Annotated in this window: 46 protein-coding genes; 21 read left to right on the forward strand and 25 right to left on the reverse strand. The window is 40.0% G+C overall.

Features of this window, described 5'->3' with window-relative positions; translation table 11 throughout:
• The first annotated feature begins 130 nt into the window (after positions 1-130).
• The 5 genes from mnmA to P20311_RS13095 all read left to right on the forward strand — a co-directional run bounded on the left by mnmA (position 131) and on the right by P20311_RS13095 (position 4,926).
• Positions 131-1,231 (forward strand): tRNA 2-thiouridine(34) synthase MnmA, encoded by a 1,101-nt coding sequence (mnmA, locus tag P20311_RS13075; protein WP_008113585.1) that lies wholly within the window; start codon positions 131-133, stop codon positions 1,229-1,231.
• Positions 1,231-1,833, forward strand: a complete 603-nt coding sequence (gene hflD / locus P20311_RS13080; protein WP_008113587.1) for a high frequency lysogenization protein HflD — start codon at positions 1,231-1,233, stop codon at positions 1,831-1,833. Before mnmA ends, hflD begins: the two co-directional genes overlap by 1 nt.
• Positions 1,834-1,864: 31 nt before the next feature.
• Complete coding sequence (gene purB / locus P20311_RS13085; protein ID WP_008113589.1) at positions 1,865-3,235, forward strand: adenylosuccinate lyase; 1,371 nt, start codon at positions 1,865-1,867, stop codon at positions 3,233-3,235.
• An 80-nt stretch (positions 3,236-3,315) separates the two neighbouring features.
• The gene (locus P20311_RS13090; RefSeq protein WP_008113591.1) at positions 3,316-4,458 is read left to right on the forward strand and encodes a cupin domain-containing protein; all 1,143 of its coding nucleotides are present in this window, start codon (positions 3,316-3,318) and stop codon (positions 4,456-4,458) included.
• A gap of 9 nt (positions 4,459-4,467) precedes the next feature.
• On the forward strand, positions 4,468-4,926 hold the full coding sequence (locus tag P20311_RS13095) for a GNAT family N-acetyltransferase (protein WP_008113592.1): 459 nt from the start codon (positions 4,468-4,470) through the stop codon (positions 4,924-4,926).
• Between the two features lie 35 nt (positions 4,927-4,961).
• On the opposite strand, the gene P20311_RS13100 is transcribed toward P20311_RS13095, so the two are convergent.
• Together P20311_RS13100 and P20311_RS13105 are read right to left on the reverse strand one after the other, a co-directional pair.
• Positions 4,962-6,179 carry a pyridoxal phosphate-dependent aminotransferase gene (locus P20311_RS13100; protein WP_036932631.1) on the reverse strand — a complete coding sequence of 406 codons (1,218 nt, stop codon included), beginning with the start codon at positions 6,177-6,179 and terminating at the stop codon, positions 4,962-4,964.
• A 128-nt stretch (positions 6,180-6,307) separates the two neighbouring features.
• Positions 6,308-6,652, reverse strand: coding sequence for an Hpt domain-containing protein (locus tag P20311_RS13105; RefSeq protein WP_008113596.1), 345 nt, complete (start codon positions 6,650-6,652; stop codon positions 6,308-6,310).
• A 132-nt stretch (positions 6,653-6,784) separates the two neighbouring features.
• Between P20311_RS13105 and P20311_RS13110 the strand changes: the two genes are divergently transcribed.
• Both P20311_RS13110 and P20311_RS13115 read left to right on the forward strand, forming a co-directional pair.
• Entirely contained in the window at positions 6,785-7,378 is a 594-nt protein-coding gene (locus tag P20311_RS13110) for a tRNA-uridine aminocarboxypropyltransferase (RefSeq protein ID WP_008113598.1), read from the forward strand.
• Positions 7,379-7,396: 18 nt separating this feature from the next.
• Positions 7,397-8,179, forward strand: a complete 783-nt coding sequence (locus P20311_RS13115) for a CLCA_X family protein (protein WP_008113600.1) — start codon at positions 7,397-7,399, stop codon at positions 8,177-8,179.
• 25 nt (positions 8,180-8,204) lie between these two features.
• Here the strand turns inward: P20311_RS13115 and dcd are convergent, their stop codons facing one another.
• Both dcd and apbC read right to left on the reverse strand, forming a co-directional pair.
• Positions 8,205-8,789: a dCTP deaminase gene (gene dcd, locus P20311_RS13120; protein WP_008113601.1), complete on the reverse strand. Its 585-nt coding sequence runs from the start codon at positions 8,787-8,789 to the stop codon at positions 8,205-8,207.
• 2 nt (positions 8,790-8,791) lie between these two features.
• Positions 8,792-9,868 (reverse strand): iron-sulfur cluster carrier protein ApbC, encoded by a 1,077-nt coding sequence (gene apbC, locus P20311_RS13125; protein WP_008113602.1) that lies wholly within the window; start codon positions 9,866-9,868, stop codon positions 8,792-8,794.
• A gap of 177 nt (positions 9,869-10,045) precedes the next feature.
• Between apbC and metG the strand changes: the two genes are divergently transcribed.
• Positions 10,046-12,070: a methionine--tRNA ligase gene (metG, locus tag P20311_RS13130; protein ID WP_036932650.1), complete on the forward strand. Its 2,025-nt coding sequence runs from the start codon at positions 10,046-10,048 to the stop codon at positions 12,068-12,070.
• Between the two features lie 57 nt (positions 12,071-12,127).
• On the opposite strand, the gene P20311_RS13135 is transcribed toward metG, so the two are convergent.
• On the reverse strand, positions 12,128-12,754 hold the full coding sequence (locus P20311_RS13135) for a hypothetical protein (RefSeq protein ID WP_238529448.1): 627 nt from the start codon (positions 12,752-12,754) through the stop codon (positions 12,128-12,130).
• A 218-nt stretch (positions 12,755-12,972) separates the two neighbouring features.
• Positions 12,973-13,152, reverse strand: a complete 180-nt coding sequence (locus P20311_RS13140; protein WP_008113605.1) for a hypothetical protein — start codon at positions 13,150-13,152, stop codon at positions 12,973-12,975.
• A gap of 136 nt (positions 13,153-13,288) precedes the next feature.
• On the opposite strand from P20311_RS13140, the gene P20311_RS13145 reads away from it, so the two are divergent.
• Positions 13,289-13,831, forward strand: coding sequence for a DUF3365 domain-containing protein (locus P20311_RS13145; RefSeq protein ID WP_008113606.1), 543 nt, complete (start codon positions 13,289-13,291; stop codon positions 13,829-13,831).
• Positions 13,832-13,845: 14 nt separating this feature from the next.
• Here the strand turns inward: P20311_RS13145 and P20311_RS13150 are convergent, their stop codons facing one another.
• From P20311_RS13150 to P20311_RS13160, 3 genes are all read right to left on the reverse strand, one after another.
• Positions 13,846-14,367, reverse strand: coding sequence for a DUF2937 family protein (locus P20311_RS13150; protein WP_008113607.1), 522 nt, complete (start codon positions 14,365-14,367; stop codon positions 13,846-13,848).
• A gap of 91 nt (positions 14,368-14,458) precedes the next feature.
• Entirely contained in the window at positions 14,459-14,935 is a 477-nt protein-coding gene (locus tag P20311_RS13155) for a nucleoside deaminase (RefSeq protein WP_008113608.1), read from the reverse strand.
• A gap of 51 nt (positions 14,936-14,986) precedes the next feature.
• Positions 14,987-15,595, reverse strand: coding sequence for a heme-binding protein (locus P20311_RS13160; protein ID WP_008113609.1), 609 nt, complete (start codon positions 15,593-15,595; stop codon positions 14,987-14,989).
• 145 nt (positions 15,596-15,740) lie between these two features.
• On the opposite strand from P20311_RS13160, the gene P20311_RS13165 reads away from it, so the two are divergent.
• Positions 15,741-16,241 carry a fasciclin domain-containing protein gene (locus tag P20311_RS13165; protein WP_008113610.1) on the forward strand — a complete coding sequence of 167 codons (501 nt, stop codon included), beginning with the start codon at positions 15,741-15,743 and terminating at the stop codon, positions 16,239-16,241.
• A gap of 155 nt (positions 16,242-16,396) precedes the next feature.
• Positions 16,397-17,110 (forward strand): flagellar brake protein, encoded by a 714-nt coding sequence (locus tag P20311_RS13170; RefSeq protein ID WP_008113612.1) that lies wholly within the window; start codon positions 16,397-16,399, stop codon positions 17,108-17,110.
• Positions 17,111-17,176: 66 nt separating this feature from the next.
• Here the strand turns inward: P20311_RS13170 and lepB are convergent, their stop codons facing one another.
• From lepB to aceK, 5 genes are all read right to left on the reverse strand, one after another.
• Entirely contained in the window at positions 17,177-17,785 is a 609-nt protein-coding gene (gene lepB, locus P20311_RS13175; RefSeq protein WP_083830241.1) for a signal peptidase I, read from the reverse strand.
• 429 nt (positions 17,786-18,214) lie between these two features.
• Entirely contained in the window at positions 18,215-18,469 is a 255-nt protein-coding gene (locus tag P20311_RS13180; protein ID WP_008113615.1) for a DUF2999 family protein, read from the reverse strand.
• Between the two features lie 86 nt (positions 18,470-18,555).
• Positions 18,556-19,518, reverse strand: a complete 963-nt coding sequence (locus P20311_RS13185; RefSeq protein WP_008113617.1) for a zinc-binding dehydrogenase — start codon at positions 19,516-19,518, stop codon at positions 18,556-18,558.
• 28 nt (positions 19,519-19,546) lie between these two features.
• Positions 19,547-19,900, reverse strand: a complete 354-nt coding sequence (locus P20311_RS13190) for a hypothetical protein (protein WP_008113618.1) — start codon at positions 19,898-19,900, stop codon at positions 19,547-19,549.
• A 78-nt stretch (positions 19,901-19,978) separates the two neighbouring features.
• Complete coding sequence (gene aceK, locus P20311_RS13195) at positions 19,979-21,775, reverse strand: bifunctional isocitrate dehydrogenase kinase/phosphatase (RefSeq protein WP_008113620.1); 1,797 nt, start codon at positions 21,773-21,775, stop codon at positions 19,979-19,981.
• Positions 21,776-21,892: 117 nt separating this feature from the next.
• Between aceK and P20311_RS13200 the strand changes: the two genes are divergently transcribed.
• Entirely contained in the window at positions 21,893-22,840 is a 948-nt protein-coding gene (locus tag P20311_RS13200) for a LysR family transcriptional regulator (RefSeq protein WP_008113622.1), read from the forward strand.
• Positions 22,841-22,948: 108 nt separating this feature from the next.
• Positions 22,949-23,395 (forward strand): hypothetical protein, encoded by a 447-nt coding sequence (locus P20311_RS13205; RefSeq protein WP_008113624.1) that lies wholly within the window; start codon positions 22,949-22,951, stop codon positions 23,393-23,395.
• Between the two features lie 11 nt (positions 23,396-23,406).
• Here the strand turns inward: P20311_RS13205 and icd are convergent, their stop codons facing one another.
• From icd to P20311_RS19310, 4 genes are all read right to left on the reverse strand, one after another.
• Positions 23,407-24,657 (reverse strand): NADP-dependent isocitrate dehydrogenase, encoded by a 1,251-nt coding sequence (icd, locus tag P20311_RS13210; protein WP_008113626.1) that lies wholly within the window; start codon positions 24,655-24,657, stop codon positions 23,407-23,409.
• A gap of 95 nt (positions 24,658-24,752) precedes the next feature.
• Positions 24,753-27,449, reverse strand: coding sequence for a 7TM diverse intracellular signaling domain-containing protein (locus P20311_RS13215; protein WP_008113627.1), 2,697 nt, complete (start codon positions 27,447-27,449; stop codon positions 24,753-24,755).
• A 28-nt stretch (positions 27,450-27,477) separates the two neighbouring features.
• Positions 27,478-28,539: a TonB-dependent receptor gene (locus P20311_RS19305; protein ID WP_370587342.1), complete on the reverse strand. Its 1,062-nt coding sequence runs from the start codon at positions 28,537-28,539 to the stop codon at positions 27,478-27,480.
• A gap of 15 nt (positions 28,540-28,554) precedes the next feature.
• The gene (locus P20311_RS19310) at positions 28,555-29,748 is read right to left on the reverse strand and encodes a TonB-dependent receptor plug domain-containing protein (protein ID WP_008113631.1); all 1,194 of its coding nucleotides are present in this window, start codon (positions 29,746-29,748) and stop codon (positions 28,555-28,557) included.
• Between the two features lie 539 nt (positions 29,749-30,287).
• Between P20311_RS19310 and P20311_RS19140 the strand changes: the two genes are divergently transcribed.
• Together P20311_RS19140 and P20311_RS13230 are read left to right on the forward strand one after the other, a co-directional pair.
• Entirely contained in the window at positions 30,288-30,455 is a 168-nt protein-coding gene (locus P20311_RS19140) for a hypothetical protein (protein WP_007375427.1), read from the forward strand.
• 151 nt (positions 30,456-30,606) lie between these two features.
• Positions 30,607-31,410, forward strand: a complete 804-nt coding sequence (locus P20311_RS13230; RefSeq protein WP_008113635.1) for a TIGR02285 family protein — start codon at positions 30,607-30,609, stop codon at positions 31,408-31,410.
• A 43-nt stretch (positions 31,411-31,453) separates the two neighbouring features.
• On the opposite strand, the gene P20311_RS13235 is transcribed toward P20311_RS13230, so the two are convergent.
• The 5 genes from P20311_RS13235 to P20311_RS13255 all read right to left on the reverse strand — a co-directional run bounded on the left by P20311_RS13235 (position 31,454) and on the right by P20311_RS13255 (position 35,047).
• On the reverse strand, positions 31,454-32,035 hold the full coding sequence (locus tag P20311_RS13235) for a YceI family protein (RefSeq protein WP_008113637.1): 582 nt from the start codon (positions 32,033-32,035) through the stop codon (positions 31,454-31,456).
• 1 nt (position 32,036) lies between these two features.
• The gene (locus tag P20311_RS13240; RefSeq protein WP_008113638.1) at positions 32,037-32,588 is read right to left on the reverse strand and encodes a cytochrome b; all 552 of its coding nucleotides are present in this window, start codon (positions 32,586-32,588) and stop codon (positions 32,037-32,039) included.
• A gap of 145 nt (positions 32,589-32,733) precedes the next feature.
• The gene (locus tag P20311_RS13245; RefSeq protein WP_008113640.1) at positions 32,734-33,573 is read right to left on the reverse strand and encodes a ScpA family protein; all 840 of its coding nucleotides are present in this window, start codon (positions 33,571-33,573) and stop codon (positions 32,734-32,736) included.
• Positions 33,574-33,575: 2 nt separating this feature from the next.
• Positions 33,576-34,196 (reverse strand): L-threonylcarbamoyladenylate synthase, encoded by a 621-nt coding sequence (locus P20311_RS13250; protein WP_008113642.1) that lies wholly within the window; start codon positions 34,194-34,196, stop codon positions 33,576-33,578.
• Positions 34,193-35,047 (reverse strand): PHP domain-containing protein, encoded by an 855-nt coding sequence (locus P20311_RS13255; protein WP_008113644.1) that lies wholly within the window; start codon positions 35,045-35,047, stop codon positions 34,193-34,195. The genes P20311_RS13250 and P20311_RS13255 overlap by 4 nt, the downstream gene beginning before the upstream one ends.
• A gap of 444 nt (positions 35,048-35,491) precedes the next feature.
• Here P20311_RS13255 and P20311_RS13260 point away from each other — a divergent pair, with 444 nt between their 5' ends.
• From P20311_RS13260 to trpA, 6 genes are read left to right on the forward strand one after another with little or no spacing between them, the layout of a single operon-like run.
• Positions 35,492-37,060, forward strand: coding sequence for an anthranilate synthase component 1 (locus P20311_RS13260; RefSeq protein ID WP_008113647.1), 1,569 nt, complete (start codon positions 35,492-35,494; stop codon positions 37,058-37,060).
• 1 nt (position 37,061) lies between these two features.
• On the forward strand, positions 37,062-37,664 hold the full coding sequence (locus P20311_RS13265) for an aminodeoxychorismate/anthranilate synthase component II (RefSeq protein ID WP_008113648.1): 603 nt from the start codon (positions 37,062-37,064) through the stop codon (positions 37,662-37,664).
• A 10-nt stretch (positions 37,665-37,674) separates the two neighbouring features.
• The gene (gene trpD / locus P20311_RS13270; RefSeq protein ID WP_008113651.1) at positions 37,675-38,712 is read left to right on the forward strand and encodes an anthranilate phosphoribosyltransferase; all 1,038 of its coding nucleotides are present in this window, start codon (positions 37,675-37,677) and stop codon (positions 38,710-38,712) included.
• Positions 38,705-40,069: a bifunctional indole-3-glycerol-phosphate synthase TrpC/phosphoribosylanthranilate isomerase TrpF gene (trpCF, locus tag P20311_RS13275; RefSeq protein WP_008113652.1), complete on the forward strand. Its 1,365-nt coding sequence runs from the start codon at positions 38,705-38,707 to the stop codon at positions 40,067-40,069. Before trpD ends, trpCF begins: the two co-directional genes overlap by 8 nt.
• Before the next feature lie 7 nt (positions 40,070-40,076).
• Positions 40,077-41,261 carry a tryptophan synthase subunit beta gene (trpB, locus tag P20311_RS13280; RefSeq protein WP_036985182.1) on the forward strand — a complete coding sequence of 395 codons (1,185 nt, stop codon included), beginning with the start codon at positions 40,077-40,079 and terminating at the stop codon, positions 41,259-41,261.
• Positions 41,258-42,079: a tryptophan synthase subunit alpha gene (gene trpA / locus P20311_RS13285; RefSeq protein WP_008113662.1), complete on the forward strand. Its 822-nt coding sequence runs from the start codon at positions 41,258-41,260 to the stop codon at positions 42,077-42,079. Before trpB ends, trpA begins: the two co-directional genes overlap by 4 nt.
• Before the next feature lie 64 nt (positions 42,080-42,143).
• Here the strand turns inward: trpA and P20311_RS13290 are convergent, their stop codons facing one another.
• A complete protein-coding gene (locus tag P20311_RS13290; protein WP_008113663.1) occupies positions 42,144-42,722 on the reverse strand; it encodes a type 1 glutamine amidotransferase domain-containing protein in 579 nt (192 codons plus the stop codon).
• 222 nt (positions 42,723-42,944) lie between these two features.
• Positions 42,945-43,214: an HU family DNA-binding protein gene (locus P20311_RS13295; protein ID WP_008113664.1), complete on the reverse strand. Its 270-nt coding sequence runs from the start codon at positions 43,212-43,214 to the stop codon at positions 42,945-42,947.
• Positions 43,215-43,353 lie beyond the last annotated feature (139 nt).

A 43,353-nucleotide genomic window follows, 5' to 3' on the forward strand; every position in this document is an offset into this window, starting at 1 on the left:
CCCTAACCAAACAATAAAAAAAGACAACAAATCTATTCAATAGCCCTTCCTCTCTTTAAGCACTTACAAAATACATGCTATAATCGCGGCCTTTCCAAGTTAACAGTAATCTGTATAAGCGAAATTATTCATGAGCGAAAATAGTCACATTAAAGTCATCGTTGGTATGTCCGGCGGTGTTGATTCTTCTGTATCTGCATATTTATTAAAACAACAAGGCTATCAAGTAGAAGGCTTGTTTATGAAGAACTGGGAAGAAGATGACAATGATGAATATTGCGCTGCCGCTGAAGATTTAAAAGATGCCCAAGCTGTCTGTGACAAATTAGGTATTGAACTTCATACCGTTAACTTTGCAGCGGAATACTGGGACAACGTATTCGAATACTTTTTAGCTGAGTACAAAGCTGGTCGCACACCTAACCCAGACATCATGTGTAACAAAGAAATTAAATTTAAAGCCTTTTTAGAATTTGCGGCTCAAGCACTTGGTGCTGACTTTATAGCAACGGGCCACTACGTACGTCGTGAGCTCAGAGATGATAAATATGTTATGTGCCGTGGCCTAGATGATAATAAAGATCAAAGCTACTTTTTGTACACATTGAGCCATGAACATATCGCGCAAACGCTGTTCCCTGTCGGAGATATTGCCAAGCCAGAAGTACGCCGTATTGCTGAAGAGCAAGATTTAATTACCCACGATAAAAAAGACAGTACTGGTATTTGTTTTATCGGTGAGCGTAAATTTAAAGATTTCTTACAAAAATTCTTACCTGCTCAACCTGGTGTTATTGAAGACACAGATGGTAACAACGTTGGTGAGCATGAAGGGTTGATGTACCACACCTTAGGTCAGCGCAAAGGCTTGTTAATTGGTGGTATGAAAGAAGGCTCAGGCGAACCTTGGTATGTTGTAGACAAAGATGTTGAACGCAATGTATTGATTGTGGGCCAAGGTAAAAATCACCCTCGCCTTTACAGTAATGGCCTAAATGCCAACCAATTACACTGGGTAGATCGTGTTGGTCCTCAAGGTACTACTCGTTGCACCGTAAAAACACGCTACCGTCAAGAAGACCTAAGCTGTACCTTATTAGTCGGTGAAGATGGTATGGCACGCGTATTATTTGATGAGCCACAAAAAGCGGTAACCCCAGGACAATCTGCCGTATTTTACGCTAATGAAGTGTGTTTAGGTGGTGGCATTATTGATTCGGTGATTAAGTAATGAATCAACATCAAGTCATGGCGCTTGCAGCCATGTGTCAAGTGGCTAAGCAAGTTCAGAAGGTTGCCCAATATGGTCGCGCTGATGAACAAGATTTATCGATTTTATTATCAAGTATTGTGCAAACCTCGCCAGCTTCCCCAGAAGATGTTTATCAAGGTGAACATAACTTACGTGATGGCTATAAAACATTGATGGCACAACTGAGTGCCGGTGCTCAAAAAGATGTAGAAATAGTCAAATATGTAGGTGGTTTAATGCAGTTAGAGCGTGCGCTTAGTGCTAACAGTAAAAGCCTCAATGAATTAGGTAAACGTATTGATGATATTCATCGTCGTTTGGATCATTTTGCTATTACCGATGACAGTGTTGTTGCCGGTTTAGCAGATATATACTCGTCGGTGCTAAGCCCCCTTGGGCACCGAATTCAGGTTTATGGTAAACCCGAGTTATTAAAACAGCAGCTCACGCAAAATAAAATCCGCGCATTACTTTTAGCCGGAATTCGCAGTGCAGTATTATGGCGACAAATGGGCGGCAAACGTCGTCATTTCTTTTTTGCGAAAAGAAAAATTCTCGCCATAGCTAAAACAAAAATTTAATTATCGTTCAAACTAAAATTTAGGAGTTATTATGGAGCTTTCAGCGTTAACGGCTATCTCTCCGGTTGATGGTCGCTACGGCAGCAAAACCACTGAACTACGCAGTATTTTTAGCGAATTTGGATTAATCAAATACCGCGTAACCGTTGAAGTGCGTTGGTTGCAAGCGTTAGCTGCAGCAAGCGAGATTAAAGAAGTCCCCGCTTTTAGCGAGCAAGCAAACGGACTATTAAATGCTATCGTCGATAACTTCTGTGAAGCCGATGCGCAGCGTGTTAAAGACATTGAACGCACTACTAACCATGATGTAAAAGCTGTTGAATATCTACTAAAAGAAAAAGTAGCTGATAACGCTGAATTACATGCCATTAATGAATTTATTCACTTTGCATGTACCTCTGAAGATATCAACAATTTATCTCACGGTTTAATGTTAAGTGAAGCCCGTAACAATGTTATTTTACCTTATTGCGATGAGCTATTAAGCGCAATTAAAGAAAAAGCTATTGAATACAAAGCCATTCCAATGATGACACGTACGCATGGGCAACCTGCTACCCCATCAACAATGGGTAAAGAGTTTGCAAACGTATACATGCGTTTAAAGCGTCAACGTGACCAAATTGCCCAAGTAGAAATGTTAGGCAAAGTAAATGGTGCTGTAGGTAACTACAATGCTCACCTAAGTGCTTACCCTGATTACGACTGGCATACTCACGCAGATAAATTTGTAACTAGCCTAGGTTTAACACTTAACCCGTTTACTACACAAATTGAACCGCATGACTATATTGCAGAGCTATTTGATGCAATTGCGCGTTTTAATACTATATTGCTAGATTTTGACCGCGACATGTGGGGCTACATTGCGCTTAATCACTTTAAGCAAAAAACCATTGCCGGTGAAATTGGCTCATCAACTATGCCACACAAAGTGAACCCGATTGATTTTGAAAACTCAGAAGGTAATTTAGGCTTAGCCAATGCTATCTTTGGTCATTTAGCACAAAAACTACCTGTGTCTCGCTGGCAACGTGATTTAACTGACTCAACCGTATTACGTAACTTAGGTGTAGGTATGGGTTATGCGGTAATTGCATACCAATCAACCCTTAAAGGTGTAAGCAAACTTGAAGTAAACGAGCAACGTTTAGCAGATGAGCTTGACCAAAACTGGGAGCTGCTCGCTGAGCCAATTCAAACCGTTATGCGTAAATACGGTATTGAAAAACCATATGAAAAGCTAAAAGATTTAACCCGTGGTAAACGTGTAAATCAAGAAATTATGGCTGATTTCATCGATGGTTTAGACCTACCAGAAGCTGCAAAAATTGAAATGAAAAAACTAACGCCGGCTAACTACATTGGTCGCGCTGTTAAGTTTATTGATGATTTAGTTTAATCACTCAAATCTACTAATAAAAAGCGAAAGGTACCTGCCTTTCGCTTTTTTCATTTAGGTCTTAACGTTATAGGCATTCTATGTATCAATTAAAAATAAATGAATTATCAGAGCAAGCGTTTTTAAGTCAATATTGGCAAAAAAAACCACTGTTGATCAAAGCTGGTTTTAAAGATTTTCAAGACCCACTTGATGCGAATGAACTCGCAGGCCTTGCTATGGAAGACAGCATAGAATCGCGCATTATTACTAACCACAATCAACAATGGCAATCGCATCAGGGACCATTTGACGATTTTGAAATACTCACTGATCAGCACTCGACACTACTCGTGCAAGCAGTGGATCATTGGCATCCAGAGGCTGCTCAGTTACTTGAACCTTTTCGCTTTATACCTAATTGGCGAATAGATGATTTGATGATCAGCTACTCAACCCCAGGTGGCGGTGTTGGCCCACACCTAGACCAATACGATGTATTTATTATTCAAGGTGAAGGTAAGCGCCATTGGCGGGTAGGATTACCCGACCCAACACTAAAACAGTTTGCTCAAAATAAAACATTACTGCAAGTTGAAGCTTTCAGTGCAGTAATTGATTGTATTTTGGAGCCCGGTGATATTTTGTATATACCACCAGGTTGTCCTCATGAAGGCTATGCGGTTGAGAATGCACTTAACTATTCAGTCGGTTTTAGAGCACCTAATCAACAAGATTTACTTTCAAGTTTTGCTGATCATATTATCGACACAGAAAGCGGCCAAGAAAGGTATACCGACCATACCCTCGCCCTGCGTGATTCTAAAGGTGAGCTAACCCAAAGCGAAGTCGATAAAGTAAAAACGTTAATGCAAGCATTGCTAGAAGACGAGAGTTTATTTAAACACTGGTTAGGTAATACCCTTAGCCAACCTAAGCATGATATGGACTTAGCCCCTGAAGAAGACCCATTTAGTGTCGAACAAATACAACAACTGCTTGAAAACCAAGTAAAATTTGAGCGTTTAGGGGGCACACGTGCTATTTATCAATGTATGGATGCAGAGCTACTTCTGAGTATCAATGGCGAAAACTTCGCTTTACCCTTATCTGATTTAGAAGCGGTAAAACAGCTTACTGATTTTATTGAATTTGATAGTAGCGTGCTTAATGCAACCACACCTAGCCTAGATTTTATCGAAACTTTTACTACACTGGTTAATGAGGGTATCTGGTTTAGCTAGGGGGAGGTCATGGTTTATACCGTTGACAAAGTTGATTGGCAAAGTGAAAAAAGTCAACTGCAACATATAAGGGAGCGAGTGTTTGTATATGAGTTACATATTCCTAAAAGTATTGAATTTGACAACTTAGATGCACTCGCTCAACACATTCTGGTCACCGATAATATGCACTCACCTGTTGCCACAGGTCGATTATGTAATGATGGTTTAATTGGTAGAATCGCCGTATTGCCGCAGCATCGCAACCGCAATGTTTATAATTCACTGCTTAATTTCATTGTTAAATTAGCAGCGGAGCAAGGTATTGAAGCAATCAGTATTAATTGTATTTTAAACGAAGTAGAACGATTCAAAAATAATGGGTTTATTCAGCAAGGCCACGTCTTTATGGAAGCAGGTATCCCAAGGCAACGTATGCAGTGCCCTATTGCATGCTTTGAAACACGACCATTTACTTTAGTGCATTAACAATAAAGCGAGCCATTTGGCTCGCTTTTTATTTTCTATTCTTGTCGGTAATCTTTGAAAAAACGCTGCATTTTCATCATTGCACTCGATAAATCATCTTTATTGGGTAAAAATACCAATCTAAAGTGATCAGGCTCTGGCCAGTTAAAGGCGCGCCCATGCACTAATAATATTTTTTCTGCTTTTAACAAATCAAACATCATTTGTTCATCGCTTTTAATATTGAATTTAGCGGTATCCACTTTAGGGAAAGCATAAAGCGCCCCTTTTGGCTTTTTACAACTAATTCCATCAATCGCATTTAAGCCGCGCCAAGCAATATCTCGCTGCACATATAAACGCCCACCGGGGTCTATTAAGCTATCAATTGATTGAACCCCTCCCAATGCTTGCTGAATTGCATATTGTGCGGGCACATTGGCACAGAGGCGCATTGAAGCAAGAATATCTAAGCCTTTAATTAAATCTGTCATTAATGCCGTACGACCACTTAGCACCATCCAGCCCATTCTCAGCCCAGCAGCGCGGTATGTTTTAGCTAAGCCATTAAAGGTAATGATAGGGAGATCATCGCATAATGAACCAATAGAAGTATGGGTAACGCCGTCGTATAGAATTTTCTCGTATATTTCATCGCTTAACAGCAAAAGCTTGTGCTCTCGAGCAATATTGATCAATTCTTCAAGCAAAGCGTTACTGTAAACGGCCCCAGTTGGGTTGTTGGGGTTTATCAGCACCAATGCTTTGGTTTTAGAAGTAATTTTACTTTTGATATCGTCAATATCAGGAAACCAGTCTTGCTCTTCATCACACAAATAGTGAACCGGATTGCCACCTGCTAATTTTACCGAGGCAGTCCAAAGCGGATAATCTGGGGCAGGAATTAACACTTCATCATCATTATTCAACAGTGCTTGAGTGACCATTTGGATAAGTTCACTCACACCGTTACCAATGTAAATATTATCAACGTCTAAATTGTGTAAGCCACGCTGTTGGTAGTGCTGATAAATAGCAACACGCGCAGAATAAAGACCTTTAGAGTCACAGTACCCTTGAGCTGAATATAAATTACGGATGATATCGCGATGCATATCTTCTGGCATATCAAAACCAAATGCGGCGGGGTTACCTATATTAAGCTTTAATACCTTTTGGCCCTCATCCTCCATTTTTTTAGCTTGCACTAAAACGGGACCTCGGATGTCATAACAGACGCCGTCTAATTTATGACTCTTTTTTATTTCTGACATTGTTACCTCTAAAGAGCAAGTTAATCATTAGACTAACTCAGTAAAGCCGTGAATTACTAGAAAAATTAAGCGCTTAAAACTGAAAAAAATTCACGTTAACACTCTTTTTTATTACTGTTGAAACACGTTTAGCGTCCAGCTAACCATGCATTTAGTTTTGCTTGTGAGCCAGTAACTTGCGCCATTAATCCATCGGCTGCATCAACAGCCTGCTCGTCATTCCCATTATTTAAATTATATTCAATTAAACGGGCAACTTCGGCTAAACTTGCCGCACCAAATTGAGCGGCGTTTGATTTAAGGCTATGAGAGTGGCGAATAGCGGCCTCTTTATCTTGCCCAAGCGCAGCAATTGCTTCGTTACCCAATCGCTCAAATTCCGCACAACAAAATTCCAGTGTATCTGGAAATTGTTCACCTAATAGCGATTCCATACTTTCTAAAGCGGATTCGTCAATATTGATCTCTGTCATATTCATGCCCTTCAATACGGTCCATCGATTTTTTTCTTATCTCTTACTCTATATCTAAGCACAAAAAAAACCAACTTTATTACCGCAAAAATGTATAATTACGCCAAATGTACTAACGAAATAGTGTATTCAATGGCTCGCCCTCTTTGTAAACAGTGTAATTTTTCGCTAAGCACCTGTATTTGCAACGCAATTACCCGTGTTAATAACCAAACTCAGGTTATTATTTTGCAGCACCCCAGTGAAGCAAAAGTTAGCAAAAATACGGCGCAATTATTAGCTTTGGGTTTAACCCACTGTAAAATTATTAAAGGCGAAAATAATCAGGACTTCGCCTGTTTACAAAACCTGCCTATTGAATCGACCGTATTACTCTACCCAAGCGAGCACGCCGTAAAATTAGATCTACCAAATAATAATGAAAACCTGCAAGCTATTACGCATTTAATTGTGATTGATGGCACATGGAATAAAGCCTTTAAAATTTTGCAATTAACCCCGTTATTACAACAGTTTAAAACGGTAAGCTTTAGCCATATTCCCACCAACCGTTATGCTATTCGTAAAGCCCCTAGAGCAGATAGTTTATCGACGCTAGAAGCAGTAGCACATAGTTTATGGCTCATAGAAGCACTAAACCCTGCACCCTTGTATGGTTTATTAGACGAATTAATAAAAAAACAAACCCAACACATGCCCGCTCACGTAAAAGCACGTTACTTGTAATTAAAAATGAAATTACCAATGCGTAATACCCCTTCTCGATTAAAGCGCGGATTTTCACGCCAAGGCCCTGACTATCGTTTTGACGACCAAGTTGATTTTAGCGATATTAGAACGACTTTTGGTTTTCGTTCAATGGTCGTTGGTAAGTGGGTGACTAAAGAAGAGCGCTTTATTAGTGCCAATTTAATTTATGATGCGCTAGCTGATTTAGCGCAAATTTTACATTTACCACCAACGGCAATTGGCCTTCGCGGTAAACTTAACTTTGCCTTTGGCCATGGCGGACAAAAAGGTGTGCAAGCACACTATAATGCTTATGACCAAACTCTCGCACTGGCAAAAAACGCAGGCGGCGGTGCTTTAGCCCATGAGTGGTTTCATGCATTCGATCATCATATTAGTGAGCATTTATTTAAATCAAAAACCCGCTTTGGTTTCGCCTCTAAGTTATGGCTGTCAAACTCTCCTGATTTGAGCCATCCACTTAATGATGCACTTAATCAATTTTATAAGCAGGTATTTTTAGCGCAAAACGGTGAAGATGCGAATGAATTTGTCCAACGCTGTATCGCGTTTGATAAGGCACACAAGCAGCAATACATGAGTATGCCAGAGGAGCTTGCAGCTCGCTGTTTTGAAGCCTGTATAAATCAGCATCAAACAATAAAAAATAGCTTTTTGGTCAGTGGATTAAACAGTAATAATTTAATTTACCCTGAGCTTAGCCAAACGTTAAAAGCCAATGAAGCACTTAACCAATATTTTCAATTATTAGGTTACGCGCTTCATCAACAAGCATAGTAATCGTTTCTAAAAATCAGAATTACTATTTATCATCACTGATACGACTTGCCACCGCGCTATTTTGATCTTTATATTTTGCATCAACACGAGTGTTATATGGGTTTTCACATGGGCCGGTGAGCGTTTCAAAGCTCATTGCACCAATCTTCATCATGGGTCTTAGCGCCAGTGGCAATTTACCCGAGTTATAAAACTCTAGGACAATATTACCACTCCAACCTGGATCGATTCGGTGAGCGGTGACATGCACCATTAAACCTAAACGTGCCAGCGATGAACGTCCATCTAACCAGCCAACAATATCAGCAGGTAACGTTACTTTTTCATAGGTTATTGCTAATGCAAGCTCGCCGGGGTGTAAAAAGAATGCTTCGCCATCGTCTAATACAATTTCGTCGCTCATGATTGACTCTAACGCTTTATTAAGCTGAACTTTTGGTCCACTTAAGTCAACGTAAGCAGCATTATGAGCATGAAAAGTTCTAAACTTATTACCCAAACGAAGATCCGCAGTCACCCCTGAAATCATTTCACTGGTTGGCGCTGGCTCAATAACAATACGCCCATCGTTTAAATATTCTTTTATATGTGTATCTGAAAGTCTCATTTTTAATCTTCCGTAATCACAACTTCAATTGTGTTGTGATGTTGTTGATAATAAAGCGTACTGGCGATGAGCCGTGCGGCTGCACTGTAGGTTTCACTTATAGCAGCACTTGCATCATTGGCAATCAATTTACCTTGTTCAGAGGATTCTCTGATATTAATCGCAAGCGGAATATGCGAAAGCACAGGAACACCATGCTTCATGGCTAATTTTTGTGCGCCATCTTTACCGAATACATGATTAGCTTCGCCGCAATGTCCGCAAATGTAATGGCTCATATTTTCAATCAAACCAAGCACTGGCACGTTTACTTTATTAAACATAGCAATGCCTTTTTGCGCATCTGCCAGCGCTAAATCTTGTGGCGTAGTAACAATTACAGTGCCACTGGCAGGGACTTTTTGGCTCATGGTTAATTGAATATCGCCAGTGCCTGGGGGCATATCGACGATTAAGTAATCAAGCTCACCCCAATCGGTTTCATTTAATAGCTGACTAAGCGCGCCTGAGGCCATAGGACCGCGCCATACGGTAGCATCGTCGCTAGGCACTAAAAAGCCAATAGATTGCGCTTTAATGCCGTTAGCATTAAATGGTTGTAATTGCTTGTTGTCTTTAGTGACAGGCTCACTGCCTACCAAACCTAACAACATAGGTATAGAAGGACCATAAATGTCAGCATCTAAAATGCCGACTTTAGCGCCCTCATTTTTAAGCGAACCTGCAATGTTAACAGCCGTGGTTGACTTACCCACTCCGCCTTTACCTGAGGCCACTAAAATAATGTGCTTTATGGCTTTAAATTTTGCAGCCTCTTTAAGTGTCACCACCGCGCTTACATTTACTTCGGTTTTAAGTCGCTCGGTTAAAAATTTAGCAACATGTGGCATTTCAGATTGTGCTGCAAACGGAAGAGTGAGTTTAACAATAATTGATTTATCGGTGTTTTGAGTAATATCAGCGATAAAATCTTGCACAATACCCACAGCGAAAGCGGCACTTCGATAGGCCGCTAAAGCAGAAATAATCGGTTGTTTTTGCACCGATTTAGCAGAGAATAGTTTCGACAGTCCAAACATAGCAATAAAATAGCGTTTCTTTGATGAAAAGTGCCACGGAATTATGTAACATTCAGGGCATTAACACCAGTCAATTAGTAAATATCCATAAGCAGTGTACTCTGTTACTACCGCGCTTATCGATAATGTAATAATTTTCATCTGTTCCTGACTAGGAACGCTTAATTCGGAATGATTATGGCACAGCGAAAGATCCTGATTACTAGCGCATTACCTTATGCCAATGGCCCTACCCATTTAGGGCATTTATTAGAGTATATTCAAACTGATATTTGGTCGCGTTTTCAAAAACTACAAGGCCACGAAGCATACTATGTGTGCGCCGATGATGCTCATGGCACACCTATTATGCTTAATGCGCAAAAGCAAGGGATCACGCCAGAGGAAATGGTTAAAAATGTTAGCATAGAACGCCAACGCGATTTTGCTGATTTTAATATCAAATTTGATAACTACCACAGCACTCACAGCCAAGAAAATAAAGAATTTAGTGAGCTTATTTATAACCGCCTTAATGATGCCGGTCATATTAAAAAGCACACTATTTCCCAGTTATTCGATCCAGAAAAAGGCATTTTTCTGCCAGACCGCTTTGTTACTGGCACCTGCCCTACCTGTAAATCAGAAGATCAAAACGGTGATAGCTGTGATGCCTGTGGCGCAACCTATAGCCCAACAGAGCTGATCAACCCACGCTCGGTTATGTCGGGTGCTGAGCCTATTTTAAAAAATTCTGAGCATTACTTTTTTGACTTACCCGCCTTTGAAAGCATGCTTAAAGAATGGCTACACTCAGGCACAATCCAGCAAGAAATGGCGAATAAGCTAGATGAGTGGTTTGCCGATGGTCTTCAGCAATGGGATATTAGCCGTGATGCACCTTATTTTGGTTTTGAAATCCCAAATGCTCCAGGTAAATATTTTTACGTATGGCTAGATGCGCCTATTGGTTATATGGCGAGCTTTAAAAACTTATGTGACAAACAAGACATCGACTTTGATGCGTTTTGGCAAGAAGGGTCTGACGCTGAGCTTTATCATTTCATTGGTAAAGACATCATCTATTTTCACAGCCTGTTTTGGCCTGCGATGTTAGAAGGCGCTCAATTTAGAAAGCCTACTAACGTATTTGCCCATGGATTTGTTACGGTTAATGGCGCAAAAATGTCTAAATCAAAAGGCACGTTTATTAAAGCGCGTACTTATTTAGATAACCTAGACCCAGAATTTTTACGTTATTACTACGCAGCTAAACTAAACAGTGGCATCACCGATTTAGACTTAAACCTAGAAGATTTTGCACAGCGTGTAAATTCAGACTTAGTGGGTAAAGTAGTTAATATTGCGAGCCGTTGTGCTGGCTTTATTACTAAAAAGTTTGACGGTAAGTTAAGCGACACGATTATGGAACCACAGCTACTAGCGGAATTCCAAAACGCCTCAGCCACTATCACTGAACATTACGAAAATCGTGAATACAGTCGCGCAATCCGTGAGATTATGGCCCTTGCTGATAAAGCAAATCAATTTATTGATAATGCTGCGCCTTGGGTGCTTATTAAAGACGAGTCTAAGCAAGAAGAAGCGCATCAGGTATGTTCATTAGGACTTAACTTATTCCGCGTACTGATCACTTACTTAAAGCCTGTACTGCCTGGTATGGCCACAAATGTTGAAGCCTTCTTAAATGATGAGCTTACATGGCAAGGTGTGCAAACTGCACTAATAAGCCACCCTATCAATAAATTTAAGCCGTTAATGCAACGTGTTGAAATGGACAAAGTGAATAAAATGGTTGAAGAATCAAAAGAAAGCTTAATCGCTGAAAAAGACAAAATCGATCCTAATAGCCCACTGGCAAAAGAGCCTATTGCAGCTGAGATTGAATTTGATGACTTTGCAAAAGTAGATTTACGCGTTGCTAAAATAGCTAAAGCAGAGCACGTAGAAGGCGCTGACAAATTGCTTAAGTTAACTCTTGATTTAGGCGGCGAAACACGCCAAGTATTTGCAGGTATTAAATCAGCCTACGCACCAGAAGACATCGAAGGAAAGCTAACTGTGATGGTCGCTAACCTTAAACCGCGTAAAATGCGCTTTGGAATGTCTGAAGGTATGGTACTTGCTGCAGGCCCTGGCGGTAAAGAAATATACATTCTTAACCCAGACGATGGTTCAGAGCCTGGTATGCGAGTAATGTAAGCACTGTGCTTGTTTAAAAAGCCGCTAAATATTTAGCGGCTTTTTTTATTGTTGACGTTATTTAGCTAAGGCGACTACTTTTGCCAAATGAATCACTAAGCATTGGGAGCTAATATATATAAACCAGTTTATATAGCGCACCTGAGGATAAAAACCTTGCCCTTGGTTACCATAAATCCAAAAAGCACCAATAATGGCATCAGCCAATGCAGCAAGTAAAAGCCCTAAGCTCACCCACATTATTGGTTTAGGTGCATAAAAACCACCATAAACAACAACCAACATCAGACCCATAAGTCCCACCGCAGTTACCACAACACTATAAAAGCCTGTCATGGCTAAAATTGGTATACCAGCTCCATCAAGATACATAGAGGCGAGTGACGTAGCACTTACAACCAGTACTACAACTATAAAAAAGGCGCTTTTTAGTCGCGATATAGCTTGTTGCCTTTTATAGGCTAACACACAGGCTAAAAATAAAAGGCTGTAGCCAGGTGCAAACAATAAAATTGAATCAACTAAATAGTCATGCTTTATTAACGTTGCATAGCGGTGATAATGTTGGGATAGATTAAAGTTAATCACATCCCCAACTGTACACAACATCAAAGCTGCGCTACATAGAAGTGCTATGAAGCGTAACTGCTTATCTTTAAACTGGTGAAATACCCAAGTAGTCATTGCCACACTATTAAACATCAGTAAGCACAGCGAGCTCACTGTTAATAGCAATAAAATTTCTTTTTTGTCAGGTGTAATTAGCCCTACCAACAGCACAACTAAAGCACATAGCCAAGCAATAAAAGAAATGATCTGATGAGGGTGTTTTATAGATAACGAATTGATTGCACTAGCCAAGGTTTAAAATTAATAAACTTAATTTAGCAAATTATTATCGCTTAGGGTTTATTTTTATTATGCGCAGTTTGCATTTCTTTTTGTGTTTTTAGCCGACATTGTGCTAACTGCTCAAGTCGAATAGCTTTAATTGCCGCCAAAGGATCATCCACACTGAGTCCACCAGCATCATAGGTGTTTTGTTGATCTATCACTTTATTGTCATCTTGTTTAGTATGCATATTATTCTCACTTGGAACTGTTTATCGATTTTAGGCGCGCTACATCAAATAAAAAAGTGCTGAAACACTTTACGATTTAGTTGAAAAACACCTGTCCCTCTGTATATTAGAGATTACTAATATTGAGGAGTGTATTATGCGCATTATTTTACTTTTTTCCAGTTTATTTATTTCATCCGCTGCTTTTGCTAGCAATACCGGCGAGGCACGACAAACCATCAAGGCATTTTCAACTGATTTAAAACAGGTACTCGTTAGTACTATGAAGCAAAGCGGCCCACTCGCGGCAATAAGTGTATGCAATACAGCAGCACCCGCTATTGCTTCACAACACAGCAACAGTCCTTGGCAAATTAGCCGCAGTGCTTTAAAAACTCGTAACTCAGATAATCAACCCGATGCATGGCTCAAAAATGTTTTATTAAACTTTGAACAACGTAAGCTCAATGGCGAGCCGGTAGCAAGCATAGAATATCAAGAGCAAAGACCGGATGGCTGGTATTTTGTAAAAGCGATCCCTACTCAAAAAGCGTGTTTGGCATGTCATGGCAGTGACATTGCCCCCGCAGTTTCTAAAAAAATAGCGACTTTATACCCTAATGATCAGGCAACTGATTTTAAATTGGGTGACATTCGTGGCGCATTTGTTGTTAAGAAAGCCATTGAAAATCACCAATGATAATCCGTTGACGATCAACTATTGAATTTTACCGCATCGGATGCAATACGTTTTTTACGCCTAACGTATAGAGTATGTGGCAGCATAAGTAATTGATTTAATAAAATAGCTAATACCAATGCAAACAACACTGCACTCGCGGTTAAAGGAATACCTAACTTAAAGTTATTAAGTGTATTTTGTAATCTGTCAAAGCGCTCTGGGGAGAACATATACAGCATTTTTTGCACTAAATTACCTTGTTCAAAAATAGCCATCCCTTTTTTTAAATCAGCAAATTGCAGTAATGTTTGTTGTTTTTGCTTTGCATCGGCTCTGACACTCGGTTCAGTGTTTGCTAAATGACGCTTTATCATTGCTTGTGTACTAGAAAAATTATATTGCTCTGCTGTATCTGCATAGCCATCAACTTGCCACTTGGTAGCATGATACAAGCCCGCTAAATGTTGTTGGTAATGATCACTCAGCTGCGGTAGTTGCAATGAAACAATAAAAGCGCAAGCAAATATTAATTTATCGAACAGGTTAACGATCATAATAATCCCTTGTGCTGCGTTTAATAAAAGTGACTACCGTTAACTATAACAGGTAGTCGCTTTAGTCTAAACACGGTGTGCTGCTGCGCTGTTAATCTGCTTGGTGAAATTGACGATGCAGGTCTTGAACTTGCTCAACAAGTGCTGGTACGGGCCCATAAACAGCAACATTAGGAGCAACCGCTTCAATGGGTAACGGATTAACCGGTGACTTAGTCATTTTGAGATCGTTAAGCCAGCTAGTTAATTGCGCAGATGAACTCACATACATAATTCGGCCTAAACCTACCCATGCATGTGCTGCTGCGCACATAGGGCAATGTTCCCCTGAGGTATACACGGTAGCCCCAGCGCGTTGCTCAGGTGTCATATTATTTGCAGCCCATCGAGCAATTTCAAACTCAGGATGACGTGTATGATCGCCACCCGCAACACGGTTGCGATCTTCCATACATACATTTCCTTTAGCATCTACAAGCACAGAGCCAAACGGTTCATCGCCTGCTTCTAACGCCTCTTTAGCTAGCGCTATGCTACGTTTTAAGTGTATTAAATCAGTTTCGTTCATAATCTTTAAAATCCTTTGACTATCACTTTTGGCTGTATTTTAGTTATGCGCTCAATTTTTATACTGCGCTAACCATAACGCTTTGATCCCTGCTTTTGCAACACGTACATCCTCACTGCCATGAGCACCGCCAACACCCACAGCCCCCACCACAGTATCGTTAATATAAATAGGGACTCCGCCATCCAGTATTAAAATGTTTTCATCCAAATAACGAAGATCTGCCGGAATAGTGCCCTCTTTTATGCCTTTTGCTATAACTGCGGTTTCTCGCTTTTGCGAATTGGCGGTATAGGCTTTTTTATAACTGGCTCTAATAGTATGAACACCTGCAAAGTGGTCACGAAGCACTGCAAGTGTTTGTCCTGATGCATCCACAACAGTAATAGAAACCGCTAAGTTATCTTTTTTAGCGGCAATAGCCGCCGCATTTACAATGCGTTGTGCCATATCACCCGTTAATTGTGCCACCATAGGAATAGTGTGCTGCTGTTGTTGATTAATAGTTACTTGAGTATCAGTTTGACCAGCAAAAGAAACGATTGATGAAAGAGAAGTAAATAGCGCAGTAAAAATAGCCCGTTTTTTCATATTGTTTTTCCACGTTTTAATTAAAAAATATAAAATACACAGACCGTATTGAGTGATAAAAGCTTTCATGTAATCACTAATTTACTTCACTATTTTCATTATGTAAGACGCATTTAATATCCATGCTAAATTTAGCTGCATTTAATAAATGATCGCCTCTTAGCAACACTGCGTAATATTTAACCGATACCTAATCAATTTAAAGGAAAGTAACATGTTTAAAAAAATAGCTTCTGTTCTGACTTTTGTATTTGCAAGTTTAACCCTTTCTACAGCAGCGCATGCCGATCACCATGGTATGAAAAAAGATATTGTTGATGTGGCTGCTGCCAATGGTTCGTTTTCAACCTTGGTTGCCGCTGTAAAAGCCGCTGGCCTAGTTGATACTTTAAAAGGTGAAGGGCCTTTTACTGTTTTTGCACCTACCGATGAGGCTTTTGCAAAACTACCCGCAGGAACCGTTGAAAATCTATTAAAGGCAGAAAATAAAGACAAGTTAGTAGCTATTCTTACTTACCATGTTGTATCGGGTAAAGTGATGGCTGCAGATGTGGTAACACTAACTAGTGCCGCCACTGTGCAAGGCCAATCTGTAAATGTAGCAACTAATAATGGCGCTGTTATGATTAATGACGCAACAGTAGTTAAGGCCGATGTAAAGGCCACTAATGGTGTTATTCATGTAATTGATACCGTTTTGTTGCCAAAAGAGTAATATCTTTCATTTCTCAGCGGAGTAAAATATCTACTCCGCTCTTTGTACCTAGCATAAAGTATTAATACCTTTTTCTAAATGCCCTCTTTAATACTAGTGATTTTTACACTATATTAAAAGATAATTAAGCGTCTGTTAATATTGAGAAAGAGTTTGTGGAAACGAATAACAATAATACCACTGTTGAAGAGAAAGCAACGGAAGAGCAAAAGAAGTTTTTCCTCGATTTACTTCCTGGGAAATTAATTGATATACAATTTAACAACCCTATTCAGGTTCGCTTTAAGCTCACTTTAATCGGTTACGACACCGGTAAATATCTAATATTAAAATACCCTGCTCAAGCAGGTAAAAACGATTACAGCGATATCTTAGTTGAAGGAAAAGGGGCTATTGTCCGTTATATCATCGAAGATGAACGCGGTGAATGTGTGGCTTTTTCAACCAGCATATTAGCGATTTCATTTCGCCCTGAACGATTAATTTATTTAGCCTACCCTAAAAAAATTGAAAGCCGCCAGTTGCGGGAAACAAGTAGACTACCGACTCATATCCCAGCTAAAATTAGTTTAAGCAAAGCTGATACCGATGCCGATAGTAAAAGCTTATTGCACGGGTTAATCATTGATATTTCACCCAGCGGGTGCCGCTTTGCAATACATGTGAGTTCTGGATTTGTTGCACTTAAAAAACGTCAAGTATTTGTGCATATCCTGTCGCCTGTAGATAATAAGTCGGTGATAATTACGTCTTATATCAGAAATAACCAAATGAAAGGTAACCGCCTAAGTGTAGGTATTGAATTTGACGCATCAGAGCAAAGTAAACTTAACACGCTACTCGAAGCGTATTCAATTGATATAGATTAAAAAAACACCACAAAAAACGAATTAAGGCTAACACCTTTATGGTTAACCTTGCTAACAGCAGTTCTATTACTCTAAAGGTTTTAAAAACCTCTCTGTTCTAGGTAAATAATAGTTATCGTGATCAAGCGATACAATCACACGCTCGGCTTTACCTAGTAGTTCATCACGTGGGATGAGCCCTATCACCCTTGAATCGGCACTATTGTCACGGTTATCACCCATGGCTAAATAGTAGTGTTCAGGAATTGTTATTTCGTCAAAGCTCGATAAACGTGATGGTGTATTGGCTACGCGGATTGAATGCTTATAACCATTTAAGTTTTCGATTTTATCTGAAGAAATCGTATTACTTAGCAAATTTGTGTAATTAAGCTTTTCGCCGTTGATTATTAGTTCATTATTTTCAAGCACAATAGTATCTCCAGGTACACCTATTACTCGCTTAATCAAACGGTTATCCGCCACCTTAGAATCAAATACAATAATATCGCCAGTTTGTGGGTCTGCCATTCTTAACAGGGATACATGCGTGAATGGTATACGTAAATCATACGCCATTTTATCGGTAAGGATTCGGTCGCCTTCTTCAATAGTCGGTTTCATTGAGCCTGTTGGTATTTCGTACCAATCGGCGACGGCACTACGAAACACACTCATTAAAATAATGAATACAATAGGGCCTGTTGATCTTTGCGGATTGGAATTTGTTCAAACAAGGGACGATTTAATCGCGGCGCGAGGTTTGTACCCTAGTGGGCTAAGTAAAAACCAAGTAACAAAGAGTTAATCGCTCCTTGGAAGAACCCTTTGGGCAATGGCTGTTTGGCATTGATGCTACGTTATCGCCTATTTATGGGGAATAACCACACCACATAGGCTCTGCCTTGCTTAAATACCAAACAGACTACTGCAAATTCAACCTTGAAAGGTTAACAGGCTCTAAGAACGATTGTTTTTCCAAAATTTATAAAGTCGCTTCATGTTTTTTCTCTGCTATAAGTTAAGTTTTTATCTGACTGTATAAACGCAGAGCCGTTCAAAGGAGTGTGTAACAAAACATGTTTAATGATAGAGACATGTATAAAACATGCCTCTAAAGATGGTTTACTGCTGATTTAACTTGTCTTTCGCTTCTTGTACTTTTGCAAAATCAAGCCCTAATTCATCAGTGGCTTCTTTAATCAAATGCGGTTGAGTCATCACTACAGCCATTAGTTGCTGAAGTTTTTCTGGTGGTATACCTAGCTCTTGCACTAATGCCATCGCCATCATCGGGTTTTGGGTAAATGCTTCAAACAACGCGGCTACTTTTTCATCACTGACGTTGTGCTCTTTTAATATTGCAATAATTGGATTCATTATTTGCCTTAATATTTTATAGTTTCACTAAATTATATGGGCGCACAGCCTAATTAACAATATTAATCCTGCTGTGCTCGTGTATGTCACTCAACCAGCAACACCACTTTACCGGAATTCTCGTTGCGCTCTAAAATAGCATGAGCCTCACTGGCTTGCTGCCATGACATGGTTTTATAAATATTAAAGTCATAGTTGTGGTTGGCAATATCATCATAAAAACGCGCTACAAAAGCATCTCTCAGAGCACGTTTAAACTCAGTACTGCGATTACGTAGCGTCGATGCATGAAACGAAATCCGTTTTTGTAATAAGCGCGCAAAGTCCACCTCTGCAAAGCGCCCGTCTAAAAATGCCAGCATAACAATCTGACAATCCATTGCGGCCACCTTGGCATTTTTATTTAAATAGCTACCAGAAACAGGATCAACAATTGCGTTTGCAGTTAGCTTATGTGATTTCATATAGTCAACAAAGTCGGTGGTTTTATAATTAATTACGTGGTCAGCCCCCAATCTTTTAGCATGTTCACATTTATCGTCCGAACCCGCGGTAATAACTACCTGCGCACCGGCACTTTTTGCCATTTGAATAGCTGCGCCACCAACACCACTGGCACCGGCATGAATAAGCGCCGTTTGCCCTGATTGTAATTTACCTAATTCAAATAGCGCACCAAAGGCAGTCAAATACACCTCACTTATGGCAGCACCTTGGGCCATAGAAATATGATCAGGTAATGCCATTAATTGCTGCGCATCCACCGCCACATATTCACTGTAAGCGCCACCAGCACATAAAGTAAAAATACGCTTACCCTGCCATTTTGGGTCTACCTCACTGCCAAGCTCACATACTGTGCCTGCACACTCCAGTCCTAAAATAGGGCTATCCCCTTCGGGAGCTGGATACTTACCTTGACGCTGCATACAATCAGCGCGGTTAACCCCAATCGCCGCCACTTTTACCAGCACTTCATTGCTATTAATCTTCGGCTTATCAGTTTGCGAAAACGCTAACTGCTGATCTTGATGTGAAATGTACTGCATAAATCTCCTCGTATCCTTGTATTGGGTTTTATTTGATTTTTCGCCACACTTCGGCTTCAACTAGCTGACCATTTTCGGTAAGAGAATGATGCCATAAGTTTCCTGCAACTTTATAATCAAAAGCCATGGTTTTACCCATCAATGATGCAATATTGCCATACTTAAAGGTCTCAATAAATTGCCCATCGGTTAATTTATACTGGCCACCACCAGCATAACTAAATTGGCCATTTTTCTCTGTGATATAGCTAAAATGTGATGCGGTTACTAATTTGACTGAAGTTATCTCTGGGGCTTTAGCAGTGACAAACCCATTTTCTACCGCATATTTTCCTTGAACAAACTCCCCGTGCCTAATAAAGGGTTCGCAAACACTGAGCATGGCAATAAAGTTAAGCCAATGAATATAACAAATTTCATAATAATCCTTATCGTGTTAACTGTGCCTTAAGAAATCAACTCAGCGTTGATTTACTGACATAGTATTAAAACGCCAACTTTGCTTATAAGGATATACATCCGGAAGCTGGCCTTGCTTAATATTTTGCTGGGTCATTTGCCAGTACTTTGCCGTAAATAAATCACTATGATAATGATTAAAATGGCTAAAGGCGCTGCTACTAGCACTAAAAAACACCTTAAATTGACTCGGAAATATATCATTTTGGTCAATATCAAAATAGCTGTGTGAGCTTAATTCTTCTAACGCGTTTTGTGTATTTGGCACGTCTCTAAAATTGCAATCGGTGAGAGGGCAAATTTCATCATAATCATAAAATACTATTCGCCCCCAACGTGTTACGCCGAAGTTTTTCATCAGCATGTCACCAGCAAAAATATTTGCACTGGCAAGCTCTTTTATCGCTTTACCATAATCAAGCATCACTTGCTGAAGTGATTTACTATTACATTGATTGATATACAGGTTGAGCGGTGTCATTTTTCGCTCAACGTAAACATGCTTTAGTATTAAGGCTTTGCCGGAAATGACTAAGCTATCGCCAATGTGTTTTTTCATTTCTATTAGCAGTTCATCACTAAAACGGCTTAAGTCAAATGCAAGGTATCTAAACTCATGAGTGTCAACTAATCGCCCTACTCTGTCAGCTTGTTTTACAAAGTTATATTTATCTTTTACTTGTTGTTTAGTTGCTGTTTTTGGGGCACTAAACTTATCTTTTATTACCTTGTATACATAATCTAGGCCGTCAATGGTAAAAACCAACATCACCATACCTGGAGTCCCTGGCGCTAAATGATACGTGTATTCCTCGGGACTACTTTTAGTGGTATCCACTTTATAACGATAAAACTCGGTTTTGGCATGTTTGATAAAACCAATCGCATTGAATAATTCAAATCGTTGTTTGTGAGGCATTAATACACTGAGGTAATCAACGTAACGGGCAGGTTGGTCGGTATCTACCATAAAATACGTGCGTGCAAAGCCAAATAATAAACTAAGTTGATCAGCCCCCATCATTACTGCATCAATTGTAAGCCCATCGGGGGTATTTAAAATAGCAATTGCAAAGGGCATATTATCGCCATTTTTGGCAATACATCGCCCTATGACATAACATGCCTTATTGCGATAAAAATGCGAGTTAGCGTATTCAATATAACCGTCATTTAGGTTTATTAATTCGTATACTTGTCGACATTGCTGTTGAGCACCTTGTGTTAACGTTGTTTGTAGCTTAGCTAAATCACAAGTTAAATCTTTAAACGGTACTCTAAACACTTGCTCATTTAATAAGGTTTTAATCGCCTGATCAAATCCTGCGGTTAAAGAAATACGACTCACAAGCCCTTCATAGGAGCGTGGCTGCCCTCGGTATTTTGCTTTTAATACAAATAAGTGAACTGTGCGAATTTTTTTATCATCCCAAATAGCGCCAAAGGTAGAATTAAAAAATGTATGCGCAATAGGCTGATTTTCATGTTCTTTTACCATTTCACCATAAATATTTTTAGCCCGTTGCCATGTTTGAGGGCAATTCAATTCATCATAAGCAATCACTCTAACCGCTTCACTTACTTGCTTTACTTGGCGTTCATACACTTGTAAGCGCTCTCGCATTGCTGCTTGCACTTCATGATACTGGCGTTGTTCAAAGCGACTTTGTGCCCCTAAGGTGATATTTAAAAATTGTGCAAACATAGCTTCAAAGCCTGCAAATACCGCTCGGGCTAATTTAGTGGCGACCATGGCTTGTATCGAATGATGTTCATAGGTTAATGGCGTGCTTGGCATGATATAGGCGCTTCTATTTTTAGCAATTATGCTGATTATTTTTTATTAGAGGTTTACACCTTAGCAAGCACACTTTAATTTAGGTAATTAATACAGCAAATAAATAAAATTGATCATATGAATATAAGAAATGTCGACCTCAATCTACTCGTCTATTTAAATGTATTAATAGATGAAAAAAGCGTATCTAAAGCAGCTAATAAACTCGCGCTTACCCAACCTGCGATGAGTAATGCGTTAAAACGTTTAAGAGATTTATTTGATGACCCTTTGCTAGTGCGTGCAGCTGGCTCTATGACTCCCACCGCCAAAGCGCTGTCGCTTAAACCTGAAATTGAAGCACTGCTTAAAATGGCCGAAGAGATCACCCAACCAAGCGAGCAATTTGACCCAGCGACTGCACATGTTACATTTCGTATTATGGCAAACGATTATTTAGAGTCGACCCTCATAGCCCCCTTTATTTGCGAGCAACTAGCTAAAAAACCGGGCATTGACTTCGATGTACTTAGCCCCAGCGATGTAAACTTACAAGATATGGAAAAAGGCACCATTGATTTGGCAATAAATCGCTTTAATGGCCTGCCGCGCTCTTTTCATCAGGCTACTGTATGGCGAGATAACTATTGTTGTTTAACCCACCCAAATAATGCTTTTTTAACGGATGCTAACTTAAATCAATATCTACAAAGCGAACATATTTGGGTTAACCGAGCAGGCTGGGGGCCAGAGCCCGCGGTGACCAATAAATCAGGTAAACAGAAATTAGGCTGGGTAGATGAAGCTTTGTGGCAATTAGAGCAAACCCGTAAAATACGTGTATTTACTCGTCATTACATGATTGCCAGCTTACTGTGTCAATCTGAGCAACTCATAGCAACGCTGCCGCGTCGTCAAGCAAAACTATTAACCAGGCACACTAATTTAGTGATTAGCCCGGTACCATTTCAAGTCGTGCCCATAGAAGTAAAAATGATTTGGAGCCCGTTATTACACCATACACCGGCGCATCAATGGCTTAGACGTGAGTTATTAGCGTTCGCAAATACAGTGGTTGATAGGTAAAACATTAAATATTGATTAAATCAATATCAGTTATTGAAAACAACAATTTCATTAATATTACACTTAGCGCTACAGTGAAGTTAAGCCAACAAACTAAGAGTAATAATTATGCAAACATCAGCAAGCTTCACACAACAAGACGGGTTATTCATTGATGCAAATTTACATCAATTCATTGAACAACAATTGTGCCCAAATACACCGCTTGAGACGGGTCACGTTTACCAGTCACTTGCCACATTAGTTGATGAATTCGGCTGTAAATGTCGTAAAAATAAACATAAAGAAAACGATATTCTCGACGTAAACACTTTATTAAGTGCCTATCAACGTAAAAGCCATCCTCATTGCCATGTTGATGCACAAACAACTGCGGCCGTATTAGATGAATACTGTTGTCAAGTACCTGCCATTATTGTAGTTGCGTTAATGGATACCCTCAGTGGCACTGTATGTGATGAGCCAAGCGCACATGAGCTTTACCACAGAGCAGCAGAGCTAACAGAGCGCCCATGCGTTCATCGTCAAGCAACTGCTAACGCTTCAGCAGCTTAAAATGCAGTCGTTTAAAAATGCTCGATAACCTTATTAGCAAACTGTTTGCAGCTTAAGGTTGTCGAGTTATGGCTTGATTGGGCCAAATCAAAAGTTACCTGCCCACTGGCAAATGTCATTTCTAAGGCGTTTTCGATTAAACATGCCGCTTCAACCCATCCCATAAATTTTAGCATTAGCACCGCGCTTAATAAGCTACTACTTGGGTTTGCCTTATCTTGACCAGCTATTCGCTCGAACGTGCCATGGGTCGGCTCAAAAAAAGCCACCTCTGTATTTAAATTGGCGGCAGGCATAATCCCTACCCCCCCCACTTGTGCACTGAGCATATCGGCTAAAAAGTCACCATTTTGATTTGTGGTAGCCACCACATCAAATTGCGCGGGATCCATTAAGCATTGCTGCAACATATTATCGGCAATCACTTCTTTAATAATCAAAGGGGGGAGATTGGTTCGTTGTATTTCAAGCCAACGCCCATTTTCATGTTCATTAGCATTGTATTCTTGTTTGGCAAGCGCAAAGCCCCAGCGTTTAAACGCTCCATCGGTAAACTTAAGAACATTACCTTTGTGCACTAACGTAAGCGACTCCCTTTCGTTTTTAAGAGCATAATTAATGGCATAGCGTATTAACCGCTCTGACCCTTCTTTAGATATATTTTTAATCCCAATACCACACTCTTGAGTAAAACGAAGCCGGGTTACCCCCATTTCTTCACACAAAAAATCGAGCATTTTTTCACTTTCAACACTCCCCGCCTGCCATTCAATTCCTGAATATACGTCTTCACTGCTATCGCGCAGTACGGTAATGTTAGTGGTAAAGGGGTCTTTTAATGGCGAGGGTAAGGCACTAAAGCCTTTTATAGTGCGCATATTAACAAATAAATCCATTTCATGGCGAAGTGCAACATTAAGAGATCGAAATCCACCGCCTAGGGGAGTGGTTAGTGGGCCTTTAATCGCAATTTTGCATTCACGCACTGCATTAATGGTTTCTTGAGGGAACCAGTCGCCATCATAAAGCTTGGCAGCTTGTTCACCATTATAAACCTGCATCCAATGTATCTTAAGTTTCTTGCCATAACAATGTTCTATGGCAGCATCCACTACTTGACGCATTACTGGCATCACATCTAAGCCAACACCATCACCGTCAATATAGGCAATAATAGGTTGTTCGGGTATATGCCACTGTCCTTGATCATCAATGTGAATATTTTCGCCATTGTCTGGCACCTTAATATGTTGATACTGCATACGTCCTCCTACAAGAGAATATATTTAAGCATGCATAACCCTACTTGTCTTCATAACAAAGCGTATAGCGGTTATTCAACGATAAAATGTAAAATTTAAGGTGCTTTTTTAACGGTTAAAATAACGTCAATCGCATTGAGTAGAGCCTCAACTTGTTGTATGTCGAAAGCGTCAGGTGAAGACTTTAAGTTTGTTTCAAAATCAACAGCCTGTTTATACAACGCTTGACACTCAAACATTCCAGCCGTTCCTTTGATCATATGCACGCTGCGTGCAAAACCCGTTATATCACCCTGCTTAAATTGAGACACTAACGTGTCTTTTTGTTTATTTAACCCTTTAATATATTCTTGCTTGAGTAGTGCAAACTCCTCATCGGGTAGCTTAATGTTTTCGCATATATCAATATCAAGGTAACTTGCAATTTTACTACTAAAACAGCTTCTATCTATAGGTTTGGCAATATGATCAGTAAAACCTTGTTTTAAATAGCGATCAATTTCATGCTTCATCGTGTTAGCAGTGAGCGCCACAATGGGTGTTGTTACCCCTGTTGCTTGTATAATCTTAATTGCTTGCTCACCATCCATAATTGGCATTTGAATATCTAATAAAATTAAGTCGAAGCTTTCATCCATCGCTGCTTGCGCTGCATCTCGACCATTTTCAACAGCTACAACGGTTAACCCCATCCGCTCTAAAATTCGCTTAATAAGCTGACGATTTTCTGGATGGTCTTCAGCCACAAGTACTCTACCCACTAAATTTCGCTGACTATTATTTAAAAATAGCTCTTTGGTTTGTGGTTTACGTATATCGTCAAATGCGTTAACCCATTGCGTATGTTCGGTTGTATTTAACTCCATAGTAAAGCAAAACTCGCTACCCCTACCTACCACAGAAAATACAGTAATATCGCCATTTAGTTTATTTGCTAAGCTTTTTGATATATTTAAGCCAAGTCCAGTACCACCGTATTTACGAGAAATTGACGAGTCAGCTTGGTGAAAGGGAGTAAATAGGTCTTTTTGCTCGCTTTCGGTCATACCAATACCGGTGTCTTCAACTTTAATTATTAGTTGCTTTTGATTGCAACTCACCGTCAGCATTATGTAGCCCTGGGTAGTAAATTTAAGTGCATTGGTTGCTAAATTTAATAATATTTGCCTAAGTCGAGTTGGATCTGAGACTATCCAATCTGGTAATGGAAATTGATAATCAACTTTGAATTTTAAGCCTTTATCGCGGATTTGCTTTCCTAGTAATGATTCAATTTCAGCAATAGTGGCAAACAAATCCGTTTCAACTAATTCTATCTCTAAACGGTTAGCCTCAATTTTCGACATATCCAAAATATCGTTAATTAGCCCAAGTACATGACGACTGTTTTGCAAAATCACCCTGATCCCATGATTTCTTTCATGAGGCTGTATATCACCTAAAATTATCCCATCAGCATAACCAATAATGGATGTCATTGGGGTGCGGATCTCATGGCTCATGTTAGCTAAAAATCGACTTTTAGCTTCACTTGCATCACGAAGCTCCTCCGCCAATTGTTGTAACTCTTGGGTGCGCAGCTTAACCTTGTGTTCCAAATTTTTAGTCAATTCAACATTCTGATGATGCAAAATACTGAATTTATTTGCGACAGCAAAAGCAAGTAATACCGCATCGAGCGCTGTGCCAATAAGCCCAAGTAAATAGAGATCCATTTTTATTGGCTCAATAATTCCTAGATTAGTTAAATTGCCAACCATATTAGGAATGGCCATAGCCAAATAGGCGAGAACAAAATAGCGAGCCGGCTTAAAGCCACTGATCCAGCTTCGTATACCAACAACCATACCTAAAGATAAAGTTGCCCCTGTTACTAAAGTGGCCCAAGTAAAGCCAAAACCAGGCCAAACCATTGCAAAAGGTGCGCCTGCTGTGGCAACAATGCCTAGGTAGATTGATAATCGAGATAACTTAGGAGACGTGTCTTTTAATTTAAGTAAGCTGTTAAAAAATAAAATATTTGTGATGGGAATTAAAGTAAAACCTAACCAATGAAAATGGGCATTGTAAAAACCAAAAATTTGATCCGGTATATGAAAAAACTGACTCCAAGCCAACACCCAGCATGCTGTGAACATGGCGTAGTACAAATGGGTTTTATCTCTATCACCCAAGTAAATAAGAAAGTTATATAAACCTAACGCAATACCAACCCCAAAGCACAGCAACATAATCATGTTGTCTGAGGTTTTTCTTACAAAAAAATCGTCATAAGATGAAAGCACTAATTTTGGGGGAGTATAAAAGTATTCACTTTGAAATTTTGCAATTAACACATAGGAGCCATCAGGCGTAAGCTTCACTTTATTACCATAGTGAAATGCAAACTCATTGGGATAAAGCCCCCCAGTTACATACTCCTTTATTGGCTCATCAAAGGTCGACATATCATAGATACGGGTTTCGATTTTTGAAAGTAGCGTGTTATACGGATAGAGCACCAGTTCATTTAAGTCAGTTTTATTTTCAAGTGCTATAACAAACCAAAAACTACCACCAAAAAAAGACGTTCTTGATTGTGGCTGTTTATTTTCAAGCCACGTTTCAATTTCAGTATGGTTTCGGGGGAAAGCCCCATCCGTTCCCTGAAATACATGACCTTGACGGAGTAAATCAGTATCTTGTTGTTTTAAAGTATACGTAAAAGGAGCAAGTGTATCTGCCTGCGCTAAGTTGCTAAAGCACAAAAATACACAATATAAAAATAGCTTTAGAACTGCCTTCATTGGCATACTTGGCACCTTAATTTAAAAACTGAAATTAAAACTGATAACTAACATCCAAACCAAAACGCCTGCCTTCACCTTTAAAGTCTTCAAGCATGCCTAGGAAAGAGCTTAAATCAAATTTTAAGTGACTATATTGCGTACCAAAAAGGTTTTTCCCCCAAATAGCAATCGCCCAGTTATCATGTTGATAATGTATGTTTGCGTTAAAAATACTATAGCCATCTTGCATCGCATAAGGGTTTTGATTCTGATCAAAATAATAGTCGGATTGATAATCAACTAATAATTGCGTTGTTAGTGGGTGATTAGCCAGCACGTGCGTGTATTCAATGCCTGCACTGAGATTCCATTTTGAGGTAAATGGTAAGCGATTATCAGTTAATGCGTTACCTAAAGGATCAACATATTCTTCAAACTCTGCATGGGGTATATAACCCATAGCAAACTTAACATTCAAATCATCGGTCATCCAATACTCAAAATCTGCCTCTAGGCCATATATAGTCGAGTCAGCCACATTTTCTAATAATTGAATAGGCGGGCTCTGTTCAGATACTGAAGGCTGATTCATAAACACTTGTTGATCATTATAATCATAATAAAAAACAGCCCAATTAAATCGCATGCCCAACTGTGGCCACCAAGACTTTGAGCCAATTTCATGTGAGTTCAATCGTTCTTTTTGATAATCAGCAAGCTGTGCTTGTTCAACTGATGATAAAAACCCACCGTTATAGCCTCCGCTTTTCGCGCCATTAGCAAATCGATAATAAGCATAGGTTGCATCATCCAGCTTAACGTTCACACCCAACTGACCAGAAATGCCATTGTCTGACTGCTCTCCCTGAACACGATAAAATGGCACCTTAACTCCGGTTAAATCGTTCGGATCTAAAATAATATTAAGCTGAGACGTTGAGTCGTAATCTAAAGACTCATAAGAATAACGAAGCCCAGCGGTAATTAGCCAATCTTGATTTAATTGATAGTCAAGTTGCGAAAACGCTGCAACACTCTTTGTTTTTATATTATTGTCATAGAAAAAAGTAGCGGTTAAATCTGTCGGTAAAATGCCTCGATAATCTCGTAAAATATCATTTACATTATCTTAAATAATAGACTCATCAGCATAGTAAATTCCCGTTGTAAGAAAATGCTCTGCGAGCTGAGATTGCAACCGAAATTCCTGCGTTACTAAATCAGTATTTAAACCTAAATTACCTTCACATAACCGTGCTGGAGAGCCATCACAGTTAAAGGCATGATCACGCTTTAACTTGTTATAGCTAGTTAGTGAAATAAGCTCATTGTGTGAGTCCAACTGCCAATTTACATGGGCACTAATCCCCTTACCATCGGTTTTATGTGGCGAATTATTATTAACGCTTACAGTATAAAAATCATCACTGCCATCATTAAATCCAAAGTTATCAAAACAGTTGGTTGAACCTGCTTGTGCTGGCGAGCACCGCTCTCCAGTCAGCGGATTAGCAATAACTCCAATACTGCCAACAGGCTGAACTATGCCATCCCAATCGGAAATATGCCCTTTTATCAACAACTGCACAGTGTCAAAGTCAGCTAAAAAAGATACTCGACCATTTGTTTGCCGCATGCCCGCTGTTGGTGAATCAGCAAAAATATTGTTTGTAGAATAATCATAATTTTGATGGTTTAGCGCAACACGAACGGCTGTGTCTTCTCCAATAGCCGAATTAAACATAGCATCAACACTGGTTGCATTATTATTAGCAACACCTGTACTTAAATAACCACTTTGTTCAAACTCAGGGCGTTTAGAGCGGATTAAAATAGCCCCACCAGTGGAATTACGACCAAATAAAGTTCCTTGAGGGCCGCGCAAAATGTCAATCTGCTCAATATCAAATAAGTTAACAATTTGGTTACTGGCAGAGCCCACTGCTATTTCATCAACATACATAGCCACCGGCGATGTATTCGCGGTGTTGTAATCAACTAGCCCTACGCCACGAATATTAACTGCTGGCGGTGTACCTTCCGCCGCGTTTTGACTAATTTTTAAATTAGGGGCAAATACAGATAACTCAGTCGAATCTTTAACGTGTTGCGCTTTGAGATCCCCCCCTTTTATTGTGCTTACAGAAATGCCGACTTCTTCAATTTTTTGCGCTCTTTTTTGCGCATAAACCTCGATGATTTCCATATTCGGTTGGTCATCATTTCCACCCTCTACAACTACTTTTGCCTGCAGTGGCAGTAAAAAGCCTGGTAAGCATACCAACCATAGGTTTTTATTAAGAAGCTTGCCTTTATTTTTCATTTCACGTGACCTTTACGCTTAACAAATGTAAACAATATGTTTAAGTACATACTAATCAACCAATTAAACTGTGCTGTAAAAATATTTTAATTTTTAATGGCTACAAATGTATTTTTCCAGCATTTGCGTGGATACTGCGCAAACATAGCAAATTAATATTTAAAGATAGCCTCAGGTTAGGATTATAGGAAAAGACAGACTGCCTACATGAAAGTTTTATACTATTCAAAGTATTTTAATAAATTGCTTGCAAAGAAAAATGTTGTGACGTAATATTGCTGCTTGGCTATAAAAAGCCCTAGCGGTTAACCTCTTTACCCTGATCCAGTAAGCCCCGCAAAACGTATATTCAAAAGCTAAGTTATTGTACGGCGAGAACCCCTATTAATACCTTGATGATTTATTTTAATATCATCGTAAAAGTGTCATAAAGATCGTCAACACTGTAATGAAGCTAAACACAATGTGATTATTTATCATCTGTAATGTGCTTTAAGAAAAAGCCCAGAATAAATAACAAAAATAAAGTGAGTTTTATTATGTCATACAAATATAACGGATCTATGATCCAAATAGCACATCCAGTGCAATCAATTTCGGTTAACAAACATCGTGTAATCTTTAGTGATACACAGGGTTTGAAAAATGCGTTGTTTCAAAAAGCAAGCGATGCACGTCAATTTGTAAAATGGCTGAAAGCCAGCTAGTTATTCATAAGTTAAACACTTATAAATAAATTTAAAATGCCAGCATAAAGCTGGCATTTTACTTTTTGGGATATTATTGACTACACTTAAATTCATGTTTAATTATTCGTTGTAGTGTAAATGCAGTTTTCGTGGTTAATACTATTCGTCTGTGTATTTTTTGAGCACAACGTGTGATGCCAGAACAATAAAATGGTTAACGCATGACTTTGCGCCCTATTACATTTTAAGCGGTCCGGATAAATCTCAGGGACGTGATGAAAGTATTATTTCGCTGTTAGAGCAACAACTCCCGCATATTAACTTTGAACGAGTCATTATCCCCTCTGGTAAAGTCATTCAGGAACTTGCAAACCAGCAATCTAATGCTTGTGCATTATCACTTTATAAAAACAAATACCGAGAAGAGCGTGTTTATTTCACGCATCAAAGCTCTACAGCAGGTCTTTCTCCCTCTATTGCCATGCATCAAAAGCTGAGTGCTGCGCTAGATATCGAAAGCAGTGAGTCGGTGTCATTAACTCATTTATTAGTGAAAAAACAACTCACCTTAGGTGTATCGATGAATCGCTCATACGGCAGCGAGATTGATAAAATAATTAATACCACACCTAATACAAACATCGTTATTAGACCCACTCGCGATACCCTGAGTACATTAACTTATATGCTTAATTTAGAGCGAATTGATATTTTGCTAGGTTATCCCAGTGAGCATTATTACTTAGCAAAAACGATGGGGTTTACTGATAATTTAACGCAGCGTATGCTAACAGAAGCACCAAAAATTAGTTACGGTTATATTGGCTGCACTAAAAACGAGCAAGGCGCAGAAGATATTGCCACACTCAATCAGCAACTAAAAATGCTTAAACAAACTAAAGAATATAAGCAGGTATTAACTCGGTGGCTGCCGAATGATTTAAAGCCAAAACTGACTCTACATTTACAGTAAAAAGCTAAGCGAGATCGCGCTTAGCTTTAACTATAAAACGGTATTATTGACGAATACCTTCAATAAATAACCCAATATCAACATGCGTTGACGCAGGGCCTAAGTCGTAATCAATACCATAGTCGGCCAACTTTAAGCTGGTTTCACCTTCAAAACCAACACGGTAACCACCCCATGGATCTTGACCTTCACCAATTTTATCTATTTCAAAGCTAATTGTCTTTGTAACGCCATGAAGGGTAAACTCACCGGTTACTGTCGCTTCTTCACCGTCTTGATCAAACTTAATGGCAGTGCTTTTAAAGCTAGCCTGTGGGTATTTGCTTACGTTTAAAAAGTCACCACCGCGTAAGTGTTTATCTCGTTCGGCATGGTTTGAATCTAGGCTTGCTGTGTCGATATTTACACTAATTTGAGATGCGTTTGGGTTCTTAGCGTCGTAGTTAAACTGTCCATCAAAGGTGTTAAAGCGCCCATGCAACCAACTGTAACCTAAATGTTTAATTTTAAAATTAACAAAGGCATGTGCTCCTTTGGTATCAATAACATAATCTGCAGCATTGGCATGGGTAGCCGTCATAAACATCGCTGCTGATAACGCTGAAGTTAATAATAACTTTTTCATTTTAAGCTTCCTTTTGTAATTTGATCATTCTAATTAATGTTTTATCTTTATCAATAAAGTGGTGTTTTAACGCACCCAAAATATGCAGCACCACAAACCCTATCAGTAAGCATGCGCTGTAATAATGAATCTGCCCTGCTATATCCGCCTGGGAATCAAAGGTAAAGTCGATGGCTTTCACATAAAACAAGCCAAACACTTCGATTGGTCGTCCATCAGCAGTAGAAATTAAGTATCCAGACACCATAATGATCACTAAAAACAAATACATTAAAATATGTGCCGTTTGCGCGAGCTGGTTTAATTGTGTGTTGGTACCAATAGGGCTAGGTTTTACATTAAATCGACGCCATAACAGTCTAAAAACAAATACAGCGGCTAAACTTAGCCCTATGCTTTTATGTAAATCTAATGAGCCTTTGTACCAGCTATCGTAGTAAGTTAGCTCAACCATATATAAACCTAAACCAAACAAACCAAAGATGGTCAGCGCCATTAGCCAGTGTAAAAGTATAGCCACTAAGCCATAACCGGTTTTTGAGTTTTTAAACATTGCCTATTGCCAATCCCTAATCTAGTAATAGCATTACGATATAATGGATAACTGGCGATTAAAATAGCATATGCAAACACTCACCGTGCGTATACGCACAGTAAAGACAGTAAATTTAGTATAATTGCAATAAATCTAAGGAAGGTTAACTTTCTGCTGACTCGTTAAGAGACACATATACTTGGCTATCAGACTCAACTTGCAAGCACGCAATTAAGCCCTCTTTGATTAGTTCTAACATCGCGATAAAACTAACAACAACCCCACTACGCCCCTCTTCAAAGGTAAACAATTGAGTAAACGCAACGGGCGCTTTTGCTTGGGATAAAGTGTGTAAAATTAAACTCATACGTTCACGAGTTGACAGGGTTTCTGCACTAATTAAATGATGCTCAAATGTTTTAGCACGTGCCATTACGTCGCTTAGCGCTAACAATAGATCTTTGATTGCCAGTTCGGGTAAGGGTTGGTTTTTTTCTTCTAACTCTGGGAAAGTTGCATTGGCGATAAATATATCGCGACCAACGCGGGGTAAAGTATCTATATTTTCGGCCGCTTTTTTAAATTGTTCGTACTCTTGTAGACGTTTTATAAGTTCGGCGCGGGGATCTTCCTCTTCTTCTAATTCTTCATGCACAGGCAGTAACAACCGCGACTTAATCTGCGCCAGCAATGCTGCCATTACAAGATATTCGCCAGCAAGTTCTAACTGAAACTCACTCATCATTTCTACATATTTTACATACTGCTCAGTAATGCTAAATATAGATAATTCGAGAACATCTAACTTGTGCTTTTTAATTAAATAAAGCAACAGATCTAACGGGCCTTCAAAAGTTTCTAAAATAACTTCAAGCGCATCAGGGGGAATATATAAATCTTCAGGCTTATCAACAACGGCTTTACCATGCAAAAATGCCAGTGGCAGCTTTTGCTGCACTAGCCTCTCTGTAGGTATTAACGAAACCGTCTCAGGCTGTTTCATTGTTATTCAAATGGAGCCGTATCACCGCAGCCGACACGTAAAATTTGAATATCGTCTTCTGATAAATCAATTACCGTGGTTGCTTGCTCTGTGAGGTATCCGCCGTGAATAATTAAATCGACATGCTTATCTAGGCGCTCCAAAATGTCATCTGGATCCGCTTGCGTGTATTCATCACCCGGCAAAATAAGTGAGCATGACATTAATGGCTCACCCAATTCAGCAAGCAACGCACAGGCAATTGGGTGTTCAATAACACGAATACCTATGGTTTTTTTCTTATCGTTTAATAAGCGTTTAGGTACTTCTTTTGTGCCTTTAAAAATAAACGTATAAGGCCCCGGGGTATTATTTTTGATCAGCCTAAACATTTGGTTATCTACCCGAGCATAAGTAGAAAGCTCAGATAAATCGCGGCATACTAAAGTAAAATTATGGTGTTTTTCAATGCCGCGAATACGCTCTATGCGCTCTTTAGCTTGTTTGTTACCTAAATTACAGCCAATCGCATATCCCGAATCTGTTGGGTACACAACTACGCCGCCTTGCTTAATAATATCAACAGCTTGAGAGATTAGTCTAGGCTGTGGGTTATCCGGATGTATATGAAATAATTGACTCATAATGCAACTCCTTCGTGCTTTTCCCATGTTTGCCAAACCCCTTGGCAATCTTTAGGTAAGTATAAATTTTTTCCAAGTTCTAAATAACTAGTCGGAAAATGAAAATCAGAGCCTTGAGAGCAAAGCAAATCGTATTCTTGACTCAATAAGCCTAAAAACTGACGCTCACTCGGGGCCTGTTGCGGTTGGGCAACTTCCATTGCGTCACCGCCCACTGATTTAAATTCCACGAGTAGTTTACGCAACCATTTATTCGACATTTTATAGCTACTTGGGTGCGCTAAAACAGCCACTCCACCGGCGGCATGAATCGCTTTAATTGCCGTTTGCATATCACACCAGTTACTCGGTACGTAACCGGTTTTTCCTCGCCCTAAGTACTTTTTAAATACCCCAGGAAAGTTTTTAGCCACACCTCGCGCAATTAAGGCTCGGGCAAAGTGAGCGCGAGTAATTTGCGCATTTTCAGCCAGCTCGCGGGCTTGTTGATAAATACCTTCAAAGCCATTTTTAGTTAATCGGTGGCCTATTTCAATTGCACGGGTTTCGCGCTTTTGCTGTTGCTCGGTGAGTAATGTATGCAAAGTGCTATCATTGGTATCAATATTTAGCCCAACAATATGAATTTCAAAACTCTCCCATTTAGTTGATATTTCAACCCCATTAATCAGTTTAAGCGGCAAGTTTTCGCGTTTGATAAAAGCCTGCGCAGGCTCAATTGCCGCCACAGTGTCGTGGTCGGTAATGGCAAATACATCAATTTTTTTATCGACTGCTCGCGCTAATAATTCCTCAACCGTTAAGTGTCCGTCTGAGTGCGTTGTATGGCTATGTAAGTCGTATTTTATCAAATGAAAACTACTTTAATTAATGGTTTAAGGGTGTTTCACACAGTATAACAAGTTTTTTAACGAAATTGTTTTAAATAAACACTTGACACAAAAGCAGTTGATACGTTTTACTGTAGCCACTTTTAGACATTAAAGAATAAATAACAATGAAAAATACAATTCAAAACATCATCTGGTGGTGGCACTCTTAAAACAAAGGGTGATGAATTGTCGTGTCTAAACAAAAAATTCTAACCCGCTACCATGCGGGTTTTTTTATCACTAAATTTTGCAATACAAGATTAACAGGAATTAAAAACATGAATAACGTAAACACTCTTACACATCATTGGTGGTGGCGCCTGGCATAGCGGGACGGTAATGGTCTATCTATAATTTAGACATCGTTATTCAAACCCCGCACTGCTTAGCATTGCGGGGTTTTATTTTTTTAGGGGATGAGGTTTGATTTTTAGTCATATAACAACAACACCAGGTGAAGTGACCAGCATAACGCAAGTAAGAGACTACATAAGTAGCCCACTTGCCTTGTATGCGGCACTTGATAAACCTAACTCACTATTGCTTGAATCTGCAGAGATAGATTCAAAAGATAGCGTAAAAAGCTTAATACTGGTTGATTGTGCATTACGTATTGTTTGCCAAGGCAACCAAGTGAGCATCAGTGCACAATCAAACAACGGCCAACAACTACTTAACTATTTGCAAGCTAATGTACAAAACTGCGCTTCACAGTTAACCGATACCACACTCACACTTGAGTATCACCCAGCCGATGACACCATTGACCAAGCTAGCAAACTGATAGCAGATAACGCTTTTAGTGCACTACGCACTTGTTTAAATAGTATTAAAAGCACCACTGACAATCCGTTCTCAGTGTTTTTAGGCGGCGTATTTGCCTACGACATGGTGGCTAACTTTGAACAACTAACCGATGTACCCGACGGTGAAAACACCTGTCCAGACTACGTATTTTATTTAGCAGAAACACTGGTTGTTATTGATCACCAAAAACAAACAACCGAGTTAATTGGCAATGTGTTTAATGGCCCAGATGTTCACGCAAACTGTTTTGAAGTGGGCAAACAATTAGAGCGCCTAAATACATTGTGTGACCACGCCGCAGACTTTAGTGCCCCAAGTCAAACGGGTGATTGCCCTGTAAATGTTGATATTAGTGATGAGCAATACTGCCAGCAAGTGATTAAGCTTAAACAACACATAGTTGATGGCGATATCTTTCAAGTGGTGCCCTCTCGCACTTTCTCATTGCCGTGCCCTGACTCATTACATGCTTATAGCCAGCTTAAAAAGCAAAACCCTAGCCCGTACATGTTTTACATGCGTGATGAAGAGTTCTCATTATTTGGCGCATCCCCAGAGTCTGCGCTTAAATATGAGGTTCAATCTCAACAAGTTGAGGTTTATCCGATTGCAGGTACTCGTCCACGGGGCAAGTTTGCAAATGGGCAAATTAATCCTGATTTAGATAGCCGTATTGAACTTGAACTCAGAAACGATCAAAAAGAACGAGCTGAGCATTTAATGCTGGTTGATTTAGCGCGTAACGACGTGGCTCGTATTAGCGTGCCTGGTACTCGCCATGCAAAAGAGCTATTAAAAGTAGACCGTTATTCACAAGTAATGCATTTAGTATCACGCGTAGTTGGAACATTAAAACCAGAACTAGATGCCCTGCATGCTTATCAAGCCTGTATGAACATGGGTACCTTAGTGGGTGCACCCAAAGTACGTGCGGCAGAATTAGTGCGTAAAACAGAAGGCAAACGTCGCGGTAGCTATGGTGGCGCGGTTGGTTATTTAACCGGTGACGGTGCCATGGACAGCTGTATTGTTATTCGTGCCGCCTTTGTTAAAAATAATATTGCGTATGTGCAAGCCGGTGCTGGGGTTGTATTCGATTCAGATCCAATGTCAGAGGCAAACGAAACGCGCGCTAAAGCCCAAGCGGTGATCACCGCGATTAAATCGACGTATAAGGCAGTATAAAATGAGTGAAGCACACCCTATTAAAATTTACTTTTTAGATAACTTTGACTCATTTAGCTACAACCTTGTTGATGAGCTAACAATGCTAGGTTCTGAGTTAGTGGTTTACCGAAACAACATTAGCGCAGAGGTCATATTCGACAAAATGCAGGCAGAGCGTGGACAAGTACTGCTGGTATTATCACCAGGCCCTGGTGCGCCTAGCGATGCAGGCTGCCTTATGGAGTTAATTAACCTGTGTAAGGGCCAGTTTCCAATGCTAGGTATTTGTTTAGGCCAACAAGCGCTAACACAAAGCTATGGCGGAGTAATCGGTCACGCTGGTGAAACCGTACATGGTAAGTCATCAATTATAAATTTAAATGATCACCCTGTATTTTACGGCATGGGTAGCACTATACCGGTGGCACGTTATCACTCATTAATGGCAACAAAAGTACCTGATAGCTTAGCTGTTATTGCCAAGTATCAAGATATACCAATGGCTATTTATCATCATCAAGACAATGCACTGGGCTATCAATTCCACCCAGAGTCTATTTTAACGCCCAATGGCGCAATGCTACTGCAACAAAGCGTTGCTTATTTAACACGTGCGAAATAAAAGGAACATTATGACTAATCAATTACACAGCCCGCTTAATGTTCAACACGCTATTGAGCATATTATTGCAAAGCAGTCACTGAGTTACGCGCAAGCAAAAGCGCTATTTGACCAAATTATGCAAGGCAATATGAGCGATATTGAACTCTCTGCGTTACTAATTGGCCTTAAAATGAAAGGTGAAGTAAGCGATGAGATTGCCGGTGCAGCCGCTTCAATGCGTGAAAATGCCGTTCCCTTTATCACTAATAAAACGCAACTTGCTGATAGTTGCGGTACTGGTGGCGATGGTTCAAACACTATAAATATTAGTACCACCGCCGCGATTGTAGCGGCAGCAGCTGGTATTAATATGGTAAAACATGGCAATCGCAGCGTGTCGAGTAATTCAGGGTCTGCTGATTTACTCAAAGCACTGGGGATCAATATCGATATGACTCCCACACAAGCGGCTAAATGCCTTGAACATACAAATTTTACCTTTTTATTTGCACCGCACTATCACAGCGGCGTGCGTCATGCGATGAACGTGCGTACCAGTTTAAAAACCCGAACTATTTTTAATATTCTTGGGCCACTGGCTAATCCAGCCGCTCCTGAGGTGCAATTACTGGGCGTGTACGATGAGTCTTTATGCATGCCTATGGCACAAACGCTTAATACTCTAGGCACTAAACGCGCTATGATAGTACACGGCTCCGGTACTGACGAAATCGCCTTACATGGCTCAACACAGGTTGTAGAGCTTAATAATGGCAAAATCACCCAGTACACACTCAACCCAAGTGATTTTGACCTTGCAAACTATTCACTTGAACAATTAGCCGGTGAAGGCCCACAATACAACGCAAACGCCAGCCTTGCTATTTTACAAGGTAAAGGCACTGAGGCACACAACGCCGCTATTGTTGTTAATGTAGCCGCATTGCTGTACTTAACAGGCCAAGCACAATCGTTAAAACAAGGTGCGCAAATCACACACTCTTTATTACGTTCAGGCAAGGCCATGGACACACTAAATGCAATTGTTGAGGTAAGTCATGGCTAATGTATTAGATAAAATTATTGCTGATAAAAAAATAGAACTCATTGAGCGCAAAGCAGCGCGCCCACTTGAGAGCTTTAAGCATCAAGCTAAACCCACCACACGTAGATTTTATCAAGCGTTAGCGGCACCTGGCACACAGTTTATTTTAGAATGCAAAAAAGCATCGCCCTCTAAGGGGTTGATTCGTCAGCCATTTGATTTAACAGAAATCACCCAAGCGTATAAGCAATATGCCACTTGTATGAGTGTACTAACTGACGAAAAGTACTTTCAAGGCAGTTTTGATTACCTTGAATTTGTGCGCAGCCAAGTAGAACAGCCGCTTATTTGTAAAGACTTTTTTATTGATGAGTACCAAGTTTATATGGCACGTATATATGGCGGCGACGCTATTTTACTGATGCTATCAGTGCTTGACGATCAGCAATACAAAGCACTGCATGCCGTTGCCGACTCGTTAAATATGTCGGTGCTAACTGAAGTAAGTAACGAAGCAGAAGTGCACCGTGCGCTGGCACTTGATGCGCAAATAATTGGCATCAATAATCGCGATTTGCGCGACTTAAGCACCGACTTAGCCACTACAGAACGACTACGTAAGCTTATTCCTAGTAATAAAGTGGTTATTTCTGAGTCAGGTATTTACACCCATCAAGATGTAAAACGCTTAGCCCCTTTATGCAATGGCTTTTTAATTGGCAGCTCATTAATGGCTGAAGCTGATTTATTACAAGCATGCCGCCGCGTAATATTAGGCGAGAACAAAGTGTGCGGCTTAACCCGTAATCAAGACGCTATGGCAGCCTATAACAATGGCGCTGTGTATGGCGGGCTGATTTTTTACCCTAAATCCCCCCGCTTTGTCGATTTGGATTGCGCCAAAGAAATCAGCCAAAGTGCGCCTTTAAAATTTGTCGGTGTATTTGTTAATGCCGCTATATCTGACGTGGCTGAACACGTTAAACAACTTAAATTATCAGCCGTTCAATTACATGGCCAAGAAGATGAACAATACATTGCGTCGTTACGTAATGAATTACCACGTAATTGTGAAATTTGGAAAGCACAGTCGATAAAAGATGTTTTACCACAACCTATTGCAGGCGCAGATCGCCATTTATACGACACCCACAGTGATTCACAGGCTGGCGGCACAGGCAAAACATTCGATTGGTCAGTGCTTCGCGATGCTACGACCCCATTTATGCTTGCTGGCGGCTTAAACCCAGACAATATTAGCGATGCACTTTTTCAAGGTGCTCTTGGACTTGATTTAAATTCAGGTGTTGAAGAGTCTCCAGGGAAAAAGTGTGCAAACAAACTACATCATGCTTTTACAAGTATCAGAAATTATTGAGGTTAAAATGCAAAATCCAGCTTATTTTGGCGAGTTTGGCGGTATGTTTGTACCGGAACTGCTTGTCCCTGCGCTTAAGCAGTTAGAAAACGAATTTAATAAAGCACAAAAAGATCCTGAGTTTCAGGCAGAGCTAAGTAAATTACTTAACGAGTATGCGGGTCGCCCTACGCCGCTTACGCTAACGCGTAACTTAGTTAAAAACCCTAAAGTTAAACTGTACTTAAAGCGTGAAGATTTACTCCACGGTGGTGCGCACAAAACAAACCAAGTATTAGGCCAAGCACTGCTTACCAAACGCATGGGTAAAAAAGAAGTCATAGCAGAAACCGGCGCCGGCCAACATGGTGTAGCCACTGCACTTGCCTGTGCATTGCTTGGCTTAAAATGCCGTATTTACATGGGTGTAAAAGATGTTGAACGCCAGCAGCCAAACGTATTTAGAATGAAACTCATGGGCGCTGAAGTTATTCCAGTAACGGCAGGCTCGGGCACATTAAAAGATGCGGTTAATGAAGCATTACGTGACTGGTCAGCAAATTATCAAGACGCTCATTACCTTTTAGGTACAGCCGCGGGTCCTCACCCATTCCCGACTATTGTACGTGAATATCAAAAAATAATTGGTGAAGAAGCAAAACAACAAGTACTTAAAGCCGAAGGCCGTTTGCCTGATGCGGTTATTGCGTGTGTAGGCGGTGGGTCAAACGCCATTGGTATGTTTACCGATTTTATTGATGAGCCAAGCGTTAAGCTTATTGGCGTTGAACCTGCAGGTAAAGGGTTAGACACGCACGAGCATGGCGCAACCATCTGTAAGGGAACAAAAGGTATTTTGCACGGTACTTACACTTATATTATGCAAAATACAGATGGTCAAATTGAAGAGTCTTACTCTGTATCAGCGGGACTAGATTACCCTGCTGTAGGGCCACAACATGCCTTTTTACACGAAACGGGCCGTGCTCAATATGTAGGTATTACCGACACCAAAGCACTTGATGCCTTTCAAGCATTGGCTAAACACGAAGGGATTATTCCTGCGCTTGAATCAAGTCATGCGCTAGCCTACGCCCTCGAATATGCAGAAGAGCAAACGCAGGACAGTATTATTGTTATTAATTTAAGTGGTCGTGGCGATAAAGATTTAGCCCATGTACACAAGGTATTATCAGAGGAAGGTCAACTATGAGCCAAGTAAAAACTGACCGTTACGGACAAATGTTTGCCGCACTAAAAGAGCAAAACCAAGGTGCGTTTGTACCGTTTGTGACCATTGGCGATCCGGGTAAAGCGCAAAGCATCGAAATTATTAAAAGCTTAATTGATGGCGGCGCTGACGGGCTTGAATTAGGTATTCCGTTTTCCGACCCGATTGCCGATGGCCCTGTTATTCAAAAGGCCAATATTCGTGCTTTAGATGTACAAATTAATACACAAGATTGTTTTGATATTATTAAAGAAATACGCCAGTACAATGCCGATATTCCAATTGGCTTATTGTTGTATTCAAACTTAATATTTAAACGTGGCTTAGAAAAATTTTACACTGATGCAAAAGCAGTAGGCGTTGACTCTATTTTGGTGGCTGATGTGCCATTGCACGAGTCGAAAATGTTTAGAAAAGCCGCCATGGCCAATGGTATAGACCCAATTTTTATCGCCACGCCGAACGCCAGTGACGATACGCTACGTGAGTGTGCATCGTACGGTCGCGGCTATACCTACTTACTGTCTCGTGCAGGGGTAACAGGCACCGATACTAAAGCACAAATGCCTGCAACCCATGTGGTTACACGCCTGCAAGAGTACCACAGTGCGCCTGCATTATTAGGTTTTGGTATTTCAACACCTGATGATGTAAAAGCCGCGCTTAAAGCCGGTGCTGCGGGGGCAATTTCAGGCTCTGCAGTCGTAAAAATCATTGAAGCAAACTTAAATGATTTAGATGCAATGACCACACAATTAAAAACATTTGTAAGTGAGATGAAAGCCGCAACAGCGCTTTAATCAACGATTTTTAATCACTAAAAAAGGGCATTTAATATGCCCTTTTTTGTTTTGAAGTGCTAACTTAATGCGCTTGATGCTTACCCTCAAGGATCTCTTCAATAAATTTAGCATTAAACGCGTCTAAATCTGCAGGGCTGCGGCTAGTCACTAAGCCTTGATCAACACAAACCTCTTGGTCAACCCAGTTAGCACCCGCATTAATTAAATCGCTTTTAATACTAGGATACGAAGTAACCTTTTTGTCTCTGAGCTTATTAATTTCAGCCAGTAACCACGGCGCATGACATATAGCGGCAACGGGTTTGTTTTTCTTTGCCCCAAAAAAGCCGTCTACAAATGCCTTAGCGTCCGAGTCTTGGCGTAAGCTATCGGGGTTAAACAAACCACCTGGCAGTAAAAGCGCATCGTAATCAGCGGCATTTGCATTGGCAGCTAATTTATCAACGGTTACTTTTTCACCCCAATTGTCTTTATTCCATGCGGTGATCTGCCCTTCTTTAATAGAAACAACTTCAATATCGGCGCCCGCTTCAAGTAAAGCAGCCTGTGGCGAGAGTAACTCGCTTTGCTCAAATCCATCGGTGGCTAAAATGGCAATTTTTTTACCTTGTAAACGATTACTGTTATGTAAGTTACTCATTAAATACTCCTTATTTCATTCAATACATAACTGTATTTGCATATCACATACCAAATATAACACGCTGAATATAATAAGATTTTATAAATATGAATAAGCCAGCAATGTAAATTATTTACACTGATTGCAGATACTACAGGCAAAGGTAATAAAGCAAAGAGCCTGTAAGCTAAATAGTGGCTTTTGGGGAAGATGCGAACTTACAGGCACTAAAGTTTTAAATTAAAGGCGCTCTTTTAACGCTTTTGCTGGTTTAAATACGGCTTTATTAGCCCCTTGTATTTCAATCGCTTCACCAGTTTGTGGATTACGACCAGTACGCGCTGGGTAATAGCTTAGTGCAAAAGTGCCAAAGCCTGATATTTGTACCTGATCGCCTTCAGACAATGACTTTGTAATCACTTTTTGTAAGCTGGTTAACGCAGCTTGTGCGTCTTTTTTTGTTAATTCACTCGCATCCGCAATGGCTGCAACCAGTTCTGCTTTATTCATTTTTTGCTCCTAAATACACGCCTAGGCTTAAACCCATTAGCGTGGCAATACAATGATGTAAAAATAAAAGCAGGCAGGCTAAGGGTTGCAAGGGGGTAAGTCAACCTTAACCGAGGGCTAAGAGCCTTAGTAAGCACGG

Origin of the sequence: Pseudoalteromonas sp. BSi20311 (assembly GCF_000239875.1) — a bacterium.
Classification (GTDB): domain Bacteria; phylum Pseudomonadota; class Gammaproteobacteria; order Enterobacterales; family Alteromonadaceae; genus Pseudoalteromonas.

Bases quoted from the DNA above. Each gene is read 5' to 3' on its own strand.
- metG (WP_036932650.1), top strand. From the start codon at position 10,046: ATGGCACAGCGAAAGATCCTGATTACTAGCGCATTACCTTATGCCAAT.
- purB (WP_008113589.1), top strand. From the start codon at position 1,865: ATGGAGCTTTCAGCGTTAACGGCTATCTCTCCGGTTGATGGTCGCTAC.
- trpCF (WP_008113652.1), top strand. From the start codon at position 38,705: ATGGCTAATGTATTAGATAAAATTATTGCTGATAAAAAAATAGAACTC.
- P20311_RS13290 (WP_008113663.1), bottom strand. From the start codon at position 42,722: ATGAGTAACTTACATAACAGTAATCGTTTACAAGGTAAAAAAATTGCC.
- P20311_RS13205 (WP_008113624.1), top strand. From the start codon at position 22,949: ATGCAAACATCAGCAAGCTTCACACAACAAGACGGGTTATTCATTGAT.
- trpA (WP_008113662.1), top strand. From the start codon at position 41,258: ATGAGCCAAGTAAAAACTGACCGTTACGGACAAATGTTTGCCGCACTA.
- P20311_RS13235 (WP_008113637.1), bottom strand. From the start codon at position 32,035: ATGAAAAAGTTATTATTAACTTCAGCGTTATCAGCAGCGATGTTTATG.
- trpB (WP_036985182.1), top strand. From the start codon at position 40,077: ATGCAAAATCCAGCTTATTTTGGCGAGTTTGGCGGTATGTTTGTACCG.
- P20311_RS13115 (WP_008113600.1), top strand. From the start codon at position 7,397: ATGCGTAATACCCCTTCTCGATTAAAGCGCGGATTTTCACGCCAAGGC.
- P20311_RS13240 (WP_008113638.1), bottom strand. From the start codon at position 32,588: ATGTTTAAAAACTCAAAAACCGGTTATGGCTTAGTGGCTATACTTTTA.
- P20311_RS13145 (WP_008113606.1), top strand. From the start codon at position 13,289: ATGCGCATTATTTTACTTTTTTCCAGTTTATTTATTTCATCCGCTGCT.
- trpD (WP_008113651.1), top strand. From the start codon at position 37,675: ATGACTAATCAATTACACAGCCCGCTTAATGTTCAACACGCTATTGAG.
- P20311_RS13100 (WP_036932631.1), bottom strand. From the start codon at position 6,179: ATGTCAGAAATAAAAAAGAGTCATAAATTAGACGGCGTCTGTTATGAC.
- P20311_RS13250 (WP_008113642.1), bottom strand. From the start codon at position 34,196: ATGAGTCAATTATTTCATATACATCCGGATAACCCACAGCCTAGACTA.
- P20311_RS13165 (WP_008113610.1), top strand. From the start codon at position 15,741: ATGTTTAAAAAAATAGCTTCTGTTCTGACTTTTGTATTTGCAAGTTTA.
- P20311_RS13095 (WP_008113592.1), top strand. From the start codon at position 4,468: ATGGTTTATACCGTTGACAAAGTTGATTGGCAAAGTGAAAAAAGTCAA.
- P20311_RS13215 (WP_008113627.1), bottom strand. From the start codon at position 27,449: ATGCCAATGAAGGCAGTTCTAAAGCTATTTTTATATTGTGTATTTTTG.
- icd (WP_008113626.1), bottom strand. From the start codon at position 24,657: ATGCAGTATCAACATATTAAGGTGCCAGACAATGGCGAAAATATTCAC.
- P20311_RS13105 (WP_008113596.1), bottom strand. From the start codon at position 6,652: ATGACAGAGATCAATATTGACGAATCCGCTTTAGAAAGTATGGAATCG.
- P20311_RS13295 (WP_008113664.1), bottom strand. From the start codon at position 43,214: ATGAATAAAGCAGAACTGGTTGCAGCCATTGCGGATGCGAGTGAATTA.
- mnmA (WP_008113585.1), top strand. From the start codon at position 131: ATGAGCGAAAATAGTCACATTAAAGTCATCGTTGGTATGTCCGGCGGT.
- P20311_RS13150 (WP_008113607.1), bottom strand. From the start codon at position 14,367: ATGATCGTTAACCTGTTCGATAAATTAATATTTGCTTGCGCTTTTATT.
- P20311_RS13200 (WP_008113622.1), top strand. From the start codon at position 21,893: ATGAATATAAGAAATGTCGACCTCAATCTACTCGTCTATTTAAATGTA.
- aceK (WP_008113620.1), bottom strand. From the start codon at position 21,775: ATGCCAAGCACGCCATTAACCTATGAACATCATTCGATACAAGCCATG.
- dcd (WP_008113601.1), bottom strand. From the start codon at position 8,789: ATGAGACTTTCAGATACACATATAAAAGAATATTTAAACGATGGGCGT.
- P20311_RS13245 (WP_008113640.1), bottom strand. From the start codon at position 33,573: ATGAAACAGCCTGAGACGGTTTCGTTAATACCTACAGAGAGGCTAGTG.
- apbC (WP_008113602.1), bottom strand. From the start codon at position 9,868: ATGTTTGGACTGTCGAAACTATTCTCTGCTAAATCGGTGCAAAAACAA.
- P20311_RS19310 (WP_008113631.1), bottom strand. From the start codon at position 29,748: ATGAAAAATAAAGGCAAGCTTCTTAATAAAAACCTATGGTTGGTATGC.
- P20311_RS13090 (WP_008113591.1), top strand. From the start codon at position 3,316: ATGTATCAATTAAAAATAAATGAATTATCAGAGCAAGCGTTTTTAAGT.
- P20311_RS19140 (WP_007375427.1), top strand. From the start codon at position 30,288: ATGTCATACAAATATAACGGATCTATGATCCAAATAGCACATCCAGTG.
- P20311_RS13265 (WP_008113648.1), top strand. From the start codon at position 37,062: ATGAGTGAAGCACACCCTATTAAAATTTACTTTTTAGATAACTTTGAC.
- P20311_RS13190 (WP_008113618.1), bottom strand. From the start codon at position 19,900: ATGCTCAGTGTTTGCGAACCCTTTATTAGGCACGGGGAGTTTGTTCAA.
- P20311_RS13160 (WP_008113609.1), bottom strand. From the start codon at position 15,595: ATGAAAGCTTTTATCACTCAATACGGTCTGTGTATTTTATATTTTTTA.
- P20311_RS13135 (WP_238529448.1), bottom strand. From the start codon at position 12,754: ATGACTACTTGGGTATTTCACCAGTTTAAAGATAAGCAGTTACGCTTC.
- P20311_RS13140 (WP_008113605.1), bottom strand. From the start codon at position 13,152: ATGCATACTAAACAAGATGACAATAAAGTGATAGATCAACAAAACACC.
- P20311_RS13185 (WP_008113617.1), bottom strand. From the start codon at position 19,518: ATGCAGTACATTTCACATCAAGATCAGCAGTTAGCGTTTTCGCAAACT.
- hflD (WP_008113587.1), top strand. From the start codon at position 1,231: ATGAATCAACATCAAGTCATGGCGCTTGCAGCCATGTGTCAAGTGGCT.
- P20311_RS13110 (WP_008113598.1), top strand. From the start codon at position 6,785: ATGGCTCGCCCTCTTTGTAAACAGTGTAATTTTTCGCTAAGCACCTGT.
- P20311_RS13155 (WP_008113608.1), bottom strand. From the start codon at position 14,935: ATGAACGAAACTGATTTAATACACTTAAAACGTAGCATAGCGCTAGCT.
- P20311_RS13180 (WP_008113615.1), bottom strand. From the start codon at position 18,469: ATGAATCCAATTATTGCAATATTAAAAGAGCACAACGTCAGTGATGAA.